This is a genomic window from Treponema sp. JC4 (genome assembly GCF_000260795.1).
Taxonomy (GTDB): Bacteria; Spirochaetota; Spirochaetia; order Treponematales; family Treponemataceae; genus Treponema_D.
On sequence record NZ_AJGU01000006.1, the window covers coordinates 1 to 57671 of the forward strand.

Consider the following 57671-nt stretch of genomic DNA (forward strand, 5'->3'; position numbering starts at 1 on the left):
ATTTCTTATGCTCAGTTACAGAATGCTATGAAGCTGGGGAAACTTGGCGAGCAGATAATGTTAAAAAGTGAAAAGGCTTTTGAAAGAATCTCTTTTAAGGGCTATGAACTTGCGGAAGGAAAGAAATATTTTCCGCTGCGTAAAAAACGCATGGAAGAGGCAAAAAAAGAATATATTGCATCACTTGAAAACTCGGATATTTCCGGGCTTTTTATCCGTGACATAATTTTGCAGGAGGTAAAACCAGATGATTCACGCTTACAATAAGTATTTTCTTTCTGATGTTCAGAATAATCTTGGATTTGCCTGCCATTTTGCGGTAAATGATTGTGGTCTTGGGGCAGATAATTTTTATGATTTTTTTCTGGCTTCTAAGGTTGCAGCTGGAATAGAAGAAGGTTCTCCTCTTTTTGTTTGCGGCTGCTCTGGAACGGAACTGGCTCTTACAATTTTTGACCGTATTGGTTTTGAGCCAAAAGTTACTTCCAATGATGATTCAATTTTATATTCACGAACTCAGGAGTATTGGGCAGGCTGGATTCTTGCTTACTATCAGTGGAATACGGGATTAAGCTTTTCTAAAATCCGCGATAATATAAAATTCAGTCGGATTGTGCAGATGTATCATCCTCTTCACGAAGCGCCGGAAGAAAAATTTCTTGAAGTTATGAACAATATAATTGCAAGAAATTCAGCAAAAAAGGGAACTAATCTTCATCGTTTACGAAAAGAGGCGGGACTTACACAAAAAGAGCTTTCTGAACTTTCTGGTGTGAACTTAAGAACCCTTCAGCAATATGAAATTGGGGCAAAAGATATAAATAAGGCGAGCGGGCAGGCAATAAATGCTCTGGCTCTGGCTTTGCGTTGTAATTTTTATGATGTAATGGAATTGGATTTGGAGAACTAACGATGATTTACTCAAAATTTGAGGACAAAAATATCTCCCACATACTGGATCTTGTTGCGCCGGACTGGTCGCCGCCGGATGCTGATATGGCTTTTAAGCGTTTTTATGCGGAATATACGGTAAGGCATAATATCTGGGATTCGATTTATTCGCTTCAGGCTACGGACGAGGACGGACGTTTTCTGGCTGCCTGTTTTGCGGCGCCTGCTAATGCAACTGAAGGGCTGGAAAAGGCTGATAAATGGGTTTTAGAGCAGACTGACGGCGGGAAAAATCTTACTGAAGAAATGAAAACTTCCTTTAAGATTTCTAAATCTTATCTTGGCATGATGGATGATAAAACTTCGGCTTTTATGAAGGAAGGGGATATTAAGCTGGTACTTTTTGTCAGCTGTCAGAAGGGCGCGGGATTTCCGCTTTTGGAAAAGTTTAAGGAAGAACTGAAAGAGCGTGGCTACAAGAATATGTATCTCTGGACCGACCATGATTGCAACTACGACTGGTACTTCCGCAGGGGATATGAGCTCGTAGAAAAGGGCTTGTATGAACCATTTTCTAGTCCGAACGAGCCATATTACACTTTTGTATTCAGACAGAAACTGTTAGAATAGGTTAGGGATTGTAGCCGCGCGAAGCGTACTTAGCAACCATAGGGCGCGAAGTATGAAGCGATAGCGGAACGGCGGAAAGCCCGACCCGAGCGAAGCGAGGGGAACCTCCAAGGAGAATATTTTATGGAAAACGTAAATGCAGACAAAAAAGTTCTGGTAACTGGTGCATCGGGCGGAATTGGACGTGCGATTGCTGTTGAGGCTGCTAAGGCCGGATATTATGTAATTTGTCATTACAACGGAAGCAAGGGGAAGGCTGAGGAAACTTTGGCTCAGATTCAGGCTGCCGGCGGACAGGGCGAACTTATTCAGTTTGATGTTTCTAACCGCGATGACTGTAAAGCAAAGCTTGATGATTTGACTGCACGCCACGGAATTTTGTGGGGTGTTGTAAATAATGCGGGAATTACCCGTGATAATACTTTTGCTGCACTCAGCGGTGAAGACTGGGACAAGGTTATTCACACAAACCTGGACAGCTTCTATAACGTTTTGAATCCGCTGATTCTGCCAATGGCTAGCCGCAAAAACAAGCGCGGTGGACGTATTATTACTGTTTCTTCTGTAAGCGGTGTAAACGGAAACCGTGGTCAGACTAACTATTCTGCTGCAAAAGCCGGAATTATTGGTGCAACTAAGGCTCTGGCTGTTGAACTTGCCCGCCGCAATATTACCTGTAACGCAATTGCGCCTGGTGTAATTGAAACTGAAATGACTAAGGCAATTGATCCTGCGGTTTACGAAATGATTATGGGAACTATTCCTATGAACCGCGCAGGAAAGCCGGAAGAAATTGCCAGCGCTGCAGTATTCCTTCTCAGCGAAGGTGCCGGATACATTACTCGCCAGACATTAGTTATTGATGGTGGTATGTAGCGATAATCGAAAATCCGTTAAAAAACGAGCTGCGACAGCGGGTCGTTTTAGGATTATCGATAGAACGCTTCGCCATGCGACTAGCGCATGGCGTGATAATCGAAAATCCGTTAAAAAATGAGCTGCGACAGCGGGTCATTTTAGCTTCTACATGAAAATCATCTCGCTGGCCGACTATGCGGCCAGCGCACATTTTACCTTCGCGTCAGTTTTTACATAATTCCTCTTTCTAATAATCTGTCCTATAATAATTCTGCATCTTCGACTTAATCTCTTACCCCGTGCATCGCAATCTTATTGTCGTACATAATCTTATCGGCTTTTTTGAAGACGTCTTCGGCGTTTGTGTCGGTGTCGGAATTAAAAACTGCCATTCCTGCAGCAGCAGAAAACTTGAGCCAGGGCTCTTTTCCTTCGTAGAGACTTTCATTTCCGAATAATTCAGTTAGATTTTGGAAAAGCTTATCGCGTTCATCATAATCGCGGCGCTCAAGAACAACAACAAATTCATCACCACCGATTCTGAAAACAGGCGAATGCTGGTAAATATCACAGATAATAGCGCAGGAACCTGTAAGATAGTCGTTTCCGCGTTCGTGACCGTAGGTATCGTTTAATTTTTTTAAGTGATTCAAATCTATCATAACAATTGCAAAGCGGGCGGTTTCTCCCTTAATTTTTGCATTCAGAGTTTCCACATATTTATCGTAGGCGGTTTTGTTTTTTACATGGGTAAGTGAATCCTGATGAGCAAGAACATTGAGTTTTGTAACGTTTTCTTTAAGGTCGGTAACTTTATTTTCTGCAGCAACCAGGTTTTCGGCATAGTTTTTGATATCAGAAGTCATTTTTGTGACAGCATTAGAGAGGAATTCGACTTCATTATTTGTATGAATGTCGGGCTTGTTATAAATCAATTCACTCGGATTTGCCTGATTATGACTTTTCTGGGCGAATTCAGAAACGCTTTTTTCCAGTTTTTCTACTGGTTCTACAATGTAAACCTGACCCCATGTGATGAAGGAATAACAGAAAACAAAACCGCAGATGATAATCAAAATCAAAATAAGCCTTGTATGATTTTTAATAGAATTTTTTATGTCGTTTACAGACATATCTACACATAAAAAGGCAAATACTTCTCCATCAGAATCTAAAAGCGGTTTGTAAGCGGTATAATAAGAGCCATATTTTGCATGGTTTCTTTCCATATAGAATTCTATTCCCTTAGGATGTTTTTTTGACCAGATCAGTTCTATTATCATCGCCCGTGAAAAAGTGGAATAGAAAATATCTCCAATATGATAAATCTTATCATGATTATCCCGGGGTCTAGTTTTTGAAATTCCGTTTATAATGCACATGGCATTTTTAGTGGAATCAGCATTTAATGGATTAATAATATAAATGTTATCAATGTTGGAATTATTCTGGATATTTCTAATATGATTATATAATTCATTGAATTTTTCTGATTGTGTAAGGGTTCGGGTACATTCTGCCAGATCATCAATATCTATTTTTTGTTCAACAAAGTTTATGATTTCTGTAAGATAAATTTGATTGCGGGCATTCATATTTCTTTGAAAAGCTTCATAATTTACAAAAGTGACAATAGCCCCCAGAATGATGACGAAAAAAATACATCTGGCGGTAATGCTTTTCTTAAGAGGACTGGATTTTATTACAGTATCCATGCTTTTATTATAACTTAGATTTAAAATAACGCTATTTTTATTTGCAACGGACAGAAAAATATGGAAATTTTTCTGTCCGTTGCATTTTATAGTAAATTTGTGTAAATTTGGGATAATACACTTATTTCGTAAATTTTTTTTAGAAGGAATAGATATGAATTTTACAAAACCTAATGGAAAAAGACGTGTTGTTATTACTGGCGGCAGTATGATTTCTGGTCTTGGACGTGACTGGGAAACTGCTTATGCAAACCTGAAGGCTGGAAAAAATAAAATCAGATATATGCCTGAATGGGAACGTTTTACAAAGATGAACACTCGTCTGGCTTGTCCTTATGACGGAGAGTTGCCATCATTTCCACGCAAGAAGATTCGTGGTATGGGCCGTGTTGCTCTTCTTTCTCTTGTAACTACCAGCGAAGCTTTGAAGGATGCCGGACTTTTGACTGAAGACGGTGAAGATGTTATTGAAGAATTGAAAAACGGACGCACTGGTATTGCCTACGGAACCTGTATGGGAAGTATGGATGCCATTGGTGACCTTGCAGAAATGATGAGAACTGGAGATTCTTCTCACTTGAACAGCCAGACTTACATCAAAGCTATGCCACAGACTAACGCATGTAACCTTTCGGTTTACTATCAGATTCGTGGTCGTGTAATTGTAACTGATACTGCTTGTACTTCTGGTTCACAGTCAATCGGTTATGCTTACGAAGCAATTGAAGATGGACGCCAGGACATTATGATTGCCGGTGGTGCAGAGGAACTTTCTGCTCCAGACGCTGCAATTTTTGATACTCTTGGTGCTACATCTTGTATGAACAAAACTCCTGAGCAGACTCCAAAATGCTGGGATAAAGACCGCGACGGTCTTGTAATTGGTGAAGGTTCTGGTACTTTGATTTTGGAAGACCTTGAACATGCTGTAAAACGCGGTGCTAAAATCTATGCTGAAATTGCTGGATTTGGTACAAACATGGACGGAACTCACATCACAAGCCCTAATGCTGAAACTCAGGCATTTGCTTTGCAGATGGCTCTGGATGATGCAGGAATTACTGCTGATCAGATTGCATACGTAAACGCTCACGGAACAGGTACTCACCACGGTGATATTTCTGAAAGCCAGGCTGTTTACAAGGTATTCCAGCGCGATGTTCCAATCTCTTCTACAAAATCTTATATTGGTCATATTCTTGGTGCATGTGGTGCGGTTGAAGCATGGCTTACAATCCACATGATGAACGAAGGCTGGTTCCATCCTAATTGTAACCTTGTAAACGTGGATCCTGAATGTGCGCCATTGAATTACATTACTGGCGACGGTCTTAAGGCTGATGCTGAATACGTTATGAGCAATAACTTTGCCTTTGGTGGAGTTAATACTTCTTTAGTATTTAAGAAGTGGCATAATCAGTAATAGAACGGATGAAACCATCGCAAGCATAGCTTGCTCTGAGCCTTTCTATCGATAAAGCTAAAGCAACCCTTTCGGCTTGCTTTTTAACGCTTTTTCGATTATCGGCTGGTTCCATCCAAACTGCAACCTTGTAAACGTTGATCCAGAATGTGCTCCATTGAACTACATTTAATTTGAAAGAAGCGCGGGAATTAAAGCCCGCGCTTTTTTTATAACTGAACTGTTGTTAGGAAAAAAGCACCGCGACCGGGAGCTTTTTTTATTTGACAACTGCCTTTGTTTATTAGTAACTTATTAACAGGAGTTCGCTATGGCAGATATGCAGGTTTTAGATGCAATAAATTTAACAAATCAGATTCTTGAATACGTTGAGATGGCCGAGCGTTCTCTTTCCAGCGCGCGGAACTGGGGCTTTTTTGATGTGCTGGGCGGCGGTTTTATTGTTGATATGATAAAGCACCACAAGCTGGGTAAGGCCCGTGACGCAATGGACAGCGTAAATTACCTTATGCAGCGCCTTCAGCAGGTGTTGGGAAGCATTCAGCTGCCGGCAGATTACCGCATGCAGATTGGTGATTTTGCTACTTTTGCGGATTTCTTTTTTGACGGGGTATTTGCAGATGTTTACATGGTCAGCAAAATCATGCAGAGTCTGGACGAAGTAAGAAGGCTGAAAAACAAGCTTTACGACTTAAAAGCAAGACTGGAAATATCAGATAATTAAGGAAGGCGTTCTCTTAGGAGAGCGCTTTTTTTATGTCCAGGGGCACTACGCCCGAGGCTGGAGGGTGGCGAAGCCAGTCTTGCAAAGCAAGACCAAGCGTAGCGGCGCCCGGAAGGCGAGTAGGAAGTTAGTCTGGCGCCATATTTCTAAGAAATTCATAAAATTTTCAAAAATTCGTAAAAATAAATTTGACAAAGATTGAATTCGGGTTAAAATGAAATCAATAACATGAAAGCGGTTTCAGAGACAGTTTTCAGTGTTTTGAGGTTTTAGAAAGTGATTCAGTCGAGCCAGGTTACAATTTATGATGTCGCAGAAAAAGCGGGGGTTAGTCCTGCTACGGTTAGCCGTGTTCTGAATGCGCCGGAAAAAGTTGGCGAAAAGAAACGACAGCTGGTTCTTGATGTGATAAAAGAATTGAATTTCGTACCTAAAGCTGACGCTGTAATCAATGCGCGAAAAACCTACAAAAAAATCGCAGTAATTGCGCCGTTTTTTACTCAGCCGTCGTTTATGCAGCGGCTTCGTGGTGTTGCGGAGGTTCTTGCCCCTGAACACTACGAGCTTGTTATTTATTCTATTGGTACTGCGGTTGATTTGAACAATTACGTTACCAGCCTTGTTGTGCAGAAACGTGTGGACGGCCTGATTCTTTTCTGTGTTCAGATTAACGAGCAGATGCAGGAAATGCTTAAAAATGCGGGTTTCCCGGTTTGTTTTGTTGAGCAGGTTTATGACGATTTTGACTGCATTGTAATCGATAACAAAAAGGGCGGTAAGACAGCTGCTGAGTATTTTTACAATCTTGGCTGCCGAAATCCTGGTTTTATTGGTGAAAAATCTTATCTTGATTATTCGGTTCCTGCTACTGAAGACCGCCTTGCAGGTTTCAAAAAATATTTTGCTTCTAAGGGAATTGATATTGCGCCTCAGAATATCTGGCTTGGTGAATTTGCTGAAGACAAGCTGGATGTTGGAATTAATGCATATTTGAATCAGATGGAAGACCTGGACTGTGTTTTCTGTTCCAGCGATTTGATTGCTACCAGATTTTTTTATCTTGCCCGCCAGAAGGGAATTAAATGTCCTGAAAAGTTGAAAATCCTTGGTTTTGATGACATTGATATTTCGCAGTATGTAGGATTGAGTTCAATTGATCAGCATCTGGAGGAATCGGGCAGACAGGCGGCTCAGCAGATTCTGGAGCGCATTGCGAATCCGGAAAAGTCTACCATTTCGATTAAATTACCGCTTCACGTGGTGGAGAGGAATACAACTTGTTAGTGAATGAACAGAGGAAGGCTGTTCTTTACATATTAAAAAATATATCCGCAAGATTTTAGGAGGTCGGATTATGAAAAAATTAGCCCTTGCAGGTTTATGTGGCGCTGCTTTGCTGGCATCTTTTATGGGATGTTCTAAGAAAGCAGGTTCAAGTGCAAAAGCAGCAGACAAGACTATTCTTGTTTTTGGTGCATTCCGTGGTGAGGAACAGGCTCGCTTTGAAGAAATTGTAAAACTCTTCAATCAGAAACACCCAGAGTACAATGTAGTTTACGAAGGAAGCCCTGAGTTCGAAACACAGATTCAGGTTCAGGCAGAAGCTGGTACTCCACCTGATATCGCTGCTCTCCCACAGCCAGGTATGATGAAGAACTTTGCTGCAAAAGGTTATATTAAACCGCTCGGAACAAACGTAGTTAAGGCTATTGAAAATAACTATGCTCCAGTTTGGAAGGAACTCGGTTCTGCTGATGATGGAAAAACTTATGGTGTTTTCCACCGTGTAAATGCTAAGAGCTTTGTCTGGTACAACAAGCCATACTGGGAATCAAAAGGATATACTGCTCCAAATAACTGGCAGGAACTCAAAGCTTTGATGGAAAAAATGGTTGCTAATGGAGATACTCCATGGACAATTGGTTTTGAATCTGGTGCTGCTTCTGGTTGGCCTGGAACAGACTGGCTTGAAAACATGATGCTCCGTACTGCAGGTCCTGATGTATATGACAAATGGGTAAATCATCAGATTGCATTCAACGATCCAGCTGTAAAGAAGGCTTTGGATACTTGTGGAGAAATTTGGCTCAACAACAAATATGTTTACGGTGGTTCAACAAACATCCTTACAAGCAACTATGGTGATTCTGTAAAACCTATCTATGAAAACCCTCCAAAAGCTATGATGAACATGCAGGGTAACTTCATTACTGGATTTATGCAGGAAGATGTTCAGGCTGATCTTGAAAACCGTGTTGGATTGTTCGCTCTTCCAGCTGTTGATTCAAAATGGGGAACACCAGTTCTTGGTGGTGGTGACCAGTTCGTTAAATTCAGCGAGAAAGCCGGTGTAGATGAATTCCTTGAATTCCTTACAACTTGGGAAGCTTGTGCTCCTTGGGCAAGAATTGGTGGTGCTTTGTTCCCACACAAAACACAGAACTTTGATGATTATGGTAACAGCCTTGAACGCGAAATCGCTAAGATTTTGGTTAATGCTACTGTATTCCGCTTCGACGCATCTGACTTGATGCCAGCTGAAGTTGGTGCAGGTACATTCTGGACAGGAATGGTTAACTACGTTTCTGGTGCAGAAAACGCTGCTACATGTCTTAAGAACATTGAAGAAAGCTGGCCAAACTAAGTCGGTGGTCGTAAGGCTAACTAAAATTGCTAGTTGACCTAACCACCTAACACTTGAATATTTAGCTCTGCTAAATATTCAAGTGACTTTAACGCAGCCTAAAATTTGCTTTTTTGATTTAGGGTTTATTACAAACCCTAAAAACGGCGATGTCAAGGCTTTAAGCGTAAGCGTGCCTTGACACGACGTACTTCCCTGCTTGGCTGACGGTGTTATTCAAGCAGGGATTTTTTTCAAATATTTACTCGCAGTGCGCGGGTTTATTTTAGTGAGGAAGTATGACAGATAAATCTGGAATTACAAAAACCATTGGCGTTGTATGCTGCACTGCGCTTGTAATGCTGGGCGGATTTTTTGCCTTACGTGCCAATGTTTTAAATCAGCTCCTGACAACTTTTGTTGCCGTTGTATGGGGCGTTGCCAGTGTTGGACTCTTGTTTTATTCTCTGAACCTTATTGCTCAGAATTTTAATACTAAGATTTATAACAAGATTGTTCCTTATATTTTTATTGGACCTGCTGTTCTGATTATGGCATGGTATCTTCTTATTCCGACTGTACGTTCCCTGGGACTCAGTTTTATGGATAAGAAATCAGAGCATTTTGTATGGTTTGACAACTACAAATATCTTTTTACTGATAAAACAATGCTTACTTCTATCAGAAATACTGTAATCTGGCTCTTCTTCGGAACCGGATTTAGTGTTCTTGTGGGCTTGATTACTGCAATCCTTGCTGAAAGAAGTTATATTGAAAAAACTGCTAAAACTTTTATCTTCCTGCCGATGGCTATTTCAATGGTAGGCGCCGGCGTAATCTTTAAGTTTATGTATGCTTTCCGCCCGGTTGGAAGTGAGCAGATTGGTCTTTTGAACTCAATTGTTGTTACTTTGGGAGGACAGCCTCAGAACTGGCTGGGTAAAGCCCCTTGGAACAGCTTATTCCTTATTGTAATCTTCGTATGGCTTCAGACAGGTTTTGCCCTTGTTGTTCTTTCTGCCGCTTTGAAGGCCGTTCCAGAAGATATGATTGAAGCTGCCCGAATTGACGGTGCAGGCGAATTCAGAATCCTTGTTCAGATTATCATTCCTAATATCCGTTCATCACTTATCAGTGTTTCTACAACAATTTTCCTTGCAGCCCTTAAGTGTTTCGATATCGTATTCTCTATGACAAACGGTTTGTACGGAACAGAAGTTCTTGCTTCTCAGCAGTACAAACAGATGTTCAAATTCCTGCATTACGGACGCGGTTCGGCTATCGCTATTTTGATTTTGATTGCCGTAAGCCCTGTAATTTACTATAACCTCAAGGAATTCAAGGATAAGGAGGTATTCAAATGATGAAGGATAAGGAAACTAAAATATCATTAAATGGAATTATAATTACATCTGTTCTTGTTTTGATTTGTCTGATGTGGACTATTCCTACAATCGGAATTTTCATTACATCTTTCAGAACTGCAGATGCTACAAACTCAACTGGCTGGTGGAAGGCTTTTTCTACCCTCAAGCAGTTTACTTTGGATAACTATAACCAGGTTCTTCTTGGACAGCGCTACAGCGTAGGAAATGCAGGCGGCGGTACAAGCGCAATCCGTGGTGCTACAATGCTCAGCGCCTTCCTTTCTTCAATTACAGTAACTGTTCCTGCCGTAATCATCCCGATTTTTATTGCTGCTGCAGCTGCTTACGGTTTTGCATGGCTTAACTTCAAGGGACGTGGAGTTCTTCTTGCAATGATTATCGCTTTGCTGGTAGTTCCTCTTCAGATTTCTTTGATTCCTATTCTGCGCGATTACAATAAGATCGGTTTGAACGGTTCTTACCTGGGTATCTGGCTGGCACATGCGGGTTTTGGTCTTCCTCTGGCTACTTACATGATGTTCAACTATATTTCCAGCCTGCCTCGTTCTATTCTTGAATCGGCATTTATTGATGGTGCAAGTCACTTTACAACATTTGTCCGCCTGATTCTGCCGCTTTCTGTACCTGCAATTGCTTCATTCGCAATTTTCCAGTTCATCTGGGTTTGGAATGATATGCTTGTTGCCCTGGTATTCCTTAGTGGTGCCCGCGGTGGAGCCGGTCAGACTCTTGAAGTTGTAACTGTACGCCTTATGAACATGGCCGGAACACGAGGTACAGACTGGCATCTTCTTACTGCCGGTGCTTTCGTTTCTTTGATTCTTCCACTTTGTGTATTCTTGGGATTGCAGAAATTCTTTGTACGCGGACTTTTGGCTGGATCTGTAAAAGGTTAATAAGACACAAGAAAAGGGTTTTATATGTATAACACTCAATTTGAACAAAATATGGCAAATCTGACAGAGCTGCTTTTTAGCCTGTACGGAAAACGCTGGGATTTTTATCAGATTTTGAATCGTCTGGAAAAAATCATGTCAGACGCAAACAAAGCTCGTGATAAGTCTCTTTTAAGGCTTGATAAAGAAGCAGCGGACGGAAAAAATCTCTGGTATCAGAGCGAAAAAACAGTGGGAATGATGCTCTATGTTGATCTCTTTGCTGGAAATTTACGTGCGCTTGTAGAAAAAATCCCGTATTTTGAAGAGCTGGGTGTTAATTATGTGCACCTTATGCCGCTTTTTGACTGCCCTAAGGGAGAAAATGATGGTGGTTATGCCATTTCTTCTTACCGCAAGGTTCAGCCTCGACTTGGAACAATTGAAGATTTGAAATTTGTAGCAGAAGAATTCCACAAAAAAGGAATCCGTCTGGTATTGGATTTTGTCTTCAATCACACAAGTGATGAGCATGAATGGGCACTTAAAGCTAAAAAAGGTGAAGAAAAGTACATGAATTATTATTACATGTACAAGGATAAGGCTGAAGTTGACGACTGGAACCGCAATTTACGCGAGATTTTCCCAACCGTGCGCCGAGGCTCTTTTACTTATCTTGAAAAACAGGATATCTGGGTGTGGACAACCTTCAATTCCTTCCAGTGGGATTTGAACTATTCCAACCCGGAAGTTTTCCTTGCCATGTGCGAGGAAATGCTTGCAATTGCTAATCTTGGTGTAGATGTACTTCGTCTTGATGCTCTTGCCTTTGTTTGGAAGGAAAAGGGTACAGTTTGCGAAAGTCTTCCAAAGGCCCATACCCTTATTAAGGCTTTCCAGTATGTAGCACGCATTGCCTGTCCTTCTCTTGTTTTCAAGAGCGAAGCGATTGTTCATCCAGACCAGGTTGTTCAGTATATTCACAAAGATGAATGTGCACTGAGCTATAATCCGCTGCAGATGGCACTTTTGTGGTCAACGGTTGCTACCCGCGACACACGTTTATTAAATCTTTCTCTAAAAAAACGCTGGTATATTCCGGGCGATTGTACCTGGGTAAATTATATCCGCTGTCATGATGATATTGGCTGGACTTTCAGTGATGAAGATTCTTCCAGCCTTGGAATTAATGGTTTTGCCCACCGTCAGTTCTTAAATCGTTTCTTCACAGGCCGCTACGAGGGAACTTTTGCGGCAGGTGAGCCTTTCCAGCTTAACCCTACAACGGGTGACTGCCGAATCTGCGGTACAATGGCAAGTCTGGCAGGTCTTGAACAGGCTGAAACCTTCAATAATGAACTTCTGGAAAAGATGGCAGTTGCACGTCTTAAGATGATGTATGCCTTCCTCTTTGCGCTTCCTGGTATTCCGCTTTTGTATGCAAATGATGAAAAGGCAGTTTTCAACGACTATTCTTACCGTGAACGCGATGAACAAAAGGAAGATTCCCGCTGGGTTCACCGAATTAAAACTGATTGGAAGGCAAAGCTGCTTGCTCCTCAGAAAGAAGTAAATGAATTCCTGAAGAAGGTGATTAAACTTCGTAAGCAGGAAAAAATGCTTGGCGGTACAGAAATTGCCTTCTACGACGTACAGGATCCTGCTGTATTTGCTTTCCGACGCGGAACAATTCATGTTGTTGTAAACTTCAGTGAACGTCCGGCAAACGTAAAAATTGATGCCTGGGCAAAAGAAAGCAAGGATTTGCTGACAGGTAAAACTTACGAAAACTATTTTTCTCAGCAGCTGGGACCTTACGAGGTACGCTGGCTAAGCGAAGATTTGTCAAAGTAAACTGTGTAAAAAGGAAGAAAGCGTATTTGAAAAACGCGTAACGGGGGTTCTGTTTCGCGAAGCATTGAACCCGATGAGGTTGATACAACGCGGAAGAATTCATACAGAGCGAAGCGGCGAGGGTTCTCGGCGGAGCGAAACATGGTTCCCCGTGAGAGCGTTTTTAGAAAAGGATTTTTTTATGATTTTTTCAACAGATAAATTTGGAAAAGACAGCGTTCAGCGTAATGAAACTCTTTTTACGCTGGGCAACGGCAATATTGGGATGCGCGGCGACACAGAAGAAAAAGCCGGCACCTTCCATAAAGGAACTTATATAAACGGATTTTTTGATAAGGAAAGCATTCTTTACGGCGAAACTGCCTACGGCTATGCAAAAAATCACGAAACAATTTTGAATCTGCCGGACGCAAAAAGAATTGAAATGCGCGTTAATGGCGCCGCATTTGCAATCGATGGAAGCAGCGGAAAATGTACATCGAATACGCTGACCACAGATTTGGAAAAAGGCCTTCTGACCCGCGAATGTGACTGGGAAAAGGGTTCTGATAAAATCCACCTGCACAGCGAGCGTCTTGTTTCTTTTAAGCACGAAAACTGCGCCGCTATCCGTTATTGCGTAAAAAATACAGGAAAAACGCCTCTGGAAGTTGAAATTGCCAGTGCGGTAGATATTACAGCCGGCAATATTCTTGCAGAAGATGACCCTAGAATCGGGGCAAAATTCCGCCATAAACCGCTGGAAATTCTTTCAAAAAATGTGGAAATTTGCGGAAATTCCAGTGAAAATGCAAAAATCACCTTTGAGGCAAAAACTGCAAAATCCGGACTTTTTTTGAGCGGAAATGTGCAGAATTTGGCAAAAATCGATGGAATTTCGCTGAAATTCGTTAAAAATGAAGGATTTTCTTTTGAAAATTCTGAAATTTTGTACGTTTTTACAAAGGCAAATTTACAGCCCGGAAAGGAAATAATTCTTGAAAAATACATCACTTACTGCTGGAAAAGCGAAGCAGACGGCGGAGACATAAATTCCCTTGCAAAGCAGGCTGAAAAGGAATGCTCGGCATTTGCAGGTGCAGGTTTTGATGCAGCCGTTACCGAACAGAAAGACTTCCTTTCTGATTTCTGGGATGTTGCAAAAATCAAAATTGAGGGCGACGAAAAAAGCGAAGAAGCGCTGCATTTCAGCCTTTTCCATCTTTTGCAGTCTGCAAGTCGTACAGGAAAAGCCAGCATTGGAGCCAAGGGACTTACAAGCGAAGGTTACGAAGGTCACTTCTTCTGGGATACAGAAAGCTATGTTTGCCCGGTATTCACATATACAGCGCCGGAAGTTGCAAAAAAGCTTCTGGAATACCGCGGCCGTATTTTGCCAAAGGCAGAAGAGCGTGCGGCAGAGCTGAACCTTAAAGGTGCCCTCTACCCATGGCGCACAATCGACGGTGAAGAAACCAGCGCCTACTACCCGGCAGGAACTGCCCAGTATCACATTAATGCGGACATCATTTTTGCCCTCAACCGTTTTTTGAATGCTCACGGAGACGACCAGGGCTTTGACCAGGCGACAGTAGAAAAAATGTGCGCTCAGACTGCCCGCATGTGGGAAAGCCTTGGCGACTTTATTCCTCACAAGGGAAATAAATTCTGCATCAACGATGTAACAGGCCCGGACGAGTACACTGCAATCGTAAACAACAACGCCTTTACAAACTTTATGGCGCGGGAAAATCTTGAAATCAGTGCGGCACGTTCCGGCAAGCAGGCAAGTGAGGCTGAAAAATCAACTTGGAAAAATATAGCAGAAAATATCTATATTCCTTTTGATAAGGAAATGGGCATTTATCCTCAGGATGACAGCTTCCTTGATAAGCCGGACTGGGATTTTGAAAATACACCAAAATCTATGTACCCGCTTTTGATGCACTATCATCCGCTGGAAATCTACCGCCACAAGGTTTTGAAGCAGCCTGATTTAGTTCTGGCACAGTTTTTGCTGAGCGGCCGTTTTACTAAGGCAGAAAAAATCCGTAACTTCAAATACTATCAGAAGTATACAACCGGCGACTCTTCGCTCTCTTATTCGATTATGGGAATTATGGCGGCAGAAACTGGTGACACGGAAAAAGCTTTTGATTACTACAATAAAACTGTCCGCATGGATATTGATGACGTAAACGGAAACAGCCGTGACGGAATCCATACTGCATGTATGGCAGGAAGCTGGATGGGAACTGTTTACGGTTTTGCAGGTTTCCGCGATTACGGTGGAGTTTTCTCTTTTGATCCTAAGCTGCCGGAATCTTGGAAGGGATTGGAATTCTCTTTAGCGATTCAGGGACATGTTCTGGATGTAAAAATCTCGCATGAGGAAGTTACATATTCGGTCAGAAAGGGCGCTGGTAAGGGCTCGGGCGATAAGACCTTGGAAGGTGGACTTCGCCACGGAAAGCTTGTTATTTACCATAGGAATGAAAAGGTTGAACTTGGAGAAGGCGACTGCGCTTCTTTCTCTCTCAAAAAGAAACTGGGTGCCGTACTTTTTGACTTGGACGGCGTGATTACGAATACCGCACCGCTTCATTATAAGGCCTGGAAAGAGATGGCTGACGCTGAGGGTCTGTGTTTTGACGAAGAAATGAACAAAATGCTGCTTGGAATCAGCCGCGAGGAAAGTCTTGAGGTGATTCTGCGTGAAAATGGAGCCAAGTGGACGGCGGAAAAGAAGGCGGAAAAATGCTTCTGGAAAAACGAGCGTTACAAGGAGCTTTTGAAGAGCCTGACACCGGCGGACATTCTGCCTGGAATTAAGGACTTGCTTGGCGAGCTGAAGGCTCACGGGGTTCCTGCGGTGCTTGCAAGTTCAAGTAAAAATGCGCCTGCCATTCTTGATGCGCTTAAAATCCGCGATTTGTTCAAGGGAATTGCTGATGCCAATCGCGTTCAGAAGGCAAAACCGGAAGCAGATATTTTCCTTGAGGCCGCTGAACTTTCGGGCGCCTGGTACACCGACTGCGTTGGCGTAGAAGATGCCGAAGCCGGAGTTGCTGCAATTAAGCGCGGCGGAATGACGGCTCTTGGAATCAGCCTGGACGGCTCGCTGAAAGAGGCGGATTTGCAGGTGGGGGAAACGAAAGCGATAACTTATGATGTACTGGAAGGGCTCATGAAAGGGTAATTTAAGGTCAAAAAGCGCGAAGGAGGAGAAGGGTTTTCAAAAACACTCTGTTGTGCGGCCGCTTTAGCGGCCATGTATATAGTTCCAAGGCACAACAGCGTGTAGCGCGATATCGCGCGGTTTTGAAAATCCTTCTTCGACTGGGAGCTTTTTGTGGTGTGTAATATATATTTTTGAGGAGATTTTGAATGACTGATGTTGTTGCTTTAGGCGAAATACTTATTGATTTTACTTTTGCCGGCAAATCTGCCGACGGAAAAAATATCTACGAAGAAAATCCAGGCGGAGCGCCTGCCAACTGTGCCTGCGCAGTAGCTAAGCTGGGCGGAAAGGCAGCATTCGTAGGAATGACTGGCTGCGATTCCTTCGGCGAAGACTTGCGTGCAACTCTTGCTGGGCTGAACGTTGATGTTAGCGGAATGCGCACAACAGAAAAGCAGCACACAACTCTGGCTTTTGTATCGCTTGATGCAAACGGCGAGCGTCATTTTTCTTTCTGCAGAAATCCTGGTGCTGATACCCAGCTGACTGAGGCTGATTTGGACATGGAGCTTTTGAAAAGCACAAAAATCCTGCACGTGGGGTCGCTTTCCCTTACAGACCAGCCTGCAAAATCAACTACTTTAAAGGCAATCGACCTTGTGAAAAAGGCCGGCGGAATCATTTCCTATGACCCTAACTGGCGTGCAAATCTCTGGAAGGGTCGCAGTGATGCAAGGGACGAGCTCAAAAGCCTTTTCAAATATGCAGATATCGTAAAAGTTTCTGATGAGGAACTTGCCCTTTTGTTTGGTGACGTAACTTGCGAAGAAGGTGCTGCAAAAATCCATGCTGAAGGCGTAAAACTGATAATGATTACGCTTGGCTCAAAAGGTGTATATTATTCTGCAAAGACAGAAACTTGCACTGCAAGTGGCACAATCAGTGTTCCAAAGGTAAAGGTTGCCGATACAACCGGTGCCGGCGACAGCTTCAACGGAGGCCTCCTCTTCCGTCTTACCCGCCGCGAAAAACCGCTCAGCTTTACCGCTGAAGAATTAGTTCAGGACATAAACTTTGCAAACTCTGTAGCTTCCCTCTGTGTTACAAAACGCGGTGCTATTCCGGCTCTGCCAACGCTGGAAGAAACTGAAAACTTTGTAAAAGCAAACTACTAGAATACGTGCGACTGTAACTTAGCATAAAAAAAGGGCTGCCCGACGATAACCGGACAGCCCTTTCTTTATACAAAAAGTGTGCTTTTAACGTGTTCCTTTATTGCGTGCGGTCGTAATCTGACTTACAAATGTCAGTTTTTTGAACCGCAATGTCACAGTTTTTACTTCGTAAAAACTGTGCAATTATCGTGTACCCTTATTGCGTGCGGTTGTAACTTAGCATAAAAATGGCAGCTGAATTAACCGCACTCACACACTTTTTGTACACAAAAAGTGTGCTTTTAACGTGTTCCTTTGTCGTATGGGATTCCTTCTGCCTTAGGAGCGCGGGAATTCTGTGAGGTAAAGGCAAGTACGATAAGCGAAATGATGTATGGAAGCATCTTATAAACGTCGCCTGGTACAAGGTGGATTAAGAAGTCGAAGGCTGAGTAAGTGTCGGCAATGGCACGGAAGGCACCAAAGAGCAGGGCACTGGCAGCAATCTTAAGCGGATTCCACTGACCAAAAATCATTACGGCAAGGGCAAGGAAGCCTGCACCGGCAACACCGTACATAAAATCCCACTGGCTGTTTGCAGCAGAAATGTAGATGATTCCGCCAACACCGCCACACAAACCGGAAATCAAAACTCCGGAATAGCGCATTTTGAAAACGTTGATACCAACGCTGGCAGCTGCCTGAGGATGTTCACCACAAGCCATAAGGCGAAGACCAAAGCGGGTTTTGAACAAAACAACATATCCAACTGCAATCAAAATCAAAGTCAAAATCATATAGATGTTGAAATCACCAAGAAGGAAAACCTTGCGGTTCTGAATGTAATCAAGAATTGCCGAAGGGTTCTGACCTGCTGAGCGCGCATTATTAAAAGATTTTACAATTACAACCGAAGCCGCAGTTGCCAGCATGTTCATTGCAGTTCCTACAAGAGTCTGGTCAGCCTTAAAGTTGATGGCAGCCACCGCAAGGAAAAGCGAATAAAGCATACCAAAAACAATACTGGTCAGAATCGTAAGTAAAATAATGCAGATAGCTGGAGTTCCTGCTGGCAGTGAATACAAAATAAAGGCACCGCCCAGCGCACCCATAACCATAGTTCCTTCAAGACCCAGGTTGATAACACCACTGCGTTCACTGAACATTCCGCCGAAGGCTACGAAAATCAAAACTGATGCGTAAATTAAAGTATATTGAATAAGTAACATAATCTTCCCCTTATCTTAACTTTTTAAGCTCGGCTGAATTTTTATCAAGATGCTTTGCAATAAATGTTTTAAGCAGGAACATGAATGCACAGCAGTAAATGATAATAGAAGAAATCAAATCAGCAATCTGAGGGTTGAAGTATTTAGTATCAATAAAGCTTCCGCCCTGAGTAATATGCTGAATAAAGAAACCGGCAAAAATAACACCAATAGGATTAAGTGCTCCAAGGAAGGCAACCGCAATTCCGTTAAAGCCCATTCCAGGAACTACAGAACTTGTCTTCCATGGCTGAATGTCTGTCAGATAGTAAAGAGATGCTCCAAGACCTGCAATTGCACCAGAAATAATCATAGTAAGGATGATATTCTGCTTATCCTTCATACCGGCATATTTTGCGGCATGCTTGTTCAAACCTGTAGCACGAAGCTCGTAACCAAGAACTGTTTTAGTAAGAACAATGTAAATTACAACTGCAACAATAATTGTAATAGGGATAGCGATGGAAACATATTCATTATCATGGAAGAATTTTCCAAGACCGCAGGTTGGCAAGAGTGAACGAGGAGAAGTTGCCGCAATAGAGAAAGTTTCAGATTTTCCAACGTTCATAACGTTTTCATTCTGCATAAGGATGTTTACAAGATAGAGTCCAATCCAGTTCAGCATGATTCCGGCGATAACTTCGTTTACGTTACAAAGCGCTTTCAAAAGTCCTGCAAGTGCCGCCCAGGCAGCAGCTGCTACAACTGCAAGAATAATGCAGAGAATCCAAGGAAGATGCCAGTAAAGTGCCGACCAGAGGGTAATTCCAATTCCCACACAATATTGACCTGCAATTCCAATGTTGAAAAGACCAGATTTATAGGCAAAGAGAACGCCAATTCCGCACAAAATAAGAGGAACGGCCTTTACAAGTGTCTGACCCAGGTAATACCAGCGTTTTCCAACGTTGCGGTAATACATAAAGTTTTTAAGGATAACGCTGATTGCTTTAGGCGCGTGTTCAGCGTTGATAATCAAAAGGATGATAAATCCGACTAAAATTCCCAGAACGGCACACAAAACAGCCGAAAGAATTGAATGAAAAGAGCCGGATGCCAAAATTGATTTGAATTTATTTGATTTTGAATCTGCCATTTTAAGCCTCCACCTTGTTCTGACGTTTTGCACCGGCCATATAAAGACCAAGTTCCTCAGGTGTAGTTTCCTTAGGATTGAGTTCGCCGACAATTTCGCCTTCATACATTACAAGAATGCGGTCGCTCAGGTTCAAAACTTCTTCAAGTTCATAAGAAACCAGAAGAACTGCCTTTCCGGCATCACGGTCAGCAATAATTGCTTTATGAAGGAATTCAATAGCGCCGACATCAAGACCGCGGGTTGGTTGAACTGCAATCAAAAGCTTGTGGTCGTGCGAAAGCTCGCGGGCAATAACTGCCTTCTGCTGGTTACCGCCAGACATTGCGCGGGCCGGAGTTTTGCAGCCCTGACCGCTTCGTACGTCGTATTTATCAATTAATTCCTGAGAGTAAGCAGTAACTTCCTTTGTTTTAATAAACTGATGCTTCTGGAAATCAGGTTCCCAGTAACGCTGAAGCACCATATTCTGTTCAAGGGTGTAGTCGAGCACGAGTCCATGCTTATGACGGTCTTCCGGAACGTGGCTTATACCAGCCTTTGATTTTTCACGGATAGATTTTTTTGAAACATCCACGTCATCAAGAAGGATTTTTGTTTCAGGGTTATGAACGAAATTTTCAAGACCTGTAATTCCCTGAATGAATTCCGACTGACCGTTTCCATCGATTCCAGCAATGCAGACAATTTCGCCTGCGTGAACCTTAAGGCTTACGTCGTTTACGGCAAGTTTTTTGTGAAGCTTGCTGGCAACACTCAAATGCTGAATATCAAGAATAGTTTTTCCAGGATTTGCAGGAGCTTTATCAACTGTGAACTGAACATCGCGTCCAACCATCATGCGGCTGAGCTCTTCCTTATTTGTGTTTGCGATATCAACAGTTCCGATATAGCGGCCTTTACACAAAACTGAACAGCGGTCAGAAACTTCCATGATTTCGTTAAGCTTGTGAGTAATAAAGAGGATTGATTTTCCTTCCGCAGCCAGATTTTTCATAATCTGCATGAGCTCTTTGATTTCCTGAGGAGTAAGAACGGCAGTAGGCTCATCAAAAATCAGGATTTCATTATCGCGGTAAAGCATTTTCAAAATCTCTACACGCTGCTGCATTCCAACTGTAATGTCTTCGATTTTTGCGTCCGGATCAACGGCAAGACCATAGCGCTGACTAAGGTTGATGATTTTTTCGCGGACAGATTTGCGGTCAATAAAGCCGTATTTGCAGGTTTCACTTCCCAGAATGATGTTATCAAGAACAGTAAAAACTTCTACAAGCTTAAAGTGCTGATGCACCATTCCAATTCCAAGGGCAGTTGCATCATTCGGATTTCGGATATCAACTTTTTGACCATTCTTACGGATTTCGCCTTCTTCCGGCTGGTAAAGACCGAACAAAACGCTCATAAGAGTAGATTTTCCGGCACCGTTTTCGCCTAGAAGGGCATGGATTTCACCTTTTTTTAACTGCAGGGTGATATTGTCGTTTGCAATAATTCCAGGGAAACGCTTGGTTATGTTAAGCATTTCTATAATATAATTTTCGTTCATAAATTACATTATAAACTAAAATTACAGAAAAATCATTTAAAATAAAAAAAGGTGAATCCCCATACAGAAATTCACCTTCCAAAAAAGTTTGACTCCCAGTCGTGTAGCATTGTACGAAACCGCGCGATATCGCGCTACATGCTGTTTGTGGTAAAGAAACTATAAGATGCCGCTTTGCGGCGCCACAAACAGAATGTTTTCGTCCAACGCTCCACTCCTTCGCGTCAAACTTTTAGATTATTTAATGTTCTGATAATAATTAACCTTTACGCTAGTCTCAGGTGCCTTGTCGATAGCATTTGAAACTGCTGTTTTCTTTGAGTAAACATCGCTTACGAGCTTTTTGTAGTCATTCTGAGAGAAGTTCTTCATTGACCATGTGTCGAGTGGAAGACCTACGAAGTTTACGTTCAAGTTAGTTCCAGAAACCAATCCGAGAGAAGAAACTTTACCAGCATAGTTATTCCAGTTTCCTTCCTGAATTGAAGCAAGAACTGCATCGATTGTAGCACCAAGACCTTTCATAGCAGATGTTACACACATACCAGCACCGTAGTTGTTGATAAGAGCAGTCTGGTCAGTATCAACACCAATTACTTTTCCACCAACTTTTGCAGCAGCTTCACAAGCAGATGTCCAGATACCACCACCACAAGCGAATACAACTTCTACACCGCGGTTCTTGTACCAACCGTCCATAGTAGCTGTGATTGTCTGATCACCGTAGAACTGACCACCGTAAACATATTCAACAGTAACTTTGTCAGTAATCTTGAGTTCTTCAGCAGCCTTGTTAGCACCCTGAACGAAACCATAACCAAAGCGAACTACAGCAGGAACAGCCATACCGCCCAAGAAACCAAGGTGACGATATCCTTCTTTTACAGCAGCGTAACCAGCGAAGAAACCAGGAAGTTCCTCAGCATAAACTGCACAGAAAACGTTAGAAGGAACAGCCTGACCACCAAGGTCACCTTCACTAATATCAAGACCGATGAATTTAGCATCATCATAGTCTTTAGCAACTTTTACGATAGCTTCACCAAAAAGGAATCCAGGAAGAACGATTACATTGTATCCGTCCTGATAAGCTGCGTCGATTGAAGCAACGCGGTCAGCTGTTGAATCTCCAGCTGGCTTGTAGTACTGGAAGTCCAATCCGTTAGCATCAGCATAGTCTTTACATGCCTGATAAGTTGTCTGGTTGAAAGACTGGTCTGTGATGTCTCCAGAGTCAGTTACCATTGCGATGCGAACGCTAGATTTAGCCTTCTTTGCTTTTTTTGCTTTAGCTGCAAATGTAGATGAGCAAACCATTGCCACCATAAGAGCTGCAAGAATAATCTTTTTCATTTTTTACATTTCCTCCAAATGAAATTTCTCTAATTATAAAGCATAAGAGCCATACTATCAATAATTATTCGGGCGGTCCGGCTTCGCCGTCAGGCTTTCCGCTGTTCCGCTATCGCTTCATTCGACGCAAGCCTTGCTTGCTTACGAACGCCTTCGGCGCAGCTCCAATCCTTACCGCGGGTTTAAATTGATAGTATTTGTTACATCTGCTAATATGCAGTCATGGCAGAAAACGAAACTTACATGCGTCGTGCAATTGAATTGGCTTGGAAGGGTTCAGGCTGGACTAATCCTAACCCCTTAGTAGGTGCCGTAATTGTAAAAGACGGTAAAATAATCGGGGAAGGCTTTCATCATAAATACGGGGAACTTCACGCTGAGCGCGAAGCCCTTAAAGACTGCCTTGCGCGTGGAAACGACCCTGCAGGTGCTGAAATTTTTGTTACCCTTGAACCCTGCTGTCATTTTGGAAAGCAGCCGCCATGCTGTCAGGCTCTTGCAGAAGTCGGTATTAAAAGAGTTTTTGTTGGAAGCCGAGATCCAAATCCTCTTGTACACGGACAAGGAAACTCTTTTTTACGCGAAAAAGGCATAGAAGTTATAGAAGATTTTTTACGCCAGGAATGTGATGCCTTAAATCCCATTTTCTTCCATTATATTACGACAAAAAGACCTTATGTTGCCTTAAAATACGCCATGACAGCCGACGGAAAAATTGCCACAAAAACCGGCGCTTCAAAATGGATTACAGGAGAAGCAGCACGAGCTTATGTTCACCAGCTTCGTAACCGCTATGCCGCAATTTTGTGCGGAATTGGAACTGTACTTGCTGATAACCCTATGCTGAATTGCAGAATGACAGGCGGAAACAATCCTCTGCGTGTAATCTGCGATTCAAAACTGCGGATTCCGCTGGACTGCCAGCTTGTAAAAACAGCAAAAGAAATCCCGACAATTGTAGCCTGTGCAGAAGGTCTGGAGGCTTCTGAAGGGGTAGCGCAGAAAATCTCAGCGCTAAAAACTGCCGGTTTAGAAATATTACAACTACCTCTTACATCAGAAGGTAGTCTTGATTTGACAGCCCTTATGCAAATCCTTGGTCAGCTAAAAATCGACAGCGTACTTATAGAAGGCGGTGGAGAAATCAATTATTCAGCCCTAAAAGCGGGAATTGTTAATAAAATTTATGCTTTTATAGCGCCAAAACTCTTTGGCGGCGGAAGTGCGGCAAAATCCCCCGTTTCAGGCGAAGGAATTGCCGCCGTAGAAGAAGCCTTCCTCTTCAAACTGACCAAAATCCGCCAGTTTGAAGAAGATTTGCTGATTGAATATGAAAAGTAATTGTTTATGATTCTGGAAATGATTTTAGAAGAGTAATAAGAGTAACCTCAGGATAGTGCATTTTTATGATACGCTGGAAGTCTGTATTTCCACCAATCATCATTGGAACAACATATTGCATAACAATCGTTGAAAGAGTAGCTGTTGTAGATAATGGATTTGCAGATTTATACAATACAGCTAAATGTTCTTTAAGAACACTTTCACTTTCAACAGTGATACCAGACTTTGTCAGTAATTCAGTTATGTAATTACAAAAATCAGTTTCAGAAGACAATTTACCCATTAAGGTAAATACATTGTTTTTGATTTCACTTATAAAGGTTGAAAATTTATCACTATTATTCATATAAAGGTTAACAAAATACTGAACTGTAGACTGTGCTGTATCTACAAATTCTGCGCGAGTTTTGAATGATGCGCCGTCACCTGTGGCATTTAAGAGTAAGTCCATAAAGAATTCAATACACTCTTTTTCGGTTGTATATTTATTACCAGGAAAATCATGCGCCTCTTTTTTTTCTCCGCTAGTATATACATAGTAGTTATGCGCACAGAAATCTGGAAGATTAATTTCGCTGCTAAAAGTCTTTAACCATTCATCAACAACTGATGTGTAAGAAAGCTTATACTTGGTATAATCGCTAGTTGAAGATTGTGCATCTTTGTGTTCTGTATATTGACTCTTGTTACTTTCAAACAAAACTTTATCGGTTCCACAGCGGAATAAGCCGTATGCTTCTGGTGCAACATAGGTAACCAGATCTGCATTAGAAATATGGTTGAAAACATTTTCATATTCTCTTGCATGTGTTTTTATCAAAGAACGAGGGGTTGCAAAGGTGTAGGTAAAAACTTTTGATTTATCAATATTTAATTGTGCATAGGTTGTATCTGTATCAAGACCTGTAATAATATAATAAGAAAGAATATCAGCTACTGCTGCAGAACGAGAGTACCCCGTAATCCAAAGCTTAAGTTTTTTATCTGCATATTCGGTAGAAAAATTTTTTTCTATGTATGATTTTAAGCCAGTATAAACTAATTTTGCTGCATTAGAAAAACCGTGATGGTCTCCTTCTTTACCTATATTAAAATTGCTTGTCCATTCACTAGAATAATTTACGCCTCGAATAGCAACTGCAATAATACCGTTGTTATCATATGGATCTATCATGTGGGCTAAACCGTAGGAAATAGAATCTGGATTATCTTTATCATCGTAACCGCCAGATGCTCCATTGTAAGCTTCAAACGTTTTAAAGCCAAAAGCCACAAAGAAGTCTTGTAAAGTTTTTTCCTCTTCTGCCGCAACAGTCATACAGAGACTTGATATTGCAAGTGTTTCATCATATTTTGTTGCATCTCCAAAAATGCTGGAGTAGAGTTCGGCATCTACTGTAATGTCGCCTCCATCCGGATCTGCCTTTGAAGGGAAAACTACGTTCGTACTTGCGGTTGGTTCTTCTTTTTTTGAAGAATCTTCATTGTTCATAGAGCAGGAGGTAAAATAAACAGTAAGGAGAATTAAAAGTACAGAGATAATGCCTGCTAAAAAAAGTTTAAAGTTTTTTTTCATAGGAATCTCCAGAAAAATAAATATTTGTTGTAATTATTATAACCCGAGAATTTTTTACGTCAAATTTTATATCTGGAATTTAAATAAAAGTTTCTTCATCTGATACAGCTATAAATTATTTGACTTTATAAAAACTGCCCCTTACTATTGATATAACAATATTTTATCTAATAATAAGAGGGTTCTTATGAAAAAAATTTATTATCTTGTGGTGGCTGCCTTTTTTTGTGCTTTTATTACTGCATGTCACTATGATGGCGATACTATTATTAATAAGGTAGAAGAGCAGACACCTACCTTTGATGTTGTTATCGAAACACTTATCCCAAAAGAAAATGTTGAAATAGTAGGTGTAGGCGAAAAAGTAACTTTGTACTTCAGAGAGGGAAAAGAGGACATACCTTATGTATGTATGACTAATGAATCTATAGGGGCTTATCTTAATAACGGTTATACTATTTCTGATGTTAATGCAGATACAAAGCAGGTAGCAATAACTAATACTGCGAGGGGAAATACAAAAGCAATATTTGATTTAACAAAGCATACTCTTGCTTTTGAAAATTATGATCAGTTTTTCCAGAAACCAGATAGTGTTTATATGGATCCTGCAGCTGTTGCAAACGCTGAAGATGCTGAAGGAGGACCAAGTTATCTTAGAATAAATCAGGAAAGAACTTCATATATTGCCGGTCAGCCGGTTGCCCTTGGCTGGTACACACAGGATGTTGGTGTCATTCTTTCTAAAAACTCAGACGGCACTTATAATCTTGCTATTCCACTTCAAATGCTCAACGATATATTCCTGTCTCCTTCTTTGTATCATTTTGTTTACAACGGAGTAAAGCTCTATCCGTCAGCATATATTAACCCGACATCTGATTATTACACCACTTCTATATATGCGGGCGAGTCTAGAAGTGCGGCTATGGCAGAACTTTGCTATAACGAGCTTTGTATGAATCTTGATTTTAACTACGGACTTAAAGCAATTCACGGTATAGACAAATTCCCGGATTTTGACTCTTATTTTGTCAGTGCTGGCATTAAGAAAAAATTGATGAGTACAGACACTAAAACATTTGCAAATGCCTTGAAAGATGTATGCGAATTCTATTTTGGTGACGGTCATTCAAATTATATGTTTAACTCTCCATATTTAGGAACTGAATATAGGCCGACAGGATATCATAAATCCCCTATAGGAGAAAAATTCAAAGAGAACGGAATAAAATATGCAAATGCACGCCAGCCTGTAGCAACCGGTGATATTTCTGGTTATACAGTTTCTGAAGATGGTAAAACCGCAATTGTTCGTTTTGATGAATTTACGAATAATAGTAATGCTAAAACAAAGGCTTCAAAAAAAAGCTTGGGGAATGAACTTATCAGTTTATTAAACAAATATGTAACATATGAAGATGAAAAGAGAACTAAACATAAATATGAAAACATATATGACACAGTTTCCTTTATTTATGCTGTAAACGAACAAGTACAGGCAGATCCAAATATAGAAAACATCGTTCTTGATTTGTCAAATAATGGTGGCGGTGCAAACCATTCAGCCTGCTTTGTACTTGCATGGATGCTTGGCAAATGTGATTTTGATTTTACAAATCCTATTACCGGCGCTAAATGGTCGATTGGTTATGAAGCTGATGTTAATATGAATGGAACTTTTGATGAAGCCGCTGATACAGTTAAAGACAAAAATCTCTTCTGTCTTATTTCGCCATGCAGCTTCTCATGCGGAAACATGGTTCCTGCAATGCTCAAAGCATCTGACCGTGTAACAATTCTTGGTGTAACTTCAAGCGGCGGTTCAAGCTGTGTTCAGCCATCAAGTGCAGCCGACGGTACAATTTTCCGTATGTCCAGCAAATACGTAATGAGCGTCAACAAAAACGGTTCATACTACGACATAGACCGTGGTGTTGATCCTCATTATTACATCAATAATCCGGAAAATTTCTACAATACAGATACTATTTCTGAGCTTGTAAATAATATCAATTCAGGTACACTTGGTGTAAGTACAAGTTCAAATCCTTAGTTAATACTGTAATTATTCTGTCATTGCCGGGTTTGACCCCGGCAATTTTTTCTTAGAAATTATCACCACGGAGGATAAATGAAAAAATCTTTACAAGGAAAACTCTTCTCTGCATTTGCGGCTGCTTTTATTCTGGCAGCTTTTTCTGCCTGTAAGTACGAAGGCGACACTATAAATGTAGTAAAGAATGTCGCTTACGAGGAAAACAAAAATTTTGAATGCATTTCCTTTCCTCTTATCAGCGGAACAGACGACCATGTAGAGGATACAATTTTTGCACGCGTATATGACAAAAATGAGTATCTTCCCTATGCGGGTATCCGTTACTGGCTGGAATATCTCAAGGTTTCAATCGAAAGTATGAGTTATTCTGACGGAGAATACACAATAACAGGAAAAGCCCTGGGAAAAACTTTTCCGCTTGTTGTTAATGTCAAAAACAGTACGATTTACTGTCCGACATGGGCAGGCATTGCAGATCCTAAGCCTGGCCTCTACTTTTATTCGGGAGAACTGATTGAATCAAAGAAAAGCTATGTTGGCCAAAAAGCCGCTACATTTGACCTTGGAAAGTATGGGTTTAAGATTTATGGTGGTATTGATGACGCCTATGTGCCATTTTGTGTGCTGAATCAGCTTTTTACCGGTCCACTCACGAATGTGCAGGCCATTTTCAACGGACAAAAGCTTTATCAGTACACCAAGACTGAAAATTTTACAAGTTTTAAGGACAGTTCCTGGTATGCAGATTTGAACAATCGACCTGCAGCCCTGGTGGAAGCGTCTTACAACCTGCTTTGTTTTGCCCACGACTATCTTTACGGCCGCCCCGGCTACTACGGCTTTGCTGATGACGGAAATGGTTATGCAAAAGTTGAAGAAGTTGCTGCAGCTGACAAGCTTTCCTTTGATGATTTTCTCAATCAGCATGACCCTGATACAAAGAAACTGCTGAAATCATCATCTTACTATGATTACCTTAAGGGGTTGACCAGGCTGACCTATTACACCTACGGAGACCAGCATGCAAGCGTACAATGGAAGGACTTCCTTATGTTTGATAATAGCGAAATCAAAAACGCAGTCAACGACATAATAGCGAACGGTACAAGCGGTAAATGGAAATACGATAGAAAAAAATCTGGCGAAAGTCAAACAAATAGCCTCAACTATTGGCGTAAACAAAAGGGTATTATTGACGACAGCGGCAGAATAAAAAGCGACAAGGTACTTGAGCTTATTGACGGCGGAAAAACTCTGATAATCCGCTTTGACTCTTTTACCCTCTTGGTCGGCGCTTGGCAGGCTTATTATGCTAGCGCTACAGCTAATCCAAATCCAGACAGCGTAACTCTGCCAGATGATACAATCGGTCTCTTTTACAAGGCCTTTTATTATATTTTGAACAAGGATGAATATTCGAATGTTACGACAGTTTTAATCGATGACTCCTGCAACGGTGGCGGTGCCAAGTTAGCAATGCAGTATATTCTTTATCTCATAACAGGAAAAGGTGACTTGTATTACGATGATGTTCACACTGGTACAAAATACCACGAAATCACAAAGGCAGACTTAAACCTTGACGGAAAGGTTGATGACGACGATGAGGCTTACCGCTCAAAGTTTTTTGGAACAAGATCAAGCACATGTCGTGGCTTAAACGTGGCGATTCTTACTTCATTCAACTCTTTCTCTTGCGGAAATGCCCTGCCATACTTTGCAAAAGAAAGGGGAATAAAAATAATCGGCGAACGTTCGGGCGGAGGAAGCTGCACTGTCGGCGCAGGCGTAACGGCGGATGGTTTTCCATACCATTATTCGTGTAACACTCGCTTGTCTGCTCAGGACTTTAGTAAATCTGTCGAAGGCGGTGCAGAAGTTGACATATCTCTTTTAAGCGGAGACAGTTATGAAAAGTTCTTTACCGAAAGCGATTTGATTGCAGCACTAAAAGAGCTTTTTGGCAATGATTATTAAGATATTGCCGGGCTCACACCCGGCAATTTTTCGGTTAACAATATAGGTAAAGGTGGTTTTTTATGAAATTACGACATTTTTTTGCTTTAGGATTTTGTTTTCTGACCTTTGGTTTTTCTAAGCAGCTTTATGCTCAGGATATGGGCGAAGTAGACGAGGCTGTAATAGAGGAAAGCGGCGAGGTGCAGTCAGAAGCTGTTGAAAAGAAGCCTAATATTTTTGTAAGGACTGCTAATATCTTTATGAATCTTCCCTTCGGTTATGACTTGGGTTGTGAACCGACTCTGCACGGAAGCCTTACATATTTCAATCTGAAGTACCGCTGGTCCGATGAAAAGCAGATTTTTTCAAGACTGCTCTTTAATTATGGAACTACGCTGGATGTAAATCATAGTTCTGTAAAGGACCTACCTTCTAAATTTGTTCATAAATATGAAAAAGAGGATAAGGCAGTTGATTTTAAGCTTATTCCCTGGGGAAAGAGCGTATTTTTTCAAAAAGAAAAAACTGCCTTTTTTACAATTGAACCCGGTTTGAATTTCAGAATGGAATTTGAAACAGTACAGGCAACTATAAAAGCTGAAGGAAAGATGCAGGCTTTCGAAAATGTTATTATGCTTTATGATATATATGAAAAAGAAAACAGATATATCATACGTCCATATTATTCTACTTCAATATTTTTGCCTGTAGCAAAGCCAGTTTCTGTTACTTTTGATGTCCTTTATTCTCCTGTGTATTTTTACTGGACTAAAGCAAATGTTCAGTTTGATATTAATTATTATAAAGATATGTATGATAAACATGACCCTTCACCTGACTATAAATACAGTTTTAATACTAAGGATTCGCTTCATAGCCAGGGTATGGCAGAAAACTATATTGATGCAAATTTAATTTTCAGTCTCTTTAATGCCTTTGCTCTTTCCGGAAGATTTATGTATGAGAGAAAGCATACAGATGAATATAATCTGAGCAACGATTTAACCATTGTAAAAGAAAGTTCACAAAATAAATACGATATTTTCAGCCTGAAATTTGGAGGTTCTCTTATTAATATTGGTAAGGCTGATATGAGAATTAAAACAGGTGTTTTTTATCAGTGGGACTGGAAATTTGACAACAACCGCGATAACTGGGAACGTGAAGGCAAGTGGATTTTTGGTGTAGGAATGCGTAATCTCTATTAAGTTTTATATAAACATAGGAGGCCTTTTATGAAAAAAAATTATTCACTGCTAATGGCAGCCTTCTTTTGTCTTTTTGTTACTGCCTGTCAGCAGGCCTCAGATAATATAACTGTCATTTCTGGTGGGGCAAAAGAGGAGACCAGGGATTTTGTTTCACAGGGAATTCCTCTGATAGAAGGTACAGATGATAATGTAACGGATACTATTTACGCCCGCATTTATAATAACGATAAATATCTTCCTTACGTTGGCATAAGATACTGGCTGGAAAAGTGTGAATGTAAAATCAGGGATATTTCCTATTCTGACGGGGAATATACAATTATTGCAGTTGTTCCTGAACTGGATAATAAAACCTTTCCTATGGTAGTTAATATCAAAAACAGTACGATATTCTGTCCTTCATGGATTGGATTCTCTGATCCGGAACCAAGCGTGACTATTGATAACGCTAAAATGCTTAGCATCAAAAAGGTATTTACGGGACAGCAGCCGGTTACTTTCGATTTTGCAAAATATGGCTTTAAGATTTACGGCGGCAGTGATGATGTTTATGCGCCATTTTGTGTATTAAATCAGCTTTTTACCTGTACGATTCAGCATGAACAGTGGCTTTTTAATGGAGAATCAATCTATAAATATACAGGAAGCGAAAATTATAGCAATTTCGGATATTCAGACTGGTACAGCAATTTGAAAGAGCGTCCGCAAAAACTGATTGATTATTCCTATAATCTACTTTGTTTTACACATGATTATCTTTATGGTCAGCCTGGCTATTATGGTTTTGCAGATGACCCCAATAATAAAGGTTATGCAAATCAAGACATAGTTAAAAAGGCAGATTTGCTTTCTTTTGATGAAATGCTAACTCAGTATGATCCTGAAACAAAAAATCTGCTTAAATCAAAAACTTACGAAGATTATATTGAAGGACTTGTAAAATTGACTCTATATACTTACGGAGATCAGCATGCAGCTCCAGGCTCATGGCCCTTTGATGAAAATTCCTTCCTTACATTCGGTGATGAGGATATAGTTTCTGCTGCACAGACTGTATTATTGCTTGGAAGAAGTAGAAAATGGATTTATGACGATAAAAAGAGTGAAGAACGCAGTAGTAAACGAACTGGAAATTTTGAAAAAAATCTTCAGCTTATTGATGGCGGAAAAACATTAATTATCCGTTTTGATCATTTTACTATGGATGTAGTCAAATGGACAGAGTGGTATAAAAATCGTATGGCTGGACTTATAACTGCAACACCGCCAGATCCTGATGATGCGAACTATCCTGTCCCAAAGGATGTAGATCTCTTAAATCCAGATACTATAGGCTTGTTCTACCGGGCATTTTACTATATTCAGCGAGATAAGAAGGATGGTTCGGGTGATTATAAAAATGTAGAAACTATTTTAATCGATGTTTCAAATAATCAAGGCGGCTTGAAGTGCGCTTTACAGTGGCTGCTTGCAATGATTACTGGAAACGGTGATATGTATTATTACGACGCTCATAGTAATACAAATTATCATGAAGTTACGACGGCTGACCTTAATCTTGATGGAAAAATTGATGAAAAGGATAAAGAATATTATCAACTTTTCTTTGATTCAAATCAGTTTAATATCAGGGTTGCCATGCTTTGTTCTTTTGCCTCTTTCTCTTGTGGAAATGCCTTCCCATATTATGCGCAGGAATGCGGCATCCCGATTTTGGGCGAACGTTCTGGTGGCGGCAGTTGTGTTGTAGGTTCTGCAGTTACCGCAGATGGTTTCCCTTTTAGTTTTTCTTGTAACATGCGTTTGAGCGATCATAATTTCTGGGAATCTGTTGAGTTTGGAGCCCGCCCGGACGTTGAAATTACAAATTATGCAGATTTCTATAATGAAGCTAGTCTGATAAAATATTTGAAAGAAGCATTTTCGGAAAGCTCTAACTAAGGTAACGGTTTTATATAAACATAGGAGGCCTTTTATGAAAAAACTTATTTATATCCTTGCGGGATTATTAATGCTTTCTGTATGCTCGTGCAGTAACGGAAGTTCAGATTCATCGGGTGGAGAGCCGGAATATACTTTTGAATATGCTTCAAATTTTATGTATGAAGCCATTCAGAAGTGTCATGGAAAAATGAAAGTTGTCTGGCCGGGTGATGATGTATTAACGGAAGATAATTTTAATATGATTCTGGTTGATGCAAAGATGAATCCGACTAAGACAAATATTTGTCTCATTACTCCAAGTGGAATAACAAAAATCACAGAGAAAACTCCTGAAATATTGGACGCACTGGAGGTCATTCAAAGTACAAATTTTTCTAAAGTGATCTATAACGGAAAAAAAGCAATGATGATTGATATGTCTTTTTCTCCGGAAGAGATAAAGATGATGGAAACCTTTGGTATGCCAACTAGTCCAAAAGCTAGATGCTGTGACAGACTGGATTTATTCTATCATGAGTCATTTCACGAATATGTTCAGGATCTTGCAAGTCCAACTTGGGGTAGTGCAGCTTCAAAAGATCGGGATCAGCTATGGCCTATCGATTTTACCCCGCGTACTTACCGGGTTCTCTGTTATCTTGCTTTGCGTGACGCCTGGAATAATCCGTCTGGCAAAGATCAGTATTATTCACGCGCAAAATACTGGCTTAACAGATATAATGACGAGTTTGATGAAGAGTCTAAAACTATAAAAATTACAGATATTTCAGAAGGAACAGCAAATTATTTCGGAAAAAATGTAGTTTATTCTCTTTACAATGATTATGAACGTTTTGAAAACCTTGATGGTTTAATGCTTGCAACTAAAATTGACGGAGAAAGTTATAGTCTTGGTTCATTAGCTATCTGTCTTTTGGAGCGAGACGGAAAACTTCAAGATGCTGTAACTGCCTTTAAAGGCGACAAATTTACTCCCGTTACTCTGCTTTTAAATGATGTTGAGGCTACAGCTGGTTATGACGGAGATACAGTAGAAAAAGCGACTATCGAAAAAATCAATGATGCTCAAAATACGATCTTTAAACCAGATGGTGAAATAGCAGCTGAAATAGAAAAAATTATAGCAACTTTCAAGGATGGAGGAAAAACATATCTGGTTGCAGATTCAGATTATAGCAGTTCAAACTCTTATAAGTTGAAGGATCTTGCCGGCTTTAATTGTTTCTTAAATCTTGCTTTATCAACAAAATATGTTGAGGTAAATGATATTACAGGTCTTCAGACAAGTTTTAAGATTCCTAGCACTGTAACGGATGCATATGACTATTATGTTTTACCAGTAAAGGAAGTAACATTTGAAGAGAAAACAGGCAGTCAAACAATTACAATAAATGGTACAGTGGTGTCCGCAACTCCTGGAACTATAACGGAAATAACGCATATGGAAGGTGTTGATGTAAGTATAAAAGACGCTGCAAAAACAAAGACCTGCTATAAGGCAAGTTATACAGTTGAAGGGGGAACGGCTGAAAACGTCTTTTATATTATTCCTAAGGATTCATCCCCTAATCAGTAGTTTTATATAAAACCATCTTGATTAAATTAGTTTTATATCGTACTATTTGTACGCTTTAGACTCATTGTAATGCAAGCTTTGCGAAGCAAAGGTTGTTAGTGAGGTTAGGCAAATTACAAATTATAGCGGAGATTTTTAACCTCACGTATGTTTACGGGAATAGTAGAAACTGTGGGCGTCGTTGAAAAATGCGACGCCTCTTCTTTATTTATTAAAGCAGATAAAATTTTAGAAACTACTCACATCGGCGATTCAATTGCTGTGAATGGCGTCTGCCTTACAGTTACAAGACTTGCTGACGGCGGCTTTTATGCAGACGTTATGCCCGAAACTTTGTCGCGCTCTAATTTGGGTCAGCTGACTTGCGGGGCCCGCGTAAACCTTGAACGTGCCATGGCAGCTGACGGACGTTTTGGCGGTCATATTGTGAGCGGTCACATCGACGGAAGAGGAAAAATCACAAAAATTCTGAAGGACGGGAATGCCGTGCGATTTTGGATTTCGGCAGCTGAAGGGATTTTGCGTCTGATTGTAGAAAAAGGTTCGATTACGGTGGATGGAATCAGCCTTACAGTTGCCGGCGTGAGCGAGTCAGACTTTAGCATCAGCATTATTCCCCATACGCTGGGGGAAACAACGCTGGGTGACAGGCGGGTCGGAGACAGCGTAAACCTTGAAAATGACATAATCGGAAAGTATGTGGAGCGCCTGCTTGGAGGCTCCCTTTTGCAAAAAAATCAGTCTGCCCGCGATGAAAAATTAATGGCCTGGCTGGCAGAATAAGAGGTAATTATGGAAAAAAAGTTTAATACAATTGAAGAAGCCCTGGCGGATTTACGCGCGGGCAAAATTATTCTTGTTACCGACGACGAAGACCGCGAAAACGAAGGCGACATGATTTGTGCAGCGGAATTTGCCACAACGGAGAACGTGAACCTTATGGCAAGCCGCGCAAAAGGTCTGATCTGTATGCCTATGAGTGCAGAGCGTGCCGAAAAGCTGGGACTGAATCCTATGGTTGCGGTGAATACAGATAATCACGGAACTGCCTTTGCCGTAAGCATAGACCATGTTTCTACAACAACAGGAATCAGTGCGGTAGAACGCGGAATTACGGCTCGAAAATGTGTGGACGACGAGGCTTGCGCAGGAGATTTCCGCCGCCCGGGTCATATGTTCCCCCTTATTGCGCGTAAAGGCGGTGTTCTTGTTCGCAACGGGCACACAGAAGCAACTGTTGATCTTTGCCGCCTGGCTGGCCTTAAAGAATGCGGACTTTGCTGCGAGGTGATGGCGGACGACGGCACTATGATGCGGGGACCGGAACTGATGGTACTGGCAGAAGAGCTTGATATGAAAATCATCACGATTAAGGCGCTGCAGGATTATCTGCGTGTGAACGAAAAACACGTTGTCCGCGAGGCTAAGGCAAAGCTTCCGACTGAATTCGGTGATTTTGATATTTACGGTTATGTAAATGATTTGACTGGTGAACATCACGTTGCACTTGTGAAAGGCGAAATCGGCGATGGAGAGGATGTTCTTTGCCGCGTACATTCGGAATGTCTGACAGGTGATGTTTTTGGTTCCCAGCGTTGTGACTGCGGGCCTCAGCTTAAGGCTGCAATGAAGCGGGTAAACGACGAGGGGCGGGGTGTTATCCTTTACATGCGTCAGGAAGGCCGGGGAATCGGGCTGATAAATAAGCTTAAGGCTTACACTTTGCAGGAAGAGGGCTACGACACGGTTGAGGCTAACGTAAAGCTGGGCTTTAAGCCGGATTTACGCGAATACTGGATTGGTGCGCAGATTTTGCGGGACTTGGGCTGTAAAACTCTTCGTCTGCTTACAAACAATCCGGAAAAGATTTATGGTCTGGACGGCTTTGGACTTAAGGTTGAACGCCGCGAGCCGATTGAAATTACTCCGCAAAAGTATGATTTGTTCTATATGATTACAAAGCGGGATAAGATGGGACATATTTTGCACAAACTTGGGGCAGACAGCCCTGCAAAGGAAGGTTAGGGAAAAATGAAAGAAATTAAAGTTCTGGAAGGAAAATTAGTTGCGCCTGCAGGCATGAAGGTTGGTATTGTAGCTTCGCGCTTTAACGAAATCATCGTGAATAAGCTGCTTGGCGGCGCGGTAGACGGACTTGTTCGTCATGGTGTAGAAGAGGATAACATCACTGCTGCCTGGGTTCCAGGCGCTTTTGAAATCCCTCTTGCGGCTGATAAAATGGCTGCCAGCGGAAAATACGATGCCGTAATTGCGGTAGGGGCAGTTATCCGTGGTTCTACAAGTCATTATGATTATGTCTGCGCTGAAGTTTCCAAGGGCGTAGCTCAGGCAAGCGTTAAAAACGGAGTACCGGTAATGTTTGGTGTAATTACAACTGATAATATCGAGCAGGCAATCGAGCGTGCAGGCAGTAAAGCCGGAAACAAGGGCTTTGAATGTGCGGTAGGTGCAATCGAAATGGCAAATTTGTTTAGGAGTTTTTAAGACACGAAAAAATTAGCAATAGTATTGTAACTGACCAAAATATTCTTTCCATTTTGTTTCAATTTCACTAGCACGAGCTTCAATGATTTTCATAATTGTATTTAATTTATGGAAAGGAATATTTGATTTATTGTGGCAAAGCAGAGTTTTGTGATTCTTTGTAATCCAGATTTTTGTAGCATTGTTTGTAGGTACGCCTTCACAAACATGAACATGAATTGGTTCCAGAGGTACACCCTCTGCAAACCACAAGAATACTACAAAGCTTCCAATTTTAAAAACCTGAGGCATTTTCAAAGCCTCCATTACGGGCTAAATCTATAATTATATGGGCTGTACTTTCGAGAAACTTTTGAAAATAATCTTTTTGTGATTCTGAAAATCCTTCGCATAAAGTCCAGTTATAGTCAGGAAGCCAGCATTCTGCTGAATTAAAGCCACCTTCAACAGGCTGTTCGAAATAAACCTTTATCTGTTCTTTACCTTCTTTTTGCAATGCTTCAGAATGCGCAATTCCAGTCCCGTCATTTAATGTCATAAAAGGATACATCATAATAAAACCTCCTGCGCTATTTTAATCTTTATTTATAATACTACAGATTTTAAGAATGTGATAGAAGGAAATTTTTTTGTAATATTAAGACAAAACAGGCGGGAGAAATGAGGCGTGCCGCCAGGCAGTGCGAAGCACCGCGCGTAGCAAGCGCCGAATTGCGACTGGGTGAGGAGACTCGCCCCAATAAAAAATTGGATAAATTTGCTTTCCGTGCCGAAAATTTACATATGAAGAAAAAAATTGCGGTTTTGAGCTGCGGATGGTCATATGATTTTTTGACGGATTTTATTAGCGGAATTAAGCGGGCTGTGGACGGGAAGGACACGGACGTTTATGTTTTTAACTGCTATAATTATGTGGAATTTAACGGCTACATAAATAACAGCGGCTTTTCGATTTACAATCTGATTAATTACGAAGATTATGACGGCGTAATTATTCTTTCTGACCTGATTCAGAATGCCCGTGTGCTGGAAAAGGAGAGACAGAAGATTCTGGCGGCTGGAAAACCTGCGATTTCCATTAATCTTGCGATGAAGGATATTTCCTGCCTTAAGGTGGATAATTATACCGGTGCCTATGAGCTGATGACGCATCTGATTAAGGAGCATGGTCTTAAGGATTTTGCCTGGATTGGCGGCAAGGAAACTTCTATTGATATTGCGGAGCGATACAAGGCTTACCGCACGGCACTTACCGACAATAATATTCCTATTAATATAGAAAATGTCCACACAATTCCAACCAGCAGTTACAACGACGCATACGAGTATCTTTTGAATACGATGAAGGCGGGGGCGACTCAGCCTCAGGCGGTTGTGTGTGCCAACGATTATATTGCGCTTGCGGTCATGCGGATTGTTGAAGAGCGCGGTGTAAAGGTGCCTGATCAGATTAAAGTAATTGGTTACGGAGACACAATCTGGGGAAAAACGGTTGTGCCTGCCATTACGACGGTACGCAGTAATGCCGAGCAGATTGGTTTTGAGGCAGCAAACCGGGTTTTGAATCCGAGCGGTGAAACTCAGATGCTTAAGATTAAGAGTTCTGCTTTGTACAGGGCTTCGTGCGGCTGTGAGTATAAGATTCCTGCCGGCGGAAAATCTTATGCGCTTCAGATTGTTGATGATTTGAACCAGAAGGAAAAGTTTAATACGCAGATTGAAATGCTGAATGACACTTTTACTGAGGCGACCGATGTATTTTCTCTGCTGACAAACCTTGAAGGGCTTTTTCAGAAATCACATTTATTTGAAGGTCCGGATTTCTGCATCTTTTTGAAGGCTGACTGGTCCAGCGTTTTGATTAACACAGAGGAAAAACTTCCGCAGAACCTTTCGTATGGAACTCAGGTTCAGGCGATTGCTTCGATTCAAAATGATAAAAAATATCCGCGCGAGATTTTGAACGTGCGCGATCTTATTCCGGGCAAAATGATAACAGAAGGCAGCAATATTTTCCTTTTTATGCCGATTTATAATCATTCTTACGTTCACGGCTACTACGTCTGCAAAAACACCCTGAGCTTCTTAAACAGTAATTTCGGCTATGTGTGGACAAAAACCTTTGGAAATGCGATTGAGAGGTTTAGAAAGCGTAATATGTACAAACAGATGAGTATGAGGAAATAGCGTGCTAAAAATTTTGCTTTCCCAAGTTCCCGTGCTATAATTGATTTTAACATATTAATAGTGCGGGCTTTGAGCGGCTCGCTGACACAGGAGAAACAACTATGGGAAAGTACACTGGCACACAGACTGAAAAAAATCTTTTGGCGGCTTTTGCGGGAGAATCGCAGGCTCGTAACAAATACACTTATTTTGCTCAGGTTGCGGAAAAAGAAGGCAACGACAAGATTGCAAAAGTTTTTGAAAAAACTGCATTGAACGAGGAAAATCACGCTAAAATCTGGTTGAAGGAACTGGCTGGAATTAACGATACAACTACAAACCTTAAAAATGCTGCTGATGGCGAAAACTACGAATGGACAGATATGTATGTAGGCTTTGCAGAAACTGCAGAAAAAGAAGGTTTCCCAGAACTTGCAGCAAAATTCCGTGCAGTTGCAGAAATCGAAAAACGCCATGAAGAGCGTTACCGCTCACTTTTGAAAGATGAAGATACAAAAGAGCAGATTAAGAACGGTTCCGTAAAAGTTTGGGAATGCCTGGTTTGCGGTCACATCGTAACAGGCCCTGTGGCTCCTGAATTCTGCCCGACATGTGGAGAAAAAAATCCATACTTTGAAGTACGCGAAGATAACTACGATTTAATTCTCACATGGGGACGGTAGCGTCGTAAGGGGTAACACCAACTTCCAGACGGAGTGTACGCTACCTGACTTAAGCTGGCGCTTAAGTCTAAGGGAGGCGGTAACGGTCGTAAGGCTTAACACCAACTTCCGAACGTGCCGTACCGTTACCTGACTGTCCATGGGTGGAATGTAATAAGGCACTGTTAAAGAGTAAGCGGGATTTACTGGATCCCGCTTATTTTTTTTAACTGCAGTATTTAGTTAAGTACCAGCGATGGATTTACGCTTTTGCCGTTTTTATAGACGGTGAAGTGGAGGTGAGGACCGGTACTCATACCGGTGCTGCCTACACGGCCAATCATTGTGTTGGTGTAAACGAAGTTGCCTTTTTTGCAGGTAATCTGGCTCATATGACCATAAAGAGTCTTATAGCCGGAATGATGTGTAATGATTACGTAGTTTCCGTAAGTTGCATTAAAGCCCGTTGTTGTAACTTTTCCGTCCAGGGCAGCGTAAATTGGTGTACCCGAGCCGGTTGCCATATCAATACCACCGTGGAAGGTTCGTTTTGCGGCATTAAAAGGTGAATCTCGCCAGCCGTAGCGTGATGAGATCCAGTAGCGGCCGTGAAGAGGTCGGTGGAATAAATCTCCGTTAATTTCCTGTCTTGTCATCCAGTCGAGGGCTGCATCCGGAACAAAAAGAGAAGTTCCTGCTTTCAACTCGCTGTCTAGTGAAAGGGCATTTACGCTTGCACACTGAGCGGCATCGACCTTATAATTTGCTGCGATTGAGGCTGGAGTTTCGCCGTTTTTGCGTACTGTATAAATAATTCCTGGCATTGAAGGAATTTTAAGATACTGCCCAACCTGAATAAGACGTGATGACTTAATATTATTTACGCTGATGATTGTATCGGTTGTGATATCGTATTTGTCGGCAATGTAGCCGATCATATCACCCTGTTTTACGCGATAGGTCTGATAGGTAATGGATGCTGCAGAAGCAGATGTACTTTCTTCTCCGGCTGCAACTTCTTCACCTTCATTTAAAAGTTTATCAAGATTTTCTGCATATTCCGGTGCGCTGGCAGTTTCAAAACCACCCACACCTTTGCGGAGATTTAAAGTTCTTACGGTTTTAGAAACAGCTGCAGTAACTGCAAAACTTGTGCAGAAGCAGGCAAGAGAAATTAGCACTATTCGAGTGTGTTTCCAATTCCTTATCATAATCAATCCATTTTTAACTTTATTTATTATTCTATTCATTATAGTCTGCGTCCTTTGAAATCGCAATTATTTTTTTCCAATGCCAACCAGGTAAGTTTCAAAGCTTTCGGCACGGCAGGCTTCCGGTTTAAAACCCTTTGCACTGGTGAAAATTTCGCGCATTGCCTTAAGAAATTTCTGCTGATCGCCGTTCTGGAAGATTTTTACTGTAAAGTTACCGCCCTGTTTGAGCATTGTCTGGGCATACCAGATTGCCATTTCTACAAGCTGTTCACTTCTGGCTGTATCTACAGTGCGGTTGCCTGTTGTTTTTGGAGCGGCATCACAAACTACTAAATCGTAAGGGCCGTTATCTTTAATCTGTTTTCTGATTTCCGGCGCATTCAAGTCGCCCTGAATGAATAAGAGATTATCGCCTTTAACAATTCTAGACAGTGGATTCAAATCGCAGGAAACTACTTTTCCGCTGCCATCCATCTGACGCAAAAGGAAGGTAGTCCAGCTGCCTGGAGCTGAACCTAAATCAAGAACTGTGTAGTTCTTTTTTATCATTCCGAATTTTTCATCAATTTCTTTTAATTTATAAACTGAGCGAGCCGGATATCCTTCCGAAAAAGCTTTTTGAGACCAGAAGTCCGGTTTTTCATAACTATTACCTGATTTTCCCATATTTTATTTTTCGGAAAAATCAGGATTCATCTTTATATCAAAAAAAGCGGATTGAAAACTTTATTTTACTTTGAGTTCAAAAACACCGTCCCATTTTTCCGGCGGTGGATTTTTTCTGAAGTGGCGGATTCTGTCCAGGAAGATAACCGACGGCATATCGTTGTAGCGTTCTACACATTCTTTGAAGGCTGCTTCGGCTTTATCCCAGTTCTGGCGGCGGTAGTAATTAAGTCCTTTCTGGAAGAAATCGCGGATTTCAAAGATTTTAGTTTCTGCACCTTCTTTTTGCTGTAAAATCTCGTAAATTCTGATTGGTTCAGATTTTCCTTTTACTGTCAGTAAGTCAAGTTCTCGGCAGATAAAGCTGCCCTGCAATTTTTCAAAAACTGCCTCTGTGATAATTGCCTTAGAGCCGTAGGCCTTGTTTGCACTTTCCAGACGGGCTGCAATATTTACTGTATCGCCGATTGAAGTAAAATCCTTGCGTTTTGATGAACCGACTGAACCAAAAATTACGCGGCCGGTGCTTATTCCAATTCCCATAGAAACGTAGTCGCTGCCATCCTGGAGGGAAAGTTCCTGTGCCTTGCGCATGGCTTTTCTGATTTCCATAGCGGCTTTACAGGCGTTGTATTCTTTACGCGCCCCTGCAAAAAAGGCCATTACTTCATCACCAACGTATTTATCAATTTCGCCGTGATTTCTGATGATGATTTCTGTTTCCAGCTCAAGATAGTGATTTAAAATTCTGACAACTTCGCGGGCAGGACGGCCTTCACACATAGAAGTAAAGCCGCGTATATCGGTGAACAAAAAACACAAATCTTTTGCAACGCTGAGCTGGGAATTTGGTTCCCGGTCTGCATATTTGAGGGTTGAGTTTGAAATATAGGGAATGAGTCCACGGATTAGCGAAATAAAATCATTAATAGCGGTTGAAAGGTCTTTGATTTCGTCTTTTGTTTTTATATCGTCATTAAAAACAAGTGCTTCTGCTCCAACCTGGCCGCCGCTGGCTATAATCTGTGAAAATTTTGAAGAAGCATCCTGCACGTTTGATTTCAGGTAAATCAAAGGAGTGGTGATGTAATCTGTGAGGATAAAAGTAATCAAAATCACAATGTAAAGGAAAATTACGGCAAGAGTGAGGACAAAAACCTTGGTCTGGTAATAGGTTTTCATCAAAACTTCCTTGCGGTAGGTTACAATTGAAAAGCCCACAAGCTTTTGACCTTCTCTGCGGGTAAAGGTAACAGGATGAATGTATTTGCAGGTACCTTTTGTCCTATCATAAACCGGTTCTTTGAGGTAAAGGCCGCTTTTATATCTTTTTACATATTCCAGAGCTTCTTCTGCGCTTATTATTTTTTCTTCATCCGGGATTCTGGAAGGACGGCCTGTGGTATAGGCAAAAACATCGTAAGGCGGAAGAGCAGTCGAAGAATCAATGTTTTCTATATAATAGGATTTTGTATTATAGGTGATGATGATATCAATGCGGTCGTAAGGGGAATTTGAAAACTCATTGGAATGACTCTGTTCCTCAAAGAAAACCTGAACTTTTTCGTTCATTCCTTCGGCTGATTCGTAAACTGCTGCGGCCTGTTCTGCCTGAGCGCGTCCTGTATTTCCTACGGCGGCAACAATCATTTTGTGGTTATCGTGAAGGATGAAGGCTGTAAAAATTCCCAGCAGGGTAAGAATTGTTATAAGGATTGTAACCAGAACCTTTGTTCTGATGGAAATAAAATGCCTTTTTTGCTGCTGACCTTCCTGTTTTCGTGTTTTCTGAATTGTTTCAAATTCAATTTTTCCATTCTGATGATTAAAAAGTATGGAAAAGGTCAGGTGTACGTGCATCAGAAGGACAAGAAGGTTTGTGATATAAATGTAATATGGAAGCTTAAAAAACCATCTGCGGGTATTGGCAAAGGTAATCATGCACCAAATTGAACACAAAAGGTAAAGTGTTAAACCTGTGAGGGTAACTATGTGTCGTAAGCGGTCGTGAGCTTGTTTAAGAAAAAGCTGAACTATAAGGTAGATTGAAATGGCCGGAAGAAGAAGCAGAAGGTAGAAAGTAAGGCAGAAAGGGAAGAGGCGGAATTCTGCTGAATTTGGAGCTCTGCTAAAGATTTTTATAAGAACGCCGAAGGGAGAAAAAACTTGAGGCGCGGGCGCACCTAAATCAAGCAGGTTTACTGACTCTGCAGAAACCGGAAGAAAAATTAAGATAATAAAAATTAGCGCCGGAATAATCCGGTTGAAATAAAATTTAAAATCTTTCATATAAGCCCACCTGAATAGAGTTTAAAGGAATTTGGGCAATCTGAAAAGGTTTAAATTTACCTAAGAACTCGAACCGTTCCCTCCATTCGCAAACTTCCTGTTTGCTCATTCCGGGCGTCTTCGTTCGCTGACGCCAAAATACTACGCACCTGCTAGTATTTTGCCATGCACGCTTTTCGCCTGGCGGCGCGCTCACTTCGCTAGTTGGTTCAAGTGTTTAAAAATGAAAAAGCAGTTTACACATTTTGTGCAAACTGCCGGTTAATAATTTTATAGCCGACTGTCGGACTTGAACCAACTACCTGCTCGTTACGAGGGAGCTGCTCTACCAGGTGAGCTAAGTCGGCAGGATTAACAAAGTGAGAAGGTCTGGTTAGAGACTGCCGGAAAGGGAGCGGGCCTCGTAGAGACGTTTCATTTCGTTGATATTAGAGACTATCATATAATCATCATAAATTTCAACTTTTCGCATAGATGAAAGTTTAATTAATTCATCTTTTGTAACTTCGGCTGGAAGACCAGCCCAGTTTGCAACGTCGTTGATTGTTACGTTGAAGCGGCGCTGTTTTTCGTTTTCTTTTGATGTAGGATTCATTTCATCAAGAAGAAGGAAAACGTCGGAAATACGTGCCTGATAATCCTTGATGCAGAGAATTCTGAAGCGGCGTTTCTGGTCATTAATACGTTTGCAGAAAAGCTTAAGAAGGTGCAGGGCAATCTGAGGGTTGCCTGTAATCAAAAGCTGGAAGTTTTCTTTGTTGAATTCCAGACATTTAACTTTTCCAATTGCCATACAGGTTGCTGAACGAGGAGAATTGTCGAGAATTGCCATTTCTCCAAAGAGTTCGCCCTGTTTAAGAATATCCAGGTTCTTTTTTGAGCCGTTAACACACTTAATAAGCTGAACTCTTCCTTTCTGAATTAAATAGAAACTGTCGCCTGGTTCAAATTCTGCAATAATAACCTGACCCGGTTCATAAACTTTTGCAAAACGTTCAAAGGCTGCAGGAAGGGCAAATAGGCGGTTAGAACCTTCTGATTCATCATCTTCAAAACCAATGTCCGATTTATTTAATGCGGCCAGATGGTCTGCCTTAAGTTTTGCTTCCTGATATAGGCGCATGATTTCATTTTTCTTTGGTGAATTAGGGTAGCGCTTGAGGAATTTCAGATAAACATCAGCGGCTGAACGGTACTGTTCATCGTTGAAAAAGCTGGTTCCAAGAGAAAGTAAGCCTGACTGAAGGTCTGTAGAAACATTATTAAGGGCTGATTCTGTCTTTTTGTGAACCTGGCGGAGCTGAGCTGAAAATACACGAAGCATTTTCAAAATCAAATCTTTATTGTTTACAAAGATGTTTTCAAATTCCTGAACTGTAAGGGCAATAACAACTGATGGGGTAATTGCACGGGCTGTTTCTTCGCGGGCAAATTTTCCAAGGGCAGATTTTACGCCAAAAAACTCACCGGCTTTTACTTTATCGTTAACTTCGTTACCAGTTTCAATATCTGTACTTGAAAGATTAACAACACCGCTTTGTAAAATAAAAATGCGGTAGTCCTGATTTCCAGCAAAATAAATGATTGAATCTGCTGTGTACTTTATAGCCTTTGGCATACTTTTTTATAAACCCCACGAAAACAGTTTGATATAAATTATACCATAGACTTTTAATTTGTGCTATTATTTTAAAATGATTGATTTGCATGTTCATACATCTGCATCTGACGGACAGTACACTGCCGAAGAAATTGTTCATAAGGCAGCAGAAAAAAATATATCAGTTTTGGGAATAACAGATCACGATACAATAGGCGGACTTGAAATGGGGAAAAAGGCCGCTGAAGAATGTGGAATTACTCTGGTTCCCGGAGTAGAACTGAGCATTAATTTCCCAACTGGGGAATTTCATCTTTTAGGACTTGGATTAAAAAGTATAAGTCCCGGCTTTCAGCAGATTTTAGATAACGTTGTGGAAAACCGCCACCGCCGCAACTGCGAAATTATTGAAAAAATGCGGGCTGACGGAGTGGATATTACAATAGAAGAAATGTATGCGGAATTTCCAAATACAATACTTGGCCGTCCTCATTTTGCGGCTATGCTTCAGAAAAAAGGAATTGTAAGGCATCGTCAGCAGGCCTTTGACCGCTTTCTGGCACATGGTCGGCCCTGGTATGTTAAAAAGGTTGGTACAAATCTGGATGAAGCAATTGTTGCTATCCGGGAGTCGGGTGGGGCACCTGTTATTGCTCATCCTATGTCGCTCTTTTTGTCCTGGGGAAAGCTGCCGGACGCACTTAAAGATTTTTATGAACGCGGGGTAGTGGGACTGGAAGCATATCATCCTGGAGCACGTGTTACGGAATGTCTGAGACTGGAAGAACTTGCGGGAAAACTGGGCTATTTTGTTACAGCTGCAAGTGATTTTCACGGGGAAAAGATTCGGGCAGACAGAAAGCTTGGTCATACTTGTGGCGACAAAAAAATTGAAGACCGCTTCTGGACGGAAAATCTGAAGCCCTGGCTGGATGCACACTCGTAGGTAGTAGGCAGCACGCCGGAGAAATGAGGGGCTCGAAGAGGTTGCGCCTGCGCAACTGACCGAAAGGGAACCCCGAATTGCGACTGGGTGTTTAGACTGGCGCCAGGCTTTTGAAAACTTTGTAATTCTTTGCTATTCTCTTGAAAATTGCACCAAATCGGAATAAAATAGCCGAACTATGGAAAATAAACCTCAGACACAAAACAAAATGGGCGTAATGCCGGTTGGAAGATTAATTCTTAATATGTCGCTTCCGATGATGTTCTCCATGTTTATTCTTGCGTTGTACAACATCGTGGACTCTATGTTCATTGCAATGATTAATGAGGAAGCTTTGACCGCACTTTCGCTTGCATTCCCTGTTCAGAACCTGCTCATGTCCTTTTCGATTGGTACCGGAGTCGGTGTAAACGCAATTCTTTCGCGCAGACTGGGCGAGCACAATCAGGAAGCCGTAGATAAAACTGCAATAAACGGACTTTTTATTTCCTTCCTTACTTCGATTGCCTTTATCATTCTTGGATACTTTTTTATTCCGGTGTACCTGCACTCTCAGACTTCAAACGAACAGATTATAGAGTACGGTCTTGAATATATGCACGTAATTGTTTACTGCTGTACCTTCTGTTTTATCGGAATTATGTTTGACCGCATTTTGCAGTCGGTTGGAAAAACAATTTACACAATGTTCTCTCAGCTGGCTGGTGCAATCACAAACATCATTCTTGATCCGATTTTAATTTTTGGTCTTGGACCTTTCCCGGAGATGGGCGTTTACGGTGCGGCAGTTGCAACTATCATCGGTCAGTTTGCCGGTCTCTGCGTTTCATGCTCAGCCAACCTGCTCAAAAACCACGAAGTTCACATCAGCCTTAAAGGTTTCCGCCCGGACGGAAAAATCATTGGCAGTATTTATAAAATCGCGGTTCCTTCTATTATATTGACTTCTGTAACTTCGGTTACAACATATTTTATGAACCTGATTATCGGTGCCTTCAGCACAACTGCAATTGCCGTTTACGGTTCTTACTTCAAGCTCAACAGCTTTATCTTTATGCCGGTTTTCGGTTTGAACAGCGGCGTTGTTCCAATCATCGCTTACAACTACGGTGCAAAAAATAAAGAGCGCATTTACAGAGCCGTTTTCCTTTCGATTATTTCGGCTTCTACAATTATGCTTGTAGGCGCAACGATTTTTGAGCTTTTCCCTCACGTTCTTCTGGGACTTTTCAGCGCCTCGGATTCGATGCTTGCGATTGGTGTTCCGGCTCTCCGCCTGATTGCGCCTAGCTTTATCGGTGCCGCAATCGCCATTTCGCTTTCAAACGTTTTCCAGGCCTTCGGAAAAGCCGTTTACAGTATGACAGTTTCCCTGATTCGTCAGATTTTTGTTCTTCTGCCGGTTGCCTACCTTTTCTCTCTTACAGGCAACCTGAACATGGTATGGCTCTGCTTCCCGATTGCAGAAGTTTTTGCCCTTACACTTTCGATTTTGTATTACAGAAGAATTAACAGAAAGATAATTAGCAAGTTGTAAGATAAATAAAAAAAAAGTGCCGTGTGGGACGCTAGCAAGGGGCAAAAAACATTATATTTGTAATGTTTATCTACTTGCCCCTTGCGTATCGCTGGGACCCGCACGGCACTTTTTTTTAGGTGGACTTGTACTTCTTAATTATACTACGCAGCAAATCCCTTGCTTACGTCCTGCACTTTCTGCAATTTTTCCAGTGTCTTACCGCTTTCGATTGCATTTTTAGCCATTTCGTAGCCTTCCTTCAGGTTCTTTGCTTTTCCGCTCAGGTACAAAACAGCAGCAGAGTTCAGGCAGACAGCTTCCTTGATTGTTTTTCTTCCGCCGCCGCGGAGAACTTCCATTGCAAGGGCAGCGTTATCTGCGCCGCTTCCACCCATAAGTTCATTTTCATCGCAGCCTGTAATTCCAAACTTAGCCGGATCAATTACGTAGCGGTTTTCGTTGCCTTTTTCATCAATCTGGAAAACGTCAGTCGGAACGCAAGGACTGATTTCATCATAACCATCGCGGGAATGAATAACCATAACGCGTTTTGCGCCAAGACCCTTTGCGGCGCGGGCATAAGCTTCCATAATATCCTCAGAATAAACACCGAGAACCTCATATTCAGCGCCAGCCGGATTCAAAAGAGGACCCAACACGTTGAAGATTGTCTTAATTCCCAGAGCCTTGCGAACTGGAGCCGCAAAACGCATTGCCGAATGGTAAACCGGTGCCATCAAGAAGCCAAAACCGGTTTCTTCTATTAAATCAGCAGTCTGAGCAGGTTTTGCCATAATCTGAATTCCAAGATTTTCAAAGAAGTCAGCCGCTCCCGACTTAGAACTTACAGCGCGGTTTCCATGTTTTGCCACAGCCTGACCGCAGCTTGCGCAAACCAGAGCAGACATCGATGAAATATTAAAGCTTCCCTTACCATCGCCGCCGGTTCCTACAATTTCTGCAAGACCAGACTGCTCTAGCGGGAACTTAGTCTTTTTCTTCAAAAGTGCGCTGGCACATCCAATCATTTCGCTGGTAGAAATTCCCTTAGAAGCCATAGCTACAAGAATTGCCGACATAACGCGTTCGTCCATAGTGCCGTCAGTTACGTTTTCCATAAAGAAAGAAGCCTCTTCCTCAGTCAAATCCTGCTTAGCAATCAGCTTGTTAAGGTATGCTGCAACATCAAGATTCTGGCGGCGGTAATTCAAAAATGCCTTAAAGATATTGTCGCCCATCTCGCTTGCAATGCTTTCCGGATGGAACTGAACGCCTTCAATCACCATAGTCTTGTGGCGGATTCCCATAATGTCACCGTCAGCCGCCCGGCAGGTAACCTCAAAATCAGCCGGCAAAGTAGCCTCGTCAATCACAAGTGAATGATAGCGGGTGTATTTTCCGCCCTTTCCCGTAATTCTAAAAAGTCCGCGGCCGTCGCTTGTCATCTCTTCAACGATTCCGTGGCGGATAAACTTTGCACCCACAATCTTAGCACCAAAAGCAGAACCAATCGCCTGATGTCCAAGACAGATTCCAAGCACAGGCACTTTTCCCGCAAAATAACGGATAGCCTCAATGCTGATTCCGGCCTCTTCCGGCGTTCCAGGCCCCGGTCCCACAACCAGATAGTCCGGTTTAGCGGCCTCAACTTCTGCAACGGTACATTCCTCCGAACGGAAAACGCGCACCTGGTCGCCGCTTACACGCTCCAGCGCCTGCACAATATTAAAAGAAAAACTGTCTTTGTTATCAATAAATGCTATCATAAAAATCCTCCTATTTTTCCACTTTCTCTAAGACTGCCCTAAGGGCTCCCAGCTTTTCGTTAGTCGACTGCCTGCCGATAATCGAAGAACCGTTAAAAAACAAGCCGTCAGGGTTGTTTTAGGTTCATCGATAGAACGGCTCGCTAAAGTTATGCTTTAGCGTTTCTGTCACTTTCCAAGACCGCCCTTAAAGCTCCAAGTTTCTCATTTGTTTCATCCCACTCCCTATCACTATTCGAGTCGTACACAATGCCTCCTCCAGACTGCAAAGACCAGACCTTGCCCTGCTTTAATGCGCAGCGGATTGCAATACAGAAGTCTAAATCTCCGTTACTCTGGATGTAACCTACAGCGCCCGCATAAAAACGACGCTTAGTTTTTTCCAGACGGCTCAAAATCTGAATTGCACTGATTTTTGGAGCGCCGCTTACAGTTCCAGCCGGGAAGGCTGCACGCAAAACCTGAATCGGCTTAAAGCCAGGCGCAACCTTACCCTGAACGTCAGAAACAATGTGCATTACGTGGCTGAAAAGTTCCACTTCCATAAAGCGGGTAACTTCCACACTGCCGTTAGAGCAAACGCGTCCCAAATCATTTCTTGCAAGATCAACCAGCATAAGATGCTCAGCGCGTTCTTTAGGATCATTCAAAAGTTCGTTTTTCAAATCCTCATCTTCCTGGTCATTTTTGCCGCGGCGTCGGGTTCCCGCAATCGGACGGATTGAAGCTACGCCCTTTCGCACGCGAACAAGACTTTCAGGACTTGAACCGATAAGCTGATGATCACCAAAATCAAGATAAAAAAGATAAGGACTTGGATTTACCGCACGAAGTCTTCTGTAAATCTCCAGAGCGGAATTATCACACTCCAGCTGAAGACGGCGGCTTGGAACAGCCTGCAAAAGATTTCCGGCAATAATTTCCTTTTTGATAGCCTCAACCTTTTCCTTGTATTCGCGCTCACTCTGTTCAAGGTTTGTGATTGTGCGGACAGGCTTAGGCTCTTCCGGCGCCTGAAGATAGGTAAAGTCCATATCGTTGAGACGCTTTTTAAGATTTTCAACTGCTGATTCCAGGTCAATCTGGTGCTCGTTATAGTTCAAGGCAAAAACGTGAAGCTTTTCTGTAAAGTGGTCAAAAATCACGTAGATGTGGCCGGCAATAAAATCACTTTCCGGAATGTGAAGCTCGTCAGTCTGGGCCGCCATAGTGATTGTGTCGCAGCGGGCACAGAATTCGTAGCTGAGGTAGCCGAGTCCGCTGGCCGGAACAGGAATTGAGTTAGGAGATTCGCTTCCGTCTTCGCGGCGGATAACGCTTGTGTCATTCTGCTCAGCAACGTAAAGAAGGGCATCAAGAATGTCGGGAGTATGAAGTACGCGGCTGCCGGGTGCTATAGTTTCGCCGGTTGTGTTTTTGGCGCGGAAGGGAAGACGGCGGCCGTCAATCAAAAAGGCAACTCCTTCATCATCCTGAACAATATGAAAAGCCTCTTCCAGCATAAGGATAGAATAGCGGTCTTTTCCGCGGGCAAAGCTTGCACTTTCCAGAATAGCCTTAGCCCCGATTTTTCGGGCCAGACTAAAAGGTGTGTATCGGTCACAAGGCAAAGAAAAATAAATTGAATCAGTACGTGATGCCATATAATCTCCTGTTTCTATTAAAAGAAACGTTTCTCTTGATAGAAACAATATAACATGGCTTGTTGTTACTGTCAATAGTAACAGAGTAATTTTTTTTACTATTACTCAAATTCTGTGGTATAATTTAAACATTAAAAAATAACAAAAAAAGAGAGAAAAAAATGCCTGTTACAGAATTTTTGGAGCGAAACGCAAAATTATATCCTAATGAAATTGCTCTTGTAGAGCTTAATCCTGAAAAAGCTGACAATAGACGCCTTACCTGGAAAGATTCAGATTTGATTGAATCATCAAAATACGCCCCTTACCGCCGCGAAATCAGTTGGGCTGTATTTGACGAAAAGGCTAACCGCTTTGCAAATATGCTTATCAACCGCGGAATCAAAAAGAGCGATAAAGTTGCAATCCTTATGTATAACTGCCTTGAATGGCTTCCGATTTATTTTGGAATCCTCAAGACCGGTGCCATTGCAGTGCCTTTTAACTTCCGCTATGACGCAGAAGAAATCCTTTACTGTGTAGACCTTGCTGACGTTGACGTTCTTGTTTTTGGCTTTGAATTTATCGGACGTATCGAACAGATTGCCGAAAAACTCAGTAAAAACCGCCTTTTGATTTATGTAGGCGACGGCTGTCCTGAATTTGCCGAAAGCTACCGGGAACTTGCCGCAGACTGTTCAAGCGTTGCGCCGAATGTTCCAATCACAGATGATGATTTTGGTGCAATTTATTTTTCTTCGGGAACTACAGGTTTTCCAAAGGCAATTCTGCACAAACACCGCAGTTTAACTCAGGCTGCCGAAATGGAACAGGTTCACCATCAGACCGGTCGCGACGATGTTTTCCTTTGTATTCCGCCTCTTTACCATACCGGAGCAAAATTCCACTGGATGGGAAGCCTTGTTGCCGGAAGCCGTGCTGTTCTTCTCAAGGGCGCAAAACCTAAGACAATTCTTGATGCCGTTTCCAGCGAGCATTGTACCATTGTTTGGCTTCTGGTGCCTTGGGCTCAGGATATTCTTGATGCTCTGGACAGCGGCGAACTTAAAAAAGAAGATTTCAAGCTTGATCAGTGGCGTCTTATGCATATCGGTGCTCAACCGGTTCCGCCTTCCCTGATTAAACGCTGGATGGAATATTTCCCTAATCATTCTTACGATACAAACTACGGACTTTCGGAATCTACAGGTCCTGGCTGCGTTCACCTTGGAATGGAAAATATCCACAAGGTCGGAGCAATCGGCGTTCCTGGTTACCGCTGGCAGTGTAAAATTGTTGATGAAAACGGAAATGAAGTTAAGCGCGGTGATGTCGGTGAGCTTTGTGTAAAAGGCCCTGGCGTTATGACCTGCTACTGCCACAACGTAGAGGCGACTGCCGAAACAATCAAAGACGGCTGGCTCTTTACAGGTGATATGGCCATGCAGGATGAAGATGGATTTTACTTCCTGGTTGACCGCAAGAAGGACGTTATCGTCAGTGGTGGAGAAAATATTTACCCTGTTCAGATTGAAGACTTTTTGCGAACAAATCCAAAAATCAAGGATGTTGCCGTTATTGGACTTGCAGACCGCCGCCTTGGTGAAAAAACAGCCGCAATTATCGAACTTAAAGACGGCATGACTGCTACAAAAGAAGAAATCGATGACTTCTGTCAGGGACTTGCCCGTTATAAGCGTCCAAAGGAAATCATTTTTGATTCAATTCCGCGAAATGCTACCGGTAAAATTGAAAAGCCTGCTTTGCGTAAGCGTTACGGTGCTGACCAGCTTGTTGCTCAGGAAAACAGAGGGTAGGGGAAAGCCTTCCCCTGGCTCGCACTTCGTTGCTCGCCACCCCTTCACCTAGGGGGACGCTCCGCTTTCCCCCTAAAACCCCCGGAAATATAGATTATGGAAAAACTGATATCTCTTACATTCGATGACGGCCCGAACTTAAGCGGCTTCATAATGAACGACATGCTAGATGTGCTGGAAAAGCACGGCGTAGTCGGATCGTTTTTTCTGATTGGAAATAAGATTAATGAAGAAAACACCGCCGTTATCAAACGTGCAATGGCTCTGGGCTGCGATATCGAAAATCATTCATGGTCACATCCAGACGCCGTGAAAGAAGGACTTTCCAAAGCTCAGATTGAAGACGAGTTTTTACGAACCGAAGAAGCAATTTTTAAGGTTACCGGCCGTCACACAGAATTTTACCGCCCGCCTTATATTTCCGTAAATGATTTGATGTACGAAGCTGTTCCCCGCCCCTTTATCTGCGGCCACGCCTGCGAAGACTGGATACCAGAATATTCTGCCGACACTCTTCTTGAAAAAATGTTAGCCGGCACTCAGGACGGCGTAATTTATCTTCTACACTGCGGTGAAAGTAACATCCACAGTGTTGAAACTGTCGATCGTGCAATACCAATTCTCAAATTCCAGGGTTACGACTTCGTCACAGTCCCGGAGCTTTTCCGACGGAAAGGTGTAACTCCCGCCAAAGGTAAGCTCTGGACGGTGGTAGAGTAGAAAAAAAAGGAAATCTATTTTGTAAGAAGAAGCAGTCCTTCTACAATTGCCTTGTGTTCTTCCGGGGCAATGCGGGCATAAAGGGTGTCCGGGTCGTCGCCTGGGAGAACAGGAACTTTCTTCTGAATGAGGATTTTTCCGCCGTCACATTCGCTGCTAACAAGGTGGATGGTACAGCCGCTTTCTTTTTCGCCGGCTGCAAGAACAGCTTCGTGAACGTGGTGGCCCCACATGCCGACTCCGCCGAACTTTGGCAAAAGAGCCGGATGCAGGTTTATGATTTTGTCTTTGTATTCTTCAAGGATTTTTCCACTTAAAACAGTGAGCCAGCCGGCCTGGACGATTGCTTCAGCACCGAACTCGCGGCATTTTGCGAGAACGGCATCAGAAACTGCAAGACGCTTTTCGTCGCGGGAAGCAGCCTTTGCAACCTCCGCTCCCATAACGGCAAAAGGCGAACAGATTACGCCAGGAATGCCAGCCTTAGCGGCACGTTCCAGTGCAAAGGCCTTCTTGGTATCTGAAATGACGCAGACAATTTCATAAGGGCAGGCATCGCCCTGCGCAGTCTGGTAGTCAATTAAAGCCTGTAAGTTTGTTCCGCCGCCGCTAACGAGTACGGCTGTTTTAAGTTTTGGCATAGATAATTTCCTTTGAAAATCGGGGGTCTTAGGGGGTAAGCAACTTGTTGCGTCCCCCTAGGCGAAAGGGTAGCCCGCAACGAAGTGCGGGCGCAGGGGAAGGCTTTCCCCTCCTAGTTAGTCTTCAAACAAAACAGAATCTTTCTGTCCCTTTACTTCGCCCTTAGCGTATTCTACGCGGCCGATTTTATAAGCTTTCATATCTGGGCAGTAATCTTTGTGGTATTTAGAAGCATTTGCGTTGAACATTGCAAGAATATCATCAGCTTCTTTAGCGCTAACAGCAAGCACAAAACCAATACCCATGTTGAAAGTATTGTAAATAGAAGCAGTATCAGCACCACGGCGGATAAGTTCACCAAATACAGGAGGAATATCCCAGCTTCCGCGGTTGATTACAGAAATCAGCTGCTTTTTGCCGTCCTTAGCCTTTGGATACATACGAGGAATATTTTCGTAGAATCCGCCGCCAGTAACGTGAACCATACCGTGAACAGCCTTGCGGTATTTTTTCAAAACTTCCATAACAGGCTTAACGTAAATGCGGGTTGGTGTAAGAAGCACTTCGCCGATAGTTTTACCTGTATCTTTTCCGTCAATCTGGAAAGGATCATCAAAATTCTGAACAAGCTTGCGAACCAGGCTGAAACCGTTCGAGTGAACGCCAGTTGAGCTCAAACCAATCAAAACATCGCCTTCGCGAATATCCTGACCAGTAATCATTTCTTTCTTTTCGCCAACGCCAACGCCAAAACCTGCAAGGTCATATTTTCCGTCATCATAAAAATCAGGCATTTCAGCAGTTTCGCCGCCAAGAAGAGCACAGCCGGTATCAACACAACCGTCAGCAACGCCCTTAACAAGGTCAGCCGCAACATCAGCATCAAGTTTTCCGCAGGCAACATAATCAAGGAAGAAGGAAGTCTGAACACCAGAGCAGAGAATATCGTTTACGCTCATCGCAACACAGTCAATTCCCACAGTGTCATATTTTTTCATTTTGAAGGCAATGTCCAGTTTTGTACCAACACCGTCTGTTCCACTTACAATTACAGGATTTTTATATCCCTTTGGAACCTCGAACATTCCGTTAAAACTTCCCAAACCTGTCAAAAGTCCCGGAATTGCAGTTCTCTTTGCGTGTTCCTTGTACTTATCAACTGCGCGATAACCTTCTTCTACGTCTACACCTGATTCTTTGTAAGATGCCATTTTTAGCTCCTGTTATTTATTTGGGCGTTCCCCTCGCTTCCGCTCGGGTCGCTACGTTCCGGGTTCCGCTGTCGCTCCATTCGTCCGCTTACGCTTCTGAACAGCTTCGCTGCCCTTCACATCGCTAACGCAATTTTTTAAAATTTAATGTCTATTCCTGATGCGGCTGCATCATCTGCAAGCTTTTTTCTAAAAGCAATTAATTTTTCTTTAAGTTCTGGATTAGAAAGTGCAAGAATCTGCACTGCAAGATAAGCCGCATTTTTTGCGCTGTTGATTCCAACCGTTGCGACCGGAATCTGTGGAGGCATCTGAACAATGCTCAAAAGAGCGTCCATTCCGCCAAGACCGTTTGATTTTTCGCTTACGCATTCAAGCGGCACACCAATTACAGGAAGAGTTGTAATTCCCGCAATCACACCAGGAAGGGCTGCTGCAAGACCGGCACCGGCAATAATAACCTGGCATCCGTCTTTTTCAACCTGCTCAACAGTCTGCTTCAAAAGAGCCCCTGCTCTGTGGGCAGAAATGATGTAAGCCTTGTAATCCACACCGAATTCAGAAAGAACATCGGCAGCCTTTTTCATTGTGTCTTTGTCAGACTTAGACCCGAAAAAAATCGCAACTTTCATGGTAGAGTTATAGCATAAAACAATGTTTAAATAAACGTATTATAAATAATTTCAATTAAAAATATGGCTCCCGGTCACGAAGCATGGTTCAAAACCGCTCGGTACCTCGCTACATGCTATTTTTGTTAGGAAACTATTGAACGCGCCGCTAGCGCGGCAGACAAAATAAATAAAAAAAGGCGTCCAAAGCGGACGCCTTTTCTTAAGCCAATTTATTTCTAGCGCAAGAGTGAAAGTACATTCTGGCTGCTCTGATTAGCTGCGCAGGTCGTAAGGCTTTTCTTCAGATTTCTGTGCAGTGTACCTGCTCCCACTTGCTGCTAGCGCATCAAGTGCTTCATATCTGGTGGCTCACAGCACAGGCAAACCAGACTGTGTTAAAACAAAAAAAGCGCCGCATACGCGACGCTTTCTGTCTATTAAGCAACCATTTAACTAGCGGAGAAGAGACAATACGTTCTGTGAGCTCTGGTTTGCCTGAGCCAACATAGCTGTACCAGCCTGGCTGAGTACCTGGTCGCGTGTGAAGTCAACCATTGTAGCTGCCATGTCTGTATCGCGGATGCGTGATTCAGAAGCCTGGAGGTTTTCAGCACCGATATCAAGACCTGTTACTGTCTTTTCAAGGCGGTTCTGGTAAGCACCAAGGTCAGCACGCTGTTTGTTGATTCTCTTAAGAGCTTCATCCAAAGTACCAATAGCGCGGTTAGCTTCATCTGGAGTTTCCAAAGTCATGATAGATTCATCACCAACGTTGCGGAGGCCAAGAGCCATAGCAGACATTGTACCGATGAATACCTGAGTTCTCTGATCCATGTTAGCACCAATATGGAACCACATAGAAGCAGTAACTTCATTTTCACCTGTTGGGCGAGCGAAGCGGCCTGTAAGCATGTTCATACCGTTGAACTGAGCACAAGAAGCAATGCGGTCTACTTCGGCGATCAAAGAAGAAACTTCTACCTGAATCTGCATGCGGTCTTCTGAAGTGTAAATACCGTTTGATGACTGAACAGCAAGCTCGCGGATGCGCTGAATGATGTCTGTAGTTTCCTGCAAGAAACCTTCTGTTGTCTGAATGAATGAAATGCCGTTCTGTGCGTTTGTAGAAGCCTGGTGCAAACCACGGATCTGAGAACGCATTTTCTCAGATACTGCCAATCCTGATGCATCATCACCTGCGCGGTTGATTTTCAAACCTGAAGAAAGTTTCTCCATGTTTTTCTGGGCATTGAGATCCTGAATTCCCTGGGAACGCTGAGCGAACATAGCACTCATATTGTGATTAATAACCATAATAATCTCCTTATTCTTTGGTTGGTTAGATAAAATCTTTCGGCGGTTTTGCCTACGTGATTTTATCTTCACGGGTTTCCACCACCCTTTACTTATCTATCGGTGAGTGAAAAATTTAGTTTAGGAAAAAATGTAAAAATTTTTGAAAATTTTTAAGAAATTCCA

The 57671-nt window shown here is 42.1% G+C and carries 45 protein-coding genes, 1 tRNA gene and 1 pseudogene; 28 read left to right on the forward strand and 19 right to left on the reverse strand.

Translation table 11 applies throughout. The features are described from left to right. The 4 genes and pseudogenes from MSI_RS14655 to fabG form a co-directional block, all read left to right on the forward strand. Positions 1-267 (forward strand): annotated as a pseudogene (locus MSI_RS14655) (DUF3990 domain-containing protein); the annotation flags it as partial. After that, the gene (locus tag MSI_RS04520) at positions 248-910 is read left to right on the forward strand and encodes a helix-turn-helix domain-containing protein (RefSeq protein WP_009104160.1); all 663 of its coding nucleotides are present in this window, start codon (positions 248-250) and stop codon (positions 908-910) included. The pseudogene MSI_RS14655 and the gene MSI_RS04520, both read left to right, overlap by 20 nt. Positions 911-912: 2 nt before the next feature. After that, the gene (locus MSI_RS04525; RefSeq protein ID WP_009104162.1) at positions 913-1521 is read left to right on the forward strand and encodes a hypothetical protein; all 609 of its coding nucleotides are present in this window, start codon (positions 913-915) and stop codon (positions 1519-1521) included. A gap of 123 nt (positions 1522-1644) precedes the next feature. Continuing rightward, complete coding sequence (gene fabG, locus MSI_RS04530; protein ID WP_009104164.1) at positions 1645-2397, forward strand: 3-oxoacyl-ACP reductase FabG; 753 nt, start codon at positions 1645-1647, stop codon at positions 2395-2397. A gap of 266 nt (positions 2398-2663) precedes the next feature. On the opposite strand, the gene MSI_RS13850 is transcribed toward fabG, so the two are convergent. Beyond that, the gene (locus tag MSI_RS13850; protein ID WP_009104166.1) at positions 2664-4094 is read right to left on the reverse strand and encodes a diguanylate cyclase; all 1431 of its coding nucleotides are present in this window, start codon (positions 4092-4094) and stop codon (positions 2664-2666) included. A gap of 154 nt (positions 4095-4248) precedes the next feature. Between MSI_RS13850 and MSI_RS04540 the strand changes: the two genes are divergently transcribed. The 9 genes from MSI_RS04540 (at position 4249) to MSI_RS04580 (ending at position 17316) form a co-directional block, all read left to right on the forward strand. Then, positions 4249-5517: a beta-ketoacyl-ACP synthase gene (locus MSI_RS04540; protein WP_009104168.1), complete on the forward strand. Its 1269-nt coding sequence runs from the start codon at positions 4249-4251 to the stop codon at positions 5515-5517. 310 nt (positions 5518-5827) lie between these two features. Then, complete coding sequence (locus tag MSI_RS04545) at positions 5828-6241, forward strand: hypothetical protein (RefSeq protein WP_009104170.1); 414 nt, start codon at positions 5828-5830, stop codon at positions 6239-6241. Between the two features lie 276 nt (positions 6242-6517). Continuing rightward, a complete protein-coding gene (locus MSI_RS04550) occupies positions 6518-7525 on the forward strand; it encodes a LacI family DNA-binding transcriptional regulator (protein WP_009104172.1) in 1008 nt (335 codons plus the stop codon). Positions 7526-7595: 70 nt separating this feature from the next. Beyond that, positions 7596-8885, forward strand: coding sequence for an ABC transporter substrate-binding protein (locus MSI_RS04555; protein WP_009104174.1), 1290 nt, complete (start codon positions 7596-7598; stop codon positions 8883-8885). Positions 8886-9163: 278 nt separating this feature from the next. After that, positions 9164-10228: a carbohydrate ABC transporter permease gene (locus MSI_RS04560; protein WP_009104176.1), complete on the forward strand. Its 1065-nt coding sequence runs from the start codon at positions 9164-9166 to the stop codon at positions 10226-10228. Continuing rightward, complete coding sequence (locus MSI_RS04565; protein WP_009104178.1) at positions 10225-11148, forward strand: carbohydrate ABC transporter permease; 924 nt, start codon at positions 10225-10227, stop codon at positions 11146-11148. The genes MSI_RS04560 and MSI_RS04565 overlap by 4 nt, the downstream gene beginning before the upstream one ends. A 24-nt stretch (positions 11149-11172) precedes the next feature. Beyond that, on the forward strand, positions 11173-12981 hold the full coding sequence (locus MSI_RS04570) for an amylosucrase (RefSeq protein ID WP_009104180.1): 1809 nt from the start codon (positions 11173-11175) through the stop codon (positions 12979-12981). A 181-nt stretch (positions 12982-13162) separates the two neighbouring features. Further along, positions 13163-16159: a beta-phosphoglucomutase gene (gene pgmB / locus MSI_RS04575; protein WP_009104182.1), complete on the forward strand. Its 2997-nt coding sequence runs from the start codon at positions 13163-13165 to the stop codon at positions 16157-16159. Between the two features lie 188 nt (positions 16160-16347). Beyond that, positions 16348-17316 carry a carbohydrate kinase gene (locus MSI_RS04580; RefSeq protein WP_009104184.1) on the forward strand — a complete coding sequence of 323 codons (969 nt, stop codon included), beginning with the start codon at positions 16348-16350 and terminating at the stop codon, positions 17314-17316. A 281-nt stretch (positions 17317-17597) separates the two neighbouring features. Here MSI_RS04580 and MSI_RS04585 read toward each other — a convergent pair whose 3' ends face one another. The 4 genes from MSI_RS04585 to MSI_RS04600 all read right to left on the reverse strand — a co-directional run bounded on the left by MSI_RS04585 (position 17598) and on the right by MSI_RS04600 (position 22564). Next, complete coding sequence (locus MSI_RS04585; protein WP_009104187.1) at positions 17598-18524, reverse strand: ABC transporter permease; 927 nt, start codon at positions 18522-18524, stop codon at positions 17598-17600. 10 nt (positions 18525-18534) lie between these two features. Further along, positions 18535-19662 (reverse strand): ABC transporter permease, encoded by a 1128-nt coding sequence (locus MSI_RS04590; protein WP_009104189.1) that lies wholly within the window; start codon positions 19660-19662, stop codon positions 18535-18537. 1 nt (position 19663) lies between these two features. Further along, complete coding sequence (locus MSI_RS04595; protein WP_009104191.1) at positions 19664-21211, reverse strand: ABC transporter ATP-binding protein; 1548 nt, start codon at positions 21209-21211, stop codon at positions 19664-19666. A gap of 237 nt (positions 21212-21448) precedes the next feature. After that, positions 21449-22564, reverse strand: coding sequence for a BMP family protein (locus tag MSI_RS04600; protein WP_009104192.1), 1116 nt, complete (start codon positions 22562-22564; stop codon positions 21449-21451). 222 nt (positions 22565-22786) lie between these two features. On the opposite strand from MSI_RS04600, the gene ribD reads away from it, so the two are divergent. Then, positions 22787-23905 (forward strand): bifunctional diaminohydroxyphosphoribosylaminopyrimidine deaminase/5-amino-6-(5-phosphoribosylamino)uracil reductase RibD, encoded by a 1119-nt coding sequence (gene ribD / locus MSI_RS04605; RefSeq protein WP_009104195.1) that lies wholly within the window; start codon positions 22787-22789, stop codon positions 23903-23905. Between the two features lie 4 nt (positions 23906-23909). Here the strand turns inward: ribD and MSI_RS04610 are convergent, their stop codons facing one another. Beyond that, positions 23910-25484, reverse strand: a complete 1575-nt coding sequence (locus MSI_RS04610; protein WP_009104197.1) for a lipase class 3 — start codon at positions 25482-25484, stop codon at positions 23910-23912. A gap of 187 nt (positions 25485-25671) precedes the next feature. Between MSI_RS04610 and MSI_RS04615 the strand changes: the two genes are divergently transcribed. The 8 genes from MSI_RS04615 to ribE all read left to right on the forward strand — a co-directional run bounded on the left by MSI_RS04615 (position 25672) and on the right by ribE (position 36738). Continuing rightward, complete coding sequence (locus MSI_RS04615; RefSeq protein ID WP_009104199.1) at positions 25672-27540, forward strand: S41 family peptidase; 1869 nt, start codon at positions 25672-25674, stop codon at positions 27538-27540. 78 nt (positions 27541-27618) lie between these two features. After that, a complete protein-coding gene (locus MSI_RS04620) occupies positions 27619-29520 on the forward strand; it encodes a S41 family peptidase (RefSeq protein WP_009104201.1) in 1902 nt (633 codons plus the stop codon). 62 nt (positions 29521-29582) lie between these two features. Then, positions 29583-30710 carry a hypothetical protein gene (locus tag MSI_RS04625; protein WP_009104203.1) on the forward strand — a complete coding sequence of 376 codons (1128 nt, stop codon included), beginning with the start codon at positions 29583-29585 and terminating at the stop codon, positions 30708-30710. Between the two features lie 27 nt (positions 30711-30737). Next, positions 30738-32654, forward strand: coding sequence for a S41 family peptidase (locus MSI_RS04630; protein WP_009104204.1), 1917 nt, complete (start codon positions 30738-30740; stop codon positions 32652-32654). Positions 32655-32688: 34 nt separating this feature from the next. Continuing rightward, positions 32689-34233, forward strand: a complete 1545-nt coding sequence (locus tag MSI_RS04635; RefSeq protein ID WP_009104207.1) for a hypothetical protein — start codon at positions 32689-32691, stop codon at positions 34231-34233. 147 nt (positions 34234-34380) lie between these two features. After that, positions 34381-35016, forward strand: coding sequence for a riboflavin synthase (locus MSI_RS04640; RefSeq protein ID WP_009104213.1), 636 nt, complete (start codon positions 34381-34383; stop codon positions 35014-35016). 9 nt (positions 35017-35025) lie between these two features. Beyond that, on the forward strand, positions 35026-36258 hold the full coding sequence (locus tag MSI_RS04645) for a bifunctional 3,4-dihydroxy-2-butanone-4-phosphate synthase/GTP cyclohydrolase II (RefSeq protein ID WP_009104216.1): 1233 nt from the start codon (positions 35026-35028) through the stop codon (positions 36256-36258). Positions 36259-36264: 6 nt separating this feature from the next. Beyond that, the gene (gene ribE, locus MSI_RS04650; protein WP_009104218.1) at positions 36265-36738 is read left to right on the forward strand and encodes a 6,7-dimethyl-8-ribityllumazine synthase; all 474 of its coding nucleotides are present in this window, start codon (positions 36265-36267) and stop codon (positions 36736-36738) included. A gap of 12 nt (positions 36739-36750) precedes the next feature. On the opposite strand, the gene MSI_RS04655 is transcribed toward ribE, so the two are convergent. Both MSI_RS04655 and MSI_RS04660 read right to left on the reverse strand, forming a co-directional pair. Then, the gene (locus tag MSI_RS04655) at positions 36751-37029 is read right to left on the reverse strand and encodes a DUF4160 domain-containing protein (RefSeq protein ID WP_009104220.1); all 279 of its coding nucleotides are present in this window, start codon (positions 37027-37029) and stop codon (positions 36751-36753) included. After that, on the reverse strand, positions 37013-37291 hold the full coding sequence (locus tag MSI_RS04660) for a hypothetical protein (protein WP_009104222.1): 279 nt from the start codon (positions 37289-37291) through the stop codon (positions 37013-37015). Before MSI_RS04660 ends, MSI_RS04655 begins: the two co-directional genes overlap by 17 nt. Positions 37292-37521: 230 nt before the next feature. On the opposite strand from MSI_RS04660, the gene MSI_RS04665 reads away from it, so the two are divergent. Further along, positions 37522-38925: a substrate-binding domain-containing protein gene (locus tag MSI_RS04665; protein ID WP_192807735.1), complete on the forward strand. Its 1404-nt coding sequence runs from the start codon at positions 37522-37524 to the stop codon at positions 38923-38925. Positions 38926-39026: 101 nt separating this feature from the next. Then, complete coding sequence (rbr, locus tag MSI_RS04670) at positions 39027-39587, forward strand: rubrerythrin (protein ID WP_009104226.1); 561 nt, start codon at positions 39027-39029, stop codon at positions 39585-39587. A gap of 218 nt (positions 39588-39805) precedes the next feature. On the opposite strand, the gene MSI_RS04675 is transcribed toward rbr, so the two are convergent. The 5 genes from MSI_RS04675 to MSI_RS14280 all read right to left on the reverse strand — a co-directional run bounded on the left by MSI_RS04675 (position 39806) and on the right by MSI_RS14280 (position 45353). Next, positions 39806-40747 carry a M23 family metallopeptidase gene (locus tag MSI_RS04675; protein ID WP_237706484.1) on the reverse strand — a complete coding sequence of 314 codons (942 nt, stop codon included), beginning with the start codon at positions 40745-40747 and terminating at the stop codon, positions 39806-39808. 96 nt (positions 40748-40843) lie between these two features. Further along, positions 40844-41446, reverse strand: coding sequence for an RlmE family RNA methyltransferase (locus tag MSI_RS04680; protein WP_009104229.1), 603 nt, complete (start codon positions 41444-41446; stop codon positions 40844-40846). A 60-nt stretch (positions 41447-41506) separates the two neighbouring features. Next, positions 41507-43735 (reverse strand): adenylate/guanylate cyclase domain-containing protein, encoded by a 2229-nt coding sequence (locus MSI_RS04685; protein ID WP_009104230.1) that lies wholly within the window; start codon positions 43733-43735, stop codon positions 41507-41509. A gap of 274 nt (positions 43736-44009) precedes the next feature. Beyond that, positions 44010-44082 (reverse strand) — tRNA-Thr (locus MSI_RS04690). Positions 44083-44108: 26 nt separating this feature from the next. Then, positions 44109-45353, reverse strand: a complete 1245-nt coding sequence (locus MSI_RS14280) for a cyclic nucleotide-binding domain-containing protein (RefSeq protein ID WP_009104232.1) — start codon at positions 45351-45353, stop codon at positions 44109-44111. 76 nt (positions 45354-45429) lie between these two features. Between MSI_RS14280 and MSI_RS04700 the strand changes: the two genes are divergently transcribed. Together MSI_RS04700 and MSI_RS04705 are read left to right on the forward strand one after the other, a co-directional pair. Then, positions 45430-46281 carry a PHP domain-containing protein gene (locus MSI_RS04700; RefSeq protein WP_009104233.1) on the forward strand — a complete coding sequence of 284 codons (852 nt, stop codon included), beginning with the start codon at positions 45430-45432 and terminating at the stop codon, positions 46279-46281. Positions 46282-46459: 178 nt separating this feature from the next. After that, entirely contained in the window at positions 46460-47818 is a 1359-nt protein-coding gene (locus MSI_RS04705; RefSeq protein ID WP_009104236.1) for an MATE family efflux transporter, read from the forward strand. 143 nt (positions 47819-47961) lie between these two features. Here MSI_RS04705 and MSI_RS04710 read toward each other — a convergent pair whose 3' ends face one another. Together MSI_RS04710 and MSI_RS04715 are read right to left on the reverse strand one after the other, a co-directional pair. After that, positions 47962-49566, reverse strand: coding sequence for a bifunctional anthranilate synthase component II/anthranilate phosphoribosyltransferase (locus MSI_RS04710; protein WP_009104239.1), 1605 nt, complete (start codon positions 49564-49566; stop codon positions 47962-47964). A 149-nt stretch (positions 49567-49715) separates the two neighbouring features. Then, positions 49716-51209 (reverse strand): chorismate-binding protein, encoded by a 1494-nt coding sequence (locus MSI_RS04715; protein ID WP_009104240.1) that lies wholly within the window; start codon positions 51207-51209, stop codon positions 49716-49718. A gap of 161 nt (positions 51210-51370) precedes the next feature. Between MSI_RS04715 and MSI_RS04720 the strand changes: the two genes are divergently transcribed. Together MSI_RS04720 and MSI_RS04725 are read left to right on the forward strand one after the other, a co-directional pair. Then, on the forward strand, positions 51371-53005 hold the full coding sequence (locus MSI_RS04720) for a class I adenylate-forming enzyme family protein (protein WP_009104242.1): 1635 nt from the start codon (positions 51371-51373) through the stop codon (positions 53003-53005). 96 nt (positions 53006-53101) lie between these two features. Further along, entirely contained in the window at positions 53102-53725 is a 624-nt protein-coding gene (locus MSI_RS04725) for a polysaccharide deacetylase family protein (RefSeq protein WP_009104245.1), read from the forward strand. Between the two features lie 14 nt (positions 53726-53739). Here MSI_RS04725 and purN read toward each other — a convergent pair whose 3' ends face one another. The 4 genes from purN to MSI_RS04745 form a co-directional block, all read right to left on the reverse strand. Continuing rightward, positions 53740-54366: a phosphoribosylglycinamide formyltransferase gene (gene purN / locus MSI_RS04730; RefSeq protein WP_009104247.1), complete on the reverse strand. Its 627-nt coding sequence runs from the start codon at positions 54364-54366 to the stop codon at positions 53740-53742. 117 nt (positions 54367-54483) lie between these two features. After that, positions 54484-55578, reverse strand: coding sequence for a phosphoribosylformylglycinamidine cyclo-ligase (gene purM, locus MSI_RS04735; RefSeq protein WP_009104249.1), 1095 nt, complete (start codon positions 55576-55578; stop codon positions 54484-54486). A 137-nt stretch (positions 55579-55715) separates the two neighbouring features. After that, the gene (gene purE, locus MSI_RS04740) at positions 55716-56210 is read right to left on the reverse strand and encodes a 5-(carboxyamino)imidazole ribonucleotide mutase (RefSeq protein ID WP_009104251.1); all 495 of its coding nucleotides are present in this window, start codon (positions 56208-56210) and stop codon (positions 55716-55718) included. Between the two features lie 435 nt (positions 56211-56645). Then, positions 56646-57506 carry a flagellin gene (locus tag MSI_RS04745; RefSeq protein ID WP_009104253.1) on the reverse strand — a complete coding sequence of 287 codons (861 nt, stop codon included), beginning with the start codon at positions 57504-57506 and terminating at the stop codon, positions 56646-56648. Positions 57507-57671: the final 165 nt, after the last annotated feature.

What these genes read in the sequence shown, in the direction of transcription:
- pgmB (WP_009104182.1), top strand. Translation starts at nt 13,163, where the DNA reads ATGATTTTTTCAACAGATAAATTTGGAAAAGACAGCGTTCAGCGTAAT.
- MSI_RS04555 (WP_009104174.1), top strand. Translation starts at nt 7,596, where the DNA reads ATGAAAAAATTAGCCCTTGCAGGTTTATGTGGCGCTGCTTTGCTGGCA.
- MSI_RS04560 (WP_009104176.1), top strand. Translation starts at nt 9,164, where the DNA reads ATGACAGATAAATCTGGAATTACAAAAACCATTGGCGTTGTATGCTGC.
- MSI_RS04720 (WP_009104242.1), top strand. Translation starts at nt 51,371, where the DNA reads ATGCCTGTTACAGAATTTTTGGAGCGAAACGCAAAATTATATCCTAAT.
- MSI_RS13850 (WP_009104166.1), bottom strand. Translation starts at nt 4,094, where the DNA reads ATGGATACTGTAATAAAATCCAGTCCTCTTAAGAAAAGCATTACCGCC.
- MSI_RS04545 (WP_009104170.1), top strand. Translation starts at nt 5,828, where the DNA reads ATGGCAGATATGCAGGTTTTAGATGCAATAAATTTAACAAATCAGATT.
- rbr (WP_009104226.1), top strand. Translation starts at nt 39,027, where the DNA reads ATGGGAAAGTACACTGGCACACAGACTGAAAAAAATCTTTTGGCGGCT.
- MSI_RS04685 (WP_009104230.1), bottom strand. Translation starts at nt 43,735, where the DNA reads ATGAAAGATTTTAAATTTTATTTCAACCGGATTATTCCGGCGCTAATT.
- MSI_RS04625 (WP_009104203.1), top strand. Translation starts at nt 29,583, where the DNA reads ATGAAATTACGACATTTTTTTGCTTTAGGATTTTGTTTTCTGACCTTT.
- MSI_RS04595 (WP_009104191.1), bottom strand. Translation starts at nt 21,211, where the DNA reads ATGAACGAAAATTATATTATAGAAATGCTTAACATAACCAAGCGTTTC.
- MSI_RS04640 (WP_009104213.1), top strand. Translation starts at nt 34,381, where the DNA reads ATGTTTACGGGAATAGTAGAAACTGTGGGCGTCGTTGAAAAATGCGAC.
- MSI_RS04705 (WP_009104236.1), top strand. Translation starts at nt 46,460, where the DNA reads ATGGAAAATAAACCTCAGACACAAAACAAAATGGGCGTAATGCCGGTT.
- MSI_RS04700 (WP_009104233.1), top strand. Translation starts at nt 45,430, where the DNA reads ATGATTGATTTGCATGTTCATACATCTGCATCTGACGGACAGTACACT.
- purE (WP_009104251.1), bottom strand. Translation starts at nt 56,210, where the DNA reads ATGAAAGTTGCGATTTTTTTCGGGTCTAAGTCTGACAAAGACACAATG.
- MSI_RS04665 (WP_192807735.1), top strand. Translation starts at nt 37,522, where the DNA reads ATGAAGAAAAAAATTGCGGTTTTGAGCTGCGGATGGTCATATGATTTT.
- MSI_RS04610 (WP_009104197.1), bottom strand. Translation starts at nt 25,484, where the DNA reads ATGAAAAAAAACTTTAAACTTTTTTTAGCAGGCATTATCTCTGTACTT.
- ribE (WP_009104218.1), top strand. Translation starts at nt 36,265, where the DNA reads ATGAAAGAAATTAAAGTTCTGGAAGGAAAATTAGTTGCGCCTGCAGGC.
- MSI_RS04725 (WP_009104245.1), top strand. Translation starts at nt 53,102, where the DNA reads ATGGAAAAACTGATATCTCTTACATTCGATGACGGCCCGAACTTAAGC.
- MSI_RS04635 (WP_009104207.1), top strand. Translation starts at nt 32,689, where the DNA reads ATGAAAAAACTTATTTATATCCTTGCGGGATTATTAATGCTTTCTGTA.
- MSI_RS04570 (WP_009104180.1), top strand. Translation starts at nt 11,173, where the DNA reads ATGTATAACACTCAATTTGAACAAAATATGGCAAATCTGACAGAGCTG.
- MSI_RS04620 (WP_009104201.1), top strand. Translation starts at nt 27,619, where the DNA reads ATGAAAAAATCTTTACAAGGAAAACTCTTCTCTGCATTTGCGGCTGCT.
- ribD (WP_009104195.1), top strand. Translation starts at nt 22,787, where the DNA reads ATGGCAGAAAACGAAACTTACATGCGTCGTGCAATTGAATTGGCTTGG.
- MSI_RS04630 (WP_009104204.1), top strand. Translation starts at nt 30,738, where the DNA reads ATGAAAAAAAATTATTCACTGCTAATGGCAGCCTTCTTTTGTCTTTTT.
- MSI_RS04520 (WP_009104160.1), top strand. Translation starts at nt 248, where the DNA reads ATGATTCACGCTTACAATAAGTATTTTCTTTCTGATGTTCAGAATAAT.
- MSI_RS04540 (WP_009104168.1), top strand. Translation starts at nt 4,249, where the DNA reads ATGAATTTTACAAAACCTAATGGAAAAAGACGTGTTGTTATTACTGGC.
- MSI_RS04600 (WP_009104192.1), bottom strand. Translation starts at nt 22,564, where the DNA reads ATGAAAAAGATTATTCTTGCAGCTCTTATGGTGGCAATGGTTTGCTCA.
- MSI_RS04565 (WP_009104178.1), top strand. Translation starts at nt 10,225, where the DNA reads ATGATGAAGGATAAGGAAACTAAAATATCATTAAATGGAATTATAATT.
- MSI_RS04590 (WP_009104189.1), bottom strand. Translation starts at nt 19,662, where the DNA reads ATGGCAGATTCAAAATCAAATAAATTCAAATCAATTTTGGCATCCGGC.
- purM (WP_009104249.1), bottom strand. Translation starts at nt 55,578, where the DNA reads ATGGCATCTTACAAAGAATCAGGTGTAGACGTAGAAGAAGGTTATCGC.
- MSI_RS04615 (WP_009104199.1), top strand. Translation starts at nt 25,672, where the DNA reads ATGAAAAAAATTTATTATCTTGTGGTGGCTGCCTTTTTTTGTGCTTTT.
- MSI_RS04680 (WP_009104229.1), bottom strand. Translation starts at nt 41,446, where the DNA reads ATGGGAAAATCAGGTAATAGTTATGAAAAACCGGACTTCTGGTCTCAA.
- MSI_RS04655 (WP_009104220.1), bottom strand. Translation starts at nt 37,029, where the DNA reads ATGCCTCAGGTTTTTAAAATTGGAAGCTTTGTAGTATTCTTGTGGTTT.
- MSI_RS04580 (WP_009104184.1), top strand. Translation starts at nt 16,348, where the DNA reads ATGACTGATGTTGTTGCTTTAGGCGAAATACTTATTGATTTTACTTTT.
- MSI_RS04745 (WP_009104253.1), bottom strand. Translation starts at nt 57,506, where the DNA reads ATGGTTATTAATCACAATATGAGTGCTATGTTCGCTCAGCGTTCCCAG.
- MSI_RS04660 (WP_009104222.1), bottom strand. Translation starts at nt 37,291, where the DNA reads ATGATGTATCCTTTTATGACATTAAATGACGGGACTGGAATTGCGCAT.
- MSI_RS04645 (WP_009104216.1), top strand. Translation starts at nt 35,026, where the DNA reads ATGGAAAAAAAGTTTAATACAATTGAAGAAGCCCTGGCGGATTTACGC.
- purN (WP_009104247.1), bottom strand. Translation starts at nt 54,366, where the DNA reads ATGCCAAAACTTAAAACAGCCGTACTCGTTAGCGGCGGCGGAACAAAC.
- MSI_RS04525 (WP_009104162.1), top strand. Translation starts at nt 913, where the DNA reads ATGATTTACTCAAAATTTGAGGACAAAAATATCTCCCACATACTGGAT.
- MSI_RS14280 (WP_009104232.1), bottom strand. Translation starts at nt 45,353, where the DNA reads ATGCCAAAGGCTATAAAGTACACAGCAGATTCAATCATTTATTTTGCT.
- MSI_RS04710 (WP_009104239.1), bottom strand. Translation starts at nt 49,566, where the DNA reads ATGATAGCATTTATTGATAACAAAGACAGTTTTTCTTTTAATATTGTG.
- fabG (WP_009104164.1), top strand. Translation starts at nt 1,645, where the DNA reads ATGGAAAACGTAAATGCAGACAAAAAAGTTCTGGTAACTGGTGCATCG.
- MSI_RS04585 (WP_009104187.1), bottom strand. Translation starts at nt 18,524, where the DNA reads ATGTTACTTATTCAATATACTTTAATTTACGCATCAGTTTTGATTTTC.
- MSI_RS04715 (WP_009104240.1), bottom strand. Translation starts at nt 51,209, where the DNA reads ATGGCATCACGTACTGATTCAATTTATTTTTCTTTGCCTTGTGACCGA.